The 56499-nt window shown below is 58.6% G+C and carries 57 protein-coding genes (2 of these 57 running past the window's edge); 19 read left to right on the forward strand and 38 right to left on the reverse strand.

Going from position 1 to position 56499, the window contains the following annotated elements; genetic code table 11:
* On the reverse strand, positions 1–871 hold the 5' portion of the coding sequence (locus tag ID864_RS10650) for a U32 family peptidase (RefSeq protein ID WP_048914501.1). Its footprint begins 8 nt before the window's first position; only the first 871 of its 879 coding nucleotides appear in the window; its start codon is at positions 869–871; the stop codon falls past the left edge of the window.
* A gap of 9 nt (positions 872–880) precedes the next feature.
* On the reverse strand, positions 881–1876 hold the full coding sequence (gene ubiU / locus ID864_RS10655) for a ubiquinone anaerobic biosynthesis protein UbiU (RefSeq protein WP_191149815.1): 996 nt from the start codon (positions 1874–1876) through the stop codon (positions 881–883).
* Positions 1877–2084: 208 nt separating this feature from the next.
* Between ubiU and ubiT the strand changes: the two genes are divergently transcribed.
* Together ubiT and ID864_RS10665 are read left to right on the forward strand one after the other, a co-directional pair.
* Positions 2085–2609 (forward strand): ubiquinone anaerobic biosynthesis accessory factor UbiT, encoded by a 525-nt coding sequence (gene ubiT / locus ID864_RS10660; RefSeq protein WP_048914526.1) that lies wholly within the window; start codon positions 2085–2087, stop codon positions 2607–2609.
* Positions 2603–3106, forward strand: coding sequence for a GNAT family N-acetyltransferase (locus tag ID864_RS10665; RefSeq protein WP_048914503.1), 504 nt, complete (start codon positions 2603–2605; stop codon positions 3104–3106). The genes ubiT and ID864_RS10665 overlap by 7 nt, the downstream gene beginning before the upstream one ends.
* Here ID864_RS10665 and ID864_RS10670 read toward each other — a convergent pair.
* Together ID864_RS10670 and ID864_RS10675 are read right to left on the reverse strand one after the other, a co-directional pair.
* On the reverse strand, positions 3093–3398 hold the full coding sequence (locus ID864_RS10670; protein ID WP_048914504.1) for a GIY-YIG nuclease family protein: 306 nt from the start codon (positions 3396–3398) through the stop codon (positions 3093–3095). The two genes, ID864_RS10665 and ID864_RS10670, sit on opposite strands and share 14 nt — an antisense overlap.
* Before the next feature lie 102 nt (positions 3399–3500).
* Positions 3501–4022, reverse strand: coding sequence for a type 1 glutamine amidotransferase domain-containing protein (locus ID864_RS10675; RefSeq protein WP_048914505.1), 522 nt, complete (start codon positions 4020–4022; stop codon positions 3501–3503).
* Positions 4023–4199: 177 nt separating this feature from the next.
* On the opposite strand from ID864_RS10675, the gene ID864_RS10680 reads away from it, so the two are divergent.
* The gene (locus ID864_RS10680; protein ID WP_048914506.1) at positions 4200–4598 is read left to right on the forward strand and encodes a DUF350 domain-containing protein; all 399 of its coding nucleotides are present in this window, start codon (positions 4200–4202) and stop codon (positions 4596–4598) included.
* Here the strand turns inward: ID864_RS10680 and nrdG are convergent.
* The 3 genes from nrdG to ID864_RS10695 form a co-directional block, all read right to left on the reverse strand.
* Positions 4595–5065 (reverse strand): anaerobic ribonucleoside-triphosphate reductase-activating protein, encoded by a 471-nt coding sequence (gene nrdG / locus ID864_RS10685; RefSeq protein WP_187497324.1) that lies wholly within the window; start codon positions 5063–5065, stop codon positions 4595–4597. The genes ID864_RS10680 and nrdG overlap by 4 nt on opposite strands.
* The gene (gene nrdD, locus ID864_RS10690) at positions 5062–7200 is read right to left on the reverse strand and encodes an anaerobic ribonucleoside-triphosphate reductase (RefSeq protein ID WP_048914508.1); all 2139 of its coding nucleotides are present in this window, start codon (positions 7198–7200) and stop codon (positions 5062–5064) included. Before nrdD ends, nrdG begins: the two co-directional genes overlap by 4 nt.
* Before the next feature lie 171 nt (positions 7201–7371).
* Entirely contained in the window at positions 7372–8538 is a 1167-nt protein-coding gene (locus tag ID864_RS10695) for a YbfB/YjiJ family MFS transporter (protein WP_099754284.1), read from the reverse strand.
* 215 nt (positions 8539–8753) lie between these two features.
* On the opposite strand from ID864_RS10695, the gene ID864_RS10700 reads away from it, so the two are divergent.
* Together ID864_RS10700 and ID864_RS10705 are read left to right on the forward strand one after the other, a co-directional pair.
* Positions 8754–10580 (forward strand): FAD/NAD(P)-binding protein, encoded by a 1827-nt coding sequence (locus tag ID864_RS10700; RefSeq protein ID WP_191149816.1) that lies wholly within the window; start codon positions 8754–8756, stop codon positions 10578–10580.
* 148 nt (positions 10581–10728) lie between these two features.
* A complete protein-coding gene (locus ID864_RS10705) occupies positions 10729–13287 on the forward strand; it encodes a DEAD/DEAH box helicase (protein ID WP_191149817.1) in 2559 nt (852 codons plus the stop codon).
* 39 nt (positions 13288–13326) lie between these two features.
* Here the strand turns inward: ID864_RS10705 and sstT are convergent, their stop codons facing one another.
* Together sstT and epmB are read right to left on the reverse strand one after the other, a co-directional pair.
* A complete protein-coding gene (gene sstT, locus ID864_RS10710) occupies positions 13327–14565 on the reverse strand; it encodes a serine/threonine transporter SstT (RefSeq protein WP_048914512.1) in 1239 nt (412 codons plus the stop codon).
* 229 nt (positions 14566–14794) lie between these two features.
* Positions 14795–15823, reverse strand: a complete 1029-nt coding sequence (gene epmB, locus ID864_RS10715) for an EF-P beta-lysylation protein EpmB (protein ID WP_048914513.1) — start codon at positions 15821–15823, stop codon at positions 14795–14797.
* A gap of 41 nt (positions 15824–15864) precedes the next feature.
* Between epmB and efp the strand changes: the two genes are divergently transcribed.
* Positions 15865–16431 carry an elongation factor P gene (gene efp, locus ID864_RS10720; protein WP_048914514.1) on the forward strand — a complete coding sequence of 189 codons (567 nt, stop codon included), beginning with the start codon at positions 15865–15867 and terminating at the stop codon, positions 16429–16431.
* A 139-nt stretch (positions 16432–16570) separates the two neighbouring features.
* The gene (locus ID864_RS10725) at positions 16571–16702 is read left to right on the forward strand and encodes an entericidin A/B family lipoprotein (protein ID WP_048914515.1); all 132 of its coding nucleotides are present in this window, start codon (positions 16571–16573) and stop codon (positions 16700–16702) included.
* 36 nt (positions 16703–16738) lie between these two features.
* On the opposite strand, the gene ID864_RS10730 is transcribed toward ID864_RS10725, so the two are convergent.
* The 5 genes from ID864_RS10730 to frdA form a co-directional block, all read right to left on the reverse strand.
* Complete coding sequence (locus ID864_RS10730; RefSeq protein ID WP_048914516.1) at positions 16739–17263, reverse strand: lipocalin family protein; 525 nt, start codon at positions 17261–17263, stop codon at positions 16739–16741.
* A 278-nt stretch (positions 17264–17541) separates the two neighbouring features.
* The gene (frdD, locus tag ID864_RS10735) at positions 17542–17898 is read right to left on the reverse strand and encodes a fumarate reductase subunit FrdD (RefSeq protein WP_048914517.1); all 357 of its coding nucleotides are present in this window, start codon (positions 17896–17898) and stop codon (positions 17542–17544) included.
* Between the two features lie 9 nt (positions 17899–17907).
* Complete coding sequence (gene frdC / locus ID864_RS10740; RefSeq protein WP_048914518.1) at positions 17908–18303, reverse strand: fumarate reductase subunit FrdC; 396 nt, start codon at positions 18301–18303, stop codon at positions 17908–17910.
* Positions 18304–18313: 10 nt separating this feature from the next.
* Positions 18314–19048, reverse strand: a complete 735-nt coding sequence (locus ID864_RS10745; protein WP_048914519.1) for a succinate dehydrogenase/fumarate reductase iron-sulfur subunit — start codon at positions 19046–19048, stop codon at positions 18314–18316.
* A complete protein-coding gene (gene frdA, locus ID864_RS10750; protein ID WP_191149818.1) occupies positions 19041–20831 on the reverse strand; it encodes a fumarate reductase (quinol) flavoprotein subunit in 1791 nt (596 codons plus the stop codon). The genes ID864_RS10745 and frdA overlap by 8 nt, the downstream gene beginning before the upstream one ends.
* Before the next feature lie 252 nt (positions 20832–21083).
* Here frdA and epmA point away from each other — a divergent pair, with 252 nt between their 5' ends.
* On the forward strand, positions 21084–22061 hold the full coding sequence (gene epmA, locus ID864_RS10755) for an elongation factor P--(R)-beta-lysine ligase (protein WP_099754289.1): 978 nt from the start codon (positions 21084–21086) through the stop codon (positions 22059–22061).
* Positions 22062–22080: 19 nt separating this feature from the next.
* Here epmA and aroQ read toward each other — a convergent pair whose 3' ends face one another.
* The 4 genes from aroQ to ID864_RS10775 are packed head-to-tail and all read right to left on the reverse strand — an operon-like array spanning position 22081 to position 26016.
* On the reverse strand, positions 22081–22524 hold the full coding sequence (aroQ, locus tag ID864_RS10760) for a type II 3-dehydroquinate dehydratase (RefSeq protein WP_048914522.1): 444 nt from the start codon (positions 22522–22524) through the stop codon (positions 22081–22083).
* Complete coding sequence (locus ID864_RS10765; RefSeq protein WP_048914523.1) at positions 22524–23360, reverse strand: amidohydrolase family protein; 837 nt, start codon at positions 23358–23360, stop codon at positions 22524–22526. Before ID864_RS10765 ends, aroQ begins: the two co-directional genes overlap by 1 nt.
* Positions 23360–24619 carry a gallate dioxygenase gene (locus tag ID864_RS10770; RefSeq protein WP_048914524.1) on the reverse strand — a complete coding sequence of 420 codons (1260 nt, stop codon included), beginning with the start codon at positions 24617–24619 and terminating at the stop codon, positions 23360–23362. Before ID864_RS10770 ends, ID864_RS10765 begins: the two co-directional genes overlap by 1 nt.
* A 17-nt stretch (positions 24620–24636) precedes the next feature.
* Complete coding sequence (locus ID864_RS10775; RefSeq protein ID WP_048914525.1) at positions 24637–26016, reverse strand: MFS transporter; 1380 nt, start codon at positions 26014–26016, stop codon at positions 24637–24639.
* 733 nt (positions 26017–26749) lie between these two features.
* Here ID864_RS10775 and ID864_RS10780 point away from each other — a divergent pair.
* Positions 26750–27373 carry a carbonic anhydrase gene (locus ID864_RS10780; RefSeq protein WP_048917338.1) on the forward strand — a complete coding sequence of 208 codons (624 nt, stop codon included), beginning with the start codon at positions 26750–26752 and terminating at the stop codon, positions 27371–27373.
* Entirely contained in the window at positions 27370–28848 is a 1479-nt protein-coding gene (locus ID864_RS10785) for a SulP family inorganic anion transporter (protein ID WP_191149819.1), read from the forward strand. The genes ID864_RS10780 and ID864_RS10785 overlap by 4 nt, the downstream gene beginning before the upstream one ends.
* 43 nt (positions 28849–28891) lie before the next feature.
* On the opposite strand, the gene ID864_RS10790 is transcribed toward ID864_RS10785, so the two are convergent.
* Positions 28892–29596 carry a pirin family protein gene (locus tag ID864_RS10790; RefSeq protein ID WP_099754118.1) on the reverse strand — a complete coding sequence of 235 codons (705 nt, stop codon included), beginning with the start codon at positions 29594–29596 and terminating at the stop codon, positions 28892–28894.
* 127 nt (positions 29597–29723) lie between these two features.
* Here ID864_RS10790 and ID864_RS10795 point away from each other — a divergent pair, with 127 nt between their 5' ends.
* Entirely contained in the window at positions 29724–30629 is a 906-nt protein-coding gene (locus tag ID864_RS10795; RefSeq protein ID WP_099754119.1) for a LysR family transcriptional regulator, read from the forward strand.
* 22 nt (positions 30630–30651) lie between these two features.
* Here ID864_RS10795 and ID864_RS10800 read toward each other — a convergent pair whose 3' ends face one another.
* The 11 genes from ID864_RS10800 to ID864_RS10850 all read right to left on the reverse strand — a co-directional run bounded on the left by ID864_RS10800 (position 30652) and on the right by ID864_RS10850 (position 37782).
* Positions 30652–30798, reverse strand: a complete 147-nt coding sequence (locus tag ID864_RS10800) for a hypothetical protein (RefSeq protein WP_166643151.1) — start codon at positions 30796–30798, stop codon at positions 30652–30654.
* Between the two features lie 153 nt (positions 30799–30951).
* Entirely contained in the window at positions 30952–31938 is a 987-nt protein-coding gene (locus ID864_RS10805; protein ID WP_048917334.1) for a glutathione S-transferase family protein, read from the reverse strand.
* Between the two features lie 77 nt (positions 31939–32015).
* A complete protein-coding gene (locus ID864_RS10810; RefSeq protein WP_048917333.1) occupies positions 32016–32405 on the reverse strand; it encodes a DoxX family protein in 390 nt (129 codons plus the stop codon).
* Between the two features lie 208 nt (positions 32406–32613).
* Positions 32614–32895 (reverse strand): YqjK-like family protein, encoded by a 282-nt coding sequence (locus ID864_RS10815; protein WP_048917332.1) that lies wholly within the window; start codon positions 32893–32895, stop codon positions 32614–32616.
* Positions 32895–33287: a phage holin family protein gene (locus ID864_RS10820; protein WP_048917331.1), complete on the reverse strand. Its 393-nt coding sequence runs from the start codon at positions 33285–33287 to the stop codon at positions 32895–32897. Before ID864_RS10820 ends, ID864_RS10815 begins: the two co-directional genes overlap by 1 nt.
* A gap of 1 nt (position 33288) precedes the next feature.
* Positions 33289–33594 (reverse strand): DUF883 family protein, encoded by a 306-nt coding sequence (locus ID864_RS10825; protein ID WP_048917330.1) that lies wholly within the window; start codon positions 33592–33594, stop codon positions 33289–33291.
* Between the two features lie 41 nt (positions 33595–33635).
* On the reverse strand, positions 33636–34004 hold the full coding sequence (locus ID864_RS10830; RefSeq protein WP_048917329.1) for a DUF1090 domain-containing protein: 369 nt from the start codon (positions 34002–34004) through the stop codon (positions 33636–33638).
* A gap of 167 nt (positions 34005–34171) precedes the next feature.
* Positions 34172–34561: an EnvZ/OmpR regulon moderator MzrA gene (gene mzrA / locus ID864_RS10835; RefSeq protein ID WP_048917328.1), complete on the reverse strand. Its 390-nt coding sequence runs from the start codon at positions 34559–34561 to the stop codon at positions 34172–34174.
* Entirely contained in the window at positions 34561–35232 is a 672-nt protein-coding gene (locus ID864_RS10840; protein WP_048917327.1) for a DedA family protein, read from the reverse strand. The genes mzrA and ID864_RS10840 overlap by 1 nt, the downstream gene beginning before the upstream one ends.
* Positions 35233–35547: 315 nt before the next feature.
* On the reverse strand, positions 35548–36324 hold the full coding sequence (gene exuR / locus ID864_RS10845) for a transcriptional regulator ExuR (RefSeq protein ID WP_048917326.1): 777 nt from the start codon (positions 36322–36324) through the stop codon (positions 35548–35550).
* 147 nt (positions 36325–36471) lie between these two features.
* A complete protein-coding gene (locus ID864_RS10850) occupies positions 36472–37782 on the reverse strand; it encodes an MFS transporter (protein ID WP_048917325.1) in 1311 nt (436 codons plus the stop codon).
* A gap of 367 nt (positions 37783–38149) precedes the next feature.
* Between ID864_RS10850 and uxaC the strand changes: the two genes are divergently transcribed.
* From uxaC to ID864_RS10865, 3 genes are read left to right on the forward strand one after another with little or no spacing between them, the layout of a single operon-like run.
* Positions 38150–39559, forward strand: coding sequence for a glucuronate isomerase (gene uxaC, locus ID864_RS10855; RefSeq protein WP_048917324.1), 1410 nt, complete (start codon positions 38150–38152; stop codon positions 39557–39559).
* A 12-nt stretch (positions 39560–39571) separates the two neighbouring features.
* Complete coding sequence (locus tag ID864_RS10860; protein ID WP_191149820.1) at positions 39572–41020, forward strand: tagaturonate reductase; 1449 nt, start codon at positions 39572–39574, stop codon at positions 41018–41020.
* 9 nt (positions 41021–41029) lie between these two features.
* Entirely contained in the window at positions 41030–42520 is a 1491-nt protein-coding gene (locus tag ID864_RS10865; protein WP_048917322.1) for a UxaA family hydrolase, read from the forward strand.
* A gap of 26 nt (positions 42521–42546) precedes the next feature.
* Here ID864_RS10865 and treC read toward each other — a convergent pair whose 3' ends face one another.
* A complete protein-coding gene (treC, locus tag ID864_RS10870) occupies positions 42547–44208 on the reverse strand; it encodes an alpha,alpha-phosphotrehalase (protein ID WP_191149821.1) in 1662 nt (553 codons plus the stop codon).
* A 192-nt stretch (positions 44209–44400) separates the two neighbouring features.
* On the opposite strand from treC, the gene ID864_RS10875 reads away from it, so the two are divergent.
* A complete protein-coding gene (locus tag ID864_RS10875; protein ID WP_191149822.1) occupies positions 44401–46773 on the forward strand; it encodes a beta-N-acetylhexosaminidase in 2373 nt (790 codons plus the stop codon).
* 93 nt (positions 46774–46866) lie between these two features.
* On the opposite strand, the gene ridA is transcribed toward ID864_RS10875, so the two are convergent.
* The 5 genes from ridA to argF all read right to left on the reverse strand — a co-directional run bounded on the left by ridA (position 46867) and on the right by argF (position 50234).
* Positions 46867–47253 carry a 2-iminobutanoate/2-iminopropanoate deaminase gene (ridA, locus tag ID864_RS10880; protein WP_048917319.1) on the reverse strand — a complete coding sequence of 129 codons (387 nt, stop codon included), beginning with the start codon at positions 47251–47253 and terminating at the stop codon, positions 46867–46869.
* A 180-nt stretch (positions 47254–47433) separates the two neighbouring features.
* Positions 47434–47898, reverse strand: a complete 465-nt coding sequence (gene pyrI, locus ID864_RS10885; RefSeq protein WP_048917318.1) for an aspartate carbamoyltransferase regulatory subunit — start codon at positions 47896–47898, stop codon at positions 47434–47436.
* A gap of 10 nt (positions 47899–47908) precedes the next feature.
* A complete protein-coding gene (pyrB, locus tag ID864_RS10890) occupies positions 47909–48847 on the reverse strand; it encodes an aspartate carbamoyltransferase (RefSeq protein WP_099754123.1) in 939 nt (312 codons plus the stop codon).
* 98 nt (positions 48848–48945) lie between these two features.
* Entirely contained in the window at positions 48946–49131 is a 186-nt protein-coding gene (locus tag ID864_RS10895) for a hypothetical protein (RefSeq protein ID WP_062820885.1), read from the reverse strand.
* A 92-nt stretch (positions 49132–49223) separates the two neighbouring features.
* A complete protein-coding gene (gene argF / locus ID864_RS10900) occupies positions 49224–50234 on the reverse strand; it encodes an ornithine carbamoyltransferase (protein ID WP_048917316.1) in 1011 nt (336 codons plus the stop codon).
* Between the two features lie 156 nt (positions 50235–50390).
* Here argF and rraB point away from each other — a divergent pair, with 156 nt between their 5' ends.
* Positions 50391–50813 (forward strand): ribonuclease E inhibitor RraB, encoded by a 423-nt coding sequence (gene rraB, locus ID864_RS10905; RefSeq protein WP_048917315.1) that lies wholly within the window; start codon positions 50391–50393, stop codon positions 50811–50813.
* Between the two features lie 50 nt (positions 50814–50863).
* Positions 50864–51622, forward strand: coding sequence for a tRNA isopentenyl-2-thiomethyl-A-37 hydroxylase MiaE (gene miaE, locus ID864_RS10910; protein ID WP_099754124.1), 759 nt, complete (start codon positions 50864–50866; stop codon positions 51620–51622).
* Between the two features lie 38 nt (positions 51623–51660).
* Here miaE and ID864_RS10915 read toward each other — a convergent pair whose 3' ends face one another.
* Positions 51661–52164 carry a GNAT family N-acetyltransferase gene (locus ID864_RS10915; protein WP_048917313.1) on the reverse strand — a complete coding sequence of 168 codons (504 nt, stop codon included), beginning with the start codon at positions 52162–52164 and terminating at the stop codon, positions 51661–51663.
* Between the two features lie 224 nt (positions 52165–52388).
* On the opposite strand from ID864_RS10915, the gene ID864_RS10920 reads away from it, so the two are divergent.
* Positions 52389–53576 carry a YjgN family protein gene (locus tag ID864_RS10920; RefSeq protein WP_191149823.1) on the forward strand — a complete coding sequence of 396 codons (1188 nt, stop codon included), beginning with the start codon at positions 52389–52391 and terminating at the stop codon, positions 53574–53576.
* A gap of 2 nt (positions 53577–53578) precedes the next feature.
* A complete protein-coding gene (locus ID864_RS10925; protein ID WP_191149905.1) occupies positions 53579–54601 on the forward strand; it encodes a M48 family metallopeptidase in 1023 nt (340 codons plus the stop codon).
* Positions 54602–54689: 88 nt separating this feature from the next.
* Here the strand turns inward: ID864_RS10925 and ID864_RS10930 are convergent, their stop codons facing one another.
* On the reverse strand, positions 54690–56499 hold the 3' portion of the coding sequence (locus ID864_RS10930) for a valine--tRNA ligase (RefSeq protein WP_048914528.1). 1046 nt of this gene lie beyond the right edge of the window; the window shows 1810 of its 2856 coding nt (coding positions 1047–2856); its start codon lies off the right edge, out of view; it ends in the stop codon at positions 54690–54692.

Here is a 56499-nt window from a genome sequence, read left to right on the forward strand (position 1 = left end):
CCAACTCTAGCCCCGCCACCCGCTGCCAGTAGCCGTTGCAGTCGGCCGATCGCGCCAGGCTCAGCGGCTGCCTGCCGGTTTCATTGGCGCGAAAGCGCTCGATCATTGCCAGCGTGTCATCTCCCTGCGGCGACAGGCGCACAATATCCACCAGCCCCTGCATCGACAGCAGATCGTTACCCAGGTTGTAGCAGTAGCCGCTCATGGTCTGAATACCGTTCAGCACAAACACCGGCTGATCTTCCTGGGTGCGCACCTGGCGCCCGTGCGGGTAGTCAATACAGCATGTCTGGCACTCGTCCTTACTGCGGTTTTCAGCGCGGGCGCTAAAACAGCGGGCAGAGTACGCCAGTGGCAGATAGCCATAGCTCAGCACCTCGACTTCAAACTGGTGGCGGATCCCCAGTTCGTCGCACTGCACCAGCAGCTGCGCCAGCCAGTCTCGCGACAGCTCGACCGGCATGCACCAGCGCATCATGCCCATTTTCAGCAGCAGCTGCAGCGTCACCGCGTTATAGATATTCAGCGCAGGACCGGCAACAAAGGGCACGCCCGCGTCACAGGCCAGGGTAACGGCGCCGACGTCGTTCGCCTCAATCAGAAACTCGCCGTTATCCACATAGCGCTTCAGCTCGGTTAACTCGGAAGGTGACTGCACCAGCGCCAGGGTGCTGAGCACCACCTGCTTGCCAGCGGCGGCCAGATCTTTTGCCAGCGCCAGCCAGTCGGCTGCTTTAGTACTGCGGCGCTTGCTGCATACCGATTCGCCAAGGTAGATAATCTCGGCCTCACTGTGCGCTGCGGCCTGGTAAAACGCCTGCAGCGTCTCTTTAGGCCAGTACCACAACACCGGCCCGAGGGAATATTTCATACCGTTCTCCTACTGCCACTGGCGGTGATAAGCGCCAAGGGTCGTTTGCGTGCCTTCGCTCAGCGCACTGAGTGCTGTCATCCACTGCGGCTGCGGTGCGTAATTGGCCGGGTCGGCTTTGCAGCGGTCAATGGCCTGGCGCCAGATGCGCGTCACCTGTTCAACGTATGCCGGGCTGCGCTGGCGACCTTCAATTTTTACCGAGGCAATATTGGCCGCCAGCAGCGCCGGCAGCAGCGCAAGGGTGTTCAGGCTGGTGGGCTCTTCCAGCGCGTGATAAGGCGTTTCTGCCACCTTGTAGCGCCCTTTGCACAGCGTAGGATAGCCCGCGTTTTCACCCGCACCATAACGGTCGATCAGCACCTCATTCAGGCGCGACTCCAGCCCGGCAGGCGTCTGCTGCCAGCGTACAAAGCGCGCAGGGGAGCAGGCGCCAACGGTATTCGGTGACTCGCCGGTGAGATAAGAGGAGAGATAGCAGCGCCCCTCGGCCATGATGCACAGGCTGCCAAAGGCAAATACTTCCAGCGCAACCTCCGTGTCGCGTGCCAGCTGGCGCACCTGATGCATCGATAGCACGCGCGGTAATACCACGCGTGCCACATCGAAGTTACGCTGGTAAAAGCGCAACGCGGCGGCATTGGTCGCGGAAGCCTGCACGGAAACGTGACGCTCAATATGGGGATATCGCTCGGCGGCATACGCCAGCATGGCGATATCTGCCAGGATTAAAGCATCGGCTCCGGCGTGGGCGGCCATATCCACAGCGCGCTGCCAGCGGTTGAAACCGTCAGGATGGGCAAAGGTATTAATGGCGACGTGCAGCTTACGCCTGCGCTGATGCACATAATTTGCCGCTTCCTGCAGGCGTTTATCGCTGAAGTTCAGTCCGGCAAAATGACGGGCATTGGTTTCATCTTTCAGACCGATGTAAACCGCATCAGCGCCGTTTTCAATGGCAGCCTTCAGCGCCGGAAGGTTTCCGGCCGGGCAGAGAAGTTCCATGTAATCGAATCCAACTTATCAGTAGAATCGATGAGTTTAGAGAGGAAGGCTGCGACAAATTTTGATTTAAGGCAGCTATTGGCGTATTGATGGGGTTCGATTCTCTGGATAAAACCCCTATAGTTCGCGCACTTTGTTGATCCAGCCGTCTGACGCGTTTTGCCAGTATGGCAAAATAGCCGAAATTTATTCGTAAGGAGTGATAATGGTGTTGAACCCGCTACGCACCCACTGTGTCCGTAAGGGGCCGCAATTGTTGCGTTTCCCGCTGCGGTTTACCCCGTTCGCATTGAAGAAGCCGCTGCTGCAGTCGCTGTTACGCTGGCAGTTTCAACAGGCACTGGCAGAAGGTGAGCTAGACTTTCTTGAGGGGCGCTGGTTAGGGATTGAGGTCACTGACCTCGGGCTGCGTTGGTCAGTCACGCTGGAACAGGGGCGACTGCAGGTAGCCGATCGGGAAACGGCAGATGTCTGGTTTCGTGCTGAAGCCAACGATCTGTTGTTAATCGCCGCCCGCAGGGTGGATCCCGATACGCTGTTTTTCCAGCGTCGCCTGAATATCGAAGGAGATACCGAGCTGGGTCTGGAAGTGAAAAACCTGATGGATGCGGTTGATCTTGAATCCATGCCGACGCCGTTGCGCATCGGACTTATGCAACTGGCTGATTTTGTTGAAGCCGGACTGAACGAGGGCGCGATTTCCCCGGCGGGTCGCGTAGGTGCAACATGTTAATTCGTACTGAAATTGGAGTGGATGCTGCCAGCATCGACAGCCTGCTGCGTCGCTGTTTTCCCACCTCAGCGGAAGCTGAACTGGTGCAGCAGCTGCGTGAAGATGGCTTGTTAACGCTCGGCGTTGTCGCCACCGATGATGAAGGCCAGGTTCTGGGCTATGCGGCCTTCAGCCCGGTAACGCTGGCTGAAGAGGATCGTCAGTGGGTGGGGCTGGCACCGCTGGCGGTGGATGAGAGCGTGCGTAAGCAGGGGCTGGGCAAGCAGCTGATTTACGAAGGGCTGGATACGCTGAATGAGTTTGGCTATGCCGCGGTGGTGGTGCTGGGCGACCCGGCATACTACGGGCGTTATGGCTTTGAACCGGCAGCGCGTTACGGCCTGCACAGCAGATGGCAGGAGAGCGAAGCGGCGTTTCAGGTCTATAAGCTGGCGGAGGATGCGTTCAGCGGTACAGAAGGGCGCATCGAATATTCGGCGCCGTTTAATCGCCTCTGAGCGTGTTAAGCCATAAAATCAATGACACGGGCTGGTGCTCCACCAGCCTGATTTTTTCCTGCCGCTTTAACTGCTTTACCTGATACTCCAGCTTCGACGCCAGCGAACGGTCCCCGGCTTCGCAGTGAAACATCAGCTCAAGCGGACCCTTGCCGCGCAAGGCTTTCGCCCCTTTGCCGCACTGATGCTGGGCGAAGCGCCGCTGCACGTCATTGGTGATCCCGGTATAGAGCATGCCGCTGGCGGTGCGCAGGATATAGAGCCGCCAGTCGCCGGATGCCGCAGAGTTCATAGGCTGTCTCAGGTAGAAAATCTGCGCGTACTTTAGCGCAGATCGCCCGCGTGTGGGAGTAGCGGCAAAGCGATGGCGGGCCAGCCGCAGCTGGCCAGCGGATTAGAGTGCGTTGAGAATACGCAGTGATTCACGATTGAAGGCAGGCAGGTCGTCCGGCGTGCGGCTGGTGACCAGTCGCTCATTGTCGACTACCACCTCTTTATCATAGAAGTCAGCACCGGCATTTTTCAGATCGATAACGATCGCTTTCACTGTGGTCATCTGGCGCCCGCGTACGGCATTGGCGCTGATCAGCAGCTGAGGTCCGTGGCAGATAGCAAACACCGGTCGGCCCAGCGCCACAAACTCTTTAGTAAAGGCGACGAAACGGTCATCACCGCGCAGCGTATCCGGGGAGTGACCGCCGGGGAGCAGCAGGGCGTCAAAATCCGCCGGCTGAACGTCATCGATAGATTTGTCTATCTTCACTTTGGCATCACCCTGTTTGCCGGTGATGGTTTTACCTGCTTCGGTATCAATGGTAATGACCTCGTGACCCGCATCTTGATACGCCTTGGCCGGGGAGGTGAACTCCGAATCTTCAAATTCATCGGTAATTAACACTGCAATCTTCTTGCTCATATTTTCTCCTGTGAACTTGAGTTGTTGATAGAAATAAGTGTGGTTCACATATGCAGAAAATCAACCAGGTCGATTCCGAATGGCATTAAAGGTAAAGAAGACGCAGGCGGCTGGCGTTTGTGAATAGCGCACTTTATGATAATTCTTTGGCGCACCTCCATAAATCAGGACGACTCTATGGCTACCTTGTATTTGATCCTTGCTTTCGGCTCCTATTTTCTCACCAGCATCGCGATGGTGCTGGTATTTCTGTTTATCTACACGCGAATTACGCCACATAACGAATGGCGGCTAATTAAAGAGAATAATCTGGCGGCAACCTGGGGGTTTATCGGTGCGCTGCTGGGCTATATTATTCCGCTTGCCAGCGTAGCGATTAACTCCATTAATCTGGTCGATTATCTGGTGTGGGGCGCCGTGGCGCTGGTGATCCAGCTCATCGTCTTTACCGCCGTGCGCCTGTTTATGCGCGATATCAGTCAACGTATCGAAGACAACAGCGTGGCGGCCGGGTTATTCCTGGGTGGTGTCTCTACCGGCGTCGGTATCCTGAACGCGGCCTGTATGACCTATTAATCTGCCCGCAGTTGATGAACAACCTGGTTGCTGCTGCCGCGCCACAGCAGCGCCGGGTCTTTCAGTGCCTGAATAAATTTACCGTCAATCAGCACATTGACCAGCGCCACCACCCGCTGCTGCTGAGCGCTCAGCTCGTCCAGCCGATAGCCGGTCCACAGCCAGATATCTTTTCCCGCGCATTCGCGCCTGACGCGCAGCAGCAGCCGCCCGACATCCGCCAGGTTCGCCGGGTGCAGCGGATCGCCGCCGGACAGCGACAGCCCCTGCCGCGGTATGCGCGTATCGTTAAGGTCGGCGATCAGCTGCTCTTCCATCTGCAGAGTAAACGGCACGCCGGAATTCAGCCGCCAGGTGCTTTGGTTATAGCAGCCCGGGCACTGATGCACGCAGCCGGAAACGAACAGCGTGCAGCGCGTGCCGGGGCCGTTAACGATATCCACCGGATAATACTGATGGATATTCATCCGGGCTGGCCCTGGCGCAGGTGTTTTACCCGGCGCTTAACCTCTTCCTGCTTGCCCGCATTGAACGGCCTGGCGTCCGGGCTGCCGAGATAGCCGCACACCCGGCGCGTAACGGACACCCGCGTGCTGTCGTGATTGCCGCAGTTCGGGCAGGTGAAGCCTTTGCTGGTGCAGGCGAACTCACCCGTAAAGCCGCACTCGTAGCATTCATCAATCGGGGTGTTGGTGCCGTAATAGGGCACGCGGCTGTAGCTGTAATCCCAGACGTCCTCCAGTGCCTTCAGGTTATGCTGGATATTCGGGTACTCGCCGTAGCAGATAAAACCGCCGTTGGCGATCGGCGGATAGCCCGCTTCAAAGTCGATTTTGTCGTACGGATTAACCTTTTTCTCAACGTCGAGGTGGAAGCTGTTGGTGTAGTAACCTTTGTCGGTGACGCCCGGCACCACGCCAAATTCGGCGGCGTCGAGGCGGCAGAAGCGGTCGCACAGGTTTTCGCTCGGCGTGCTGTACAGGCTGAAGCCGTAGTCGGTCTCCTCCTTCCACTGATCCACGGCAGCACGCAGGCGGGCGACAATCTCCAGCCCTTTGGCGCGCAGTGCCGCATCGTCGTAGGGATGAATTGCCGCGCCGCTCAGCGCGTTTAGCGTTTCGTGAATGCCGATGTAGCCCAGCGAGATCGAAGCCCGGCCGTGCTTAAAGATAGCCGCCACCGGCTCATCGGCCTGCAGGCGCACCCCGCAGGCGCCCTCCATATAGAGGATTGGCGCAACCCGCGCTTTCACGTTCTCCAGCCGCGCAATGCGCGTCATCAGCGCCTTCTTCGCCAGCAGCAGGCGCCTGTCCAGCAGCGCCCAGAAGCGTGTCTCATCGCCACCCGCTTCCAGGGCAATGCGCGGCAGGTTGAGGCTAATCACGCCAATATTATTGCGCCCCTCGTGGATCTGTTCCCCGTTCTCCTGATACACGCCGAGGAAGCTGCGGCAGCCCATTGGCGTTTTAAACGAACCGGTGACCTGCACCACCTGGTCATAATTGAGGATATCGGGGTACATGCGTTTACTGGCGCACTCCAGCGCCAGCTGTTTGATATCGTAATTTGGCTCGCCGCGACGGTGGTTCAGCCCGGCTTTGATGGCGAACACCAGCTTGGGAAACACGGCAGTTTTGTGATTTTTACCCAGCCCGGCGATGCGGTTACGCAGGATCGACTGCTGGATCAGGCGCGCTGCCCAGCTGGTGCCGAGGCCGAAGCCGAAGGTGACAAACGGCGTCTGGCCGTTGGCGGTGTGCAGCGTATTGACCTCATACTCCAGCGACTGAAAGGCGTCGTAGCACTCTTTTTCGGTGCGCGCGCGGGCATAGGCTTCGGCGTCGGCAATCTGCCATTCGTCGGCGGTGGCGCGGTGTTTTGCCAGGCTGGCATCCACGAACGGCGCCAGCACTTCATCAATACGGTTAATGGTGGTGCCCCCGTAAATATGGCTGGCGACCTGGGCGATGATCTGCGCGGTGACGGCGGTGGCGGTGGAGATCGACTTAGGCGGTTCGATCTCGGCGTTACCCATTTTGAAGCCGTGCGTCAGCATGCCCCGCAGGTCGATCAGCATGCAGTTAAACATCGGGAAAAACGGCGAGTAGTCGAGATCGTGATAGTGGATCTCGCCGCGCTCATGGGCGCTGACCACATCACGCGGCAGCATATGCTGACGGGCGTAGTGTTTGGCGACGATCCCGGCCAGCAGATCGCGCTGAGTGGGGATCACCTTGCTATCCTTATTGGCATTTTCATTGAGTAGCGCCGGATTACTCTGTTCGATCAGCCCGCGGATCTCATGGTTAAGGCGCCCGCGCAGTTCACGCGCAACATCGCGGTCGTGGCGATACTCAATATAGCTGCGCGCCAGCTGTGGGTAACGTCCGGCCATCAGCTGGTTTTCCACCGCCTGCTGCACTTCGGCAATATCCACCTGCGGGCGCTGCATCAGCTGGTGGCTAATCAACCTGGCGACGGAAGTACAGTAATCTTCATCGTTTATCTGTGCTGCCTGCGCGGCCGCGTGGATCGCCGCCGCAATGCGTGCCGGATCGAAATTTACCCGACATCCGTCGCGTTTAATCACCTGAGTTGCCACTGCGCTTCCCCTATATGTAGTTTTTCAGGGCTATAGTAAGCGCTATATGTAGTGTTTTCTCGTGGAATATTGGCCGTTTTATTGATTTGCCACAAGGAACCCGTCGGCAGCGATTCTCCTCTGCGAGAGAGCCAAACCCCTGGTTTCGAGCTCCACTGGCCAACCTTAAACTCAGATCGCCGTTGAGCGCTTCAGGCAAAACAGCGCGGCAATAAACAGCGCACCCGCACCGGCGATAATCGATATTTTCAACGGGTCGCCCTGACCCTGCAGCAGTCCCGTCATCAGCGGTCCGCACACCTGGCCAATGCCATAGGTAAAGGTCACCAGCGCCATCAGATTGATGCCGGCAGGGACCGGCAGTTTTTTCGCCAGCGGCATTACCAGCGCGGTGGTGCCCATAAAGGTGAATCCAAAGCCGAGGCAGCAGAGGATCAGCAGCAGCGGTGAGTGGCCGTTCAGCGACAGCAGCACGCAGATGGCCTGCAAAATCAGATTGAAAATCAGTGACAGGGTGATGCCAAAGCGGTGCTCCATCAGCAGCCAGAAAAAACAGCCGGGGATAATCGCCAGCCCGACCAGCGACCACAGATGCTGTGAAATAACACTATTTGCAAGCTGGTGCGAGATCAGCGGCAGGAAGGTGGCGACAATGATGTAGCCGAACCCGGCCAGGCCATAAACGATTGCCAGCTGCCACCAGCCCACCACGCTGCTTTTGCGTCTCGGTCTCTGTTGAGATTCAGGGGTGAAGGCGATGGCGGTGGGGGATAAAATCACCAGCAGCACCAGCAGGATCAGGCCGATTACGCCCGCGCCAAGCCACAGCGAGGCGGCATGCAGCTGTAGCGCAATCCCGAAATTGACGTACTCATTGCCCAGCAGAATGCCAACGCCAACGCCGGAAAATAGCGAAGCGGTCACCCAATGATTATTCGTGTGGTGCAGGACGGTGACTGAGCCAAAAATCATCAATGCGGCACTGGCCAGCCCCGCCAGAAAGCGCACCACCAGCGCGATATTAACCCGGTCCACCCCTGCCATCGCGAAGAGCAGCACGACGGAAAGCACGGAAAAAATAAATACCATATTTTGCGAGCGCGGGCGGTGGAAGCCGCTCCATGAAAATAGCAGGCTGCCCACCAGGTAGCCTCCGTAGTTAGCGCTTGCCAGCCACGCCAGCTGGGGAAAAGTGAATATTTTCTCCTCCAGCATTTTGGGCAGCATCGGCGTATATAAGAAACGGCTGATGCCAACGCCCAGAGCCAGCAGCAGCACGCCATAAGCGGCGGTGCGGATATTGCTACGATTAAGCCGTTCTTTATCGCTATGCGGCATGAATAATATTCCTTTTATCCATATTGATAGCGAGGAAGGTTAGCATGCGGCGCAATGATAAATACATCACCTTAAGTGTCTTCAGGACGCTATTTCTTTAATTCGCCTGAATGGTTAATTTTAGCCTTTTTTGATATTTCATACGGCACGTTGAGCGCAGAATAATCTCAGCTGCTGTTATTTAATTAAAAAAAGCCAGTCACGGGGATCATATTATGAGTAAAATAAGTATCGCTATTATCGGCGCCGGTTCGAGAGGTCTTAGCCTGCTGGAGAGAATCGTCACGCTTTATCCTGAGTACAGTCCCAACCAGAAAATGGAAATATGGCTGATTGATAAAAACGAAGCGGGATTTGGCGTGCACCTGCCGAACCAGCCCGACTACTTTCTGACTAACACCGTCGCCTGTCAAATCACCCTGTTTGGTGACGATAGCGTCACCGCCCCCGGGAGTATACGTGAGGGCCCGAACTTATATCAGTGGGCGCGTGACCAGGGTTATAAAAAATCAGGGCAGTTGTACTCCAGACGCCCTCAGGGGGAAGAGATTTCGCCTGACGACTATCTCCCGCGAGCGCTATTAGGGGAATATCTTCACTCAGTCTATTTACGTATTTTGCACAACCTCCCGCCAGGTATTACGGTGAATGTGATTCGTGGTTTTGCGGTTCAGGTCAGTTCGTTTTCAAACCATACGATTAAGATTAAGTTAGATAATGATTTCAAAATAAAGGCCAACTACCTTTTTCTCGCGACCGGCCACGGTGAAAACAGGTCGACGGAAGACGATCTCAGTATTCAACGCTTCGTTTCGGGCAACCTGCATAAAAATAAATTACTGCGCTATATTCGGCGCCCCTACGAGCTGCGTAAATATAGTCATATTGCCGGGGGCAGCAATGTGATGATCGGCGGAATGGGTTTAACCACTTACGACATTATTGCCAGACTGACCGTCGGCTGCGGGGGGCGATTCTGCGATGCCGGTCATCGTCTGATTTATCACCCATCCGGTGATGAACCGCAGATCTACATTTATTCCCGCCAGTCGCTGCCTGCAGGCAGCCGTGGCGTGAATCAGAAGGGGGTCAGCGGGCGCTATCTGGCGCATTTTTTCACCCTCGATGCCATCGATCGCTTACGCCAGCGGACAGCGCAGGGAAAAATCGACTTTGTTGCCGACCTGCTACCGCTGCTGATCAAAGAAATGTGCTACGTCTACAGCTGCGTCGAGCGGGGTGAATGGACGCAGGCTCGGGATTATCAGGCCGGTGCGGCTGAACGTGAGGCAATCAATCAGCTCTTCTATCCGCATCAGGGGTTAACCTTTTCGACCCTTGAAGAGTGGCGGGCATGGTTTAAAGAGCTGCTGATAAAGGATATTGCTGACGCTGAAAAAGGCAACGTTGACGGCGCATTAAAGGCCGCTGCTGATGTCATCAGGGACACGCGCGATATTCTGCGTTATGCCATCAACCACGGTGGGCTGACGCCACAGTCGCACCGTCAGTTTCTGAGTGAGTTCTGCCCGATATTCAACCGTATTGCGGTGGGGCCGCCCTTAAGACGGAATCAGGAGTTACTGGCGCTGATTGAGAGCGGCGTGGTAGCGCTGGCGGGTGGGCCCGCAGCCCGATTAGTCTGCCGGTCGGAAAGCGGCCATTTTGCCCTGCACACCTCTTTTGTACAGGAAGAGAGCGTGACGCTGGCTGATATCCTGATTAAAGCCCGTATAGCGACATTTTCACCCGCCAGCGACAGCTCCAGGCTCTACCATAATCTGCTGGCTGAGGGGGTGATCAGGCCCTATGACAACGACGGATTTCCCGCGGGCGGGATAGATATCGACAGGCAGCACCACGTCATCAGCCGTAAGAAAATCAGTCAGAAGAACATCTATGCCCTGGGCACGCCGGTGGAAGGGCCGAACTACTTCACTTATGTGCTGCCGCGCCCGGCAGTGAACTCAACGGCACTGCAGGAAGCCGCGCTTTGTGTCGTCGACATGTATCAAAATATCCGTAAACACGCGGGCAGCTGATTCGACCTGCAGCCCATCACGCTGCTGCGATATTTTTTGCCGTCCTGAAGTGCCATGGCGGTTGCATTAAACCCTGAGGAGTTACTACTATTGTCGGTTGCTGTAGAGCGAACCCCATTCCGCTCTGGTTACTCAGGGATACTGCCCGATGTCGTCCGTCGCTTATAACGAAAAACAGGTCATTCGCTGGCTCGGTGCGCGAACCGTTGCGCGCGCGCGCGATTTGATCGCCAGCGTACAAAATATAGCGTGGCAGAATACCCTGTTGACCGGCGAAGTACCGGGGCGCAAAGCGGAACCTTTCAGCGTGATGGTGCACTTCAGCCGCCCGCAGGGCAGGCTGCATGCCAGCGGCGAGTGCAGCTGCGCGGTGAAAAATAACTGCAAGCACGTGGCGGCGCTGATGCTGGCCAACCTGCAACCGCGCCAGCCGAAGGTCGCGGTGGCGCTTGAGACGATACAGGCCGAGCCGGTGCCGGTCCTGCAGCTGGAGTCACGCGCCAAATTTATCAGCGGTTATGGCCACTACGGGCATCGCCAGAAGCGCCTCGACTTCGCCGCGGTCAGCTTTGACTACGCCGGAGTAAGGGTGGAGGCCAATAGCCGGGCCGAGAGTTTCGCCGACCGCACAGGCCAGCGCTTTCACGTTCAGCGCCAGGCTGAAGAGGAGCAGTCGTGGCTGGCGCAGATCGCCAGCATCGGGCTGCGGACTATTCCTGCAGGCCATATCTACACGCCGGCGCCGCTGCCGCCAGCGATCTTCGCACCGGAATCTCCCGGCCTGTGGCGCGACTTTATCAAAAAAGGCCTGCCGGCCCTGCGCAGGCGCGGCTGGCGCGTCAGTATGGACGACGATTTCACCTGGAATATCACCGAGGTGGAAGCGATAGAAGGGCGCGCCGTACAGGGTGATGATGGCTGGTTCGATCTGGAGCTGGCCATGAAAATCGGCCGCCGTCGCGTGCGGCTGGAACCGCTGCTGGCACGCTTGTTTGCCGCCGATCGTCGCTGGATGTCCGGCAATCTCAGCCTGATCCCCGACGATGAGCAGATTGAGCTGCGCGACGAGCGCAACCAGCGCCTGCTGTTCCGCGCCGCACAGCTGAAACCGCTGGTCGGCAATCTGATCGATCTGTTTGACAGTGAAAGCCCACAGCCGCTGAGATTAGCCGCATGGGATGTCGGCCGCCTTAGCCAGGCCGATGACCGCAGCCGCTGGATATTTGACGGCGACAACGCGGTGCACCAACTTGCGGAGCGCCTCAACGGCAATACGGGGGTACAGCCGGTGGCTCCCCCTGCCGGGCTTCGGGCCACGCTGCGCGACTATCAGCAGCAGGGCGTTAACTGGATGCAGTTCCTGCGTCAGCACCAGCTGGCTGGGGTACTGGCGGATGATATGGGGTTAGGTAAAACCATTCAGACGCTGGCGCACCTGCTGGTGGAGAAAGAAGCGGGGCGGCTCGACCGCCCTGCGCTGATCGTGGTGCCGACCACGCTGGTGCACAACTGGTGCTGCGAAGCCGCGCGTTTCGCCCCCGATCTGCGCGTGCTGGCGCTGACCGGCCCGCAGCGCAAAGAGTTTTACCACAGCATTGAACAGTATGACGTGGTGATCACTACCTACTCGCTGCTGTGGCGCGACCAGCCGCAGCTGGTGGCGCATTACTACCACCTGCTGATCCTTGATGAGGCGCAGTACGTGAAAAACAGCGCCTCGCGCGCTGCCTCGGTGATCCGCATGCTGAAAACCCGTCACCGCCTGTGCCTGACCGGTACTCCGCTGGAAAACCACCTCGGCGAGCTGTGGTCGCAGTTTGACTTCCTGCTGCCCGGTTTTCTCGGCAGCGAACGTGACTTTACCCAGCACTGGCGTATTCCGGTGGAGCGCAACGGCGACAAGGTGCGGCGCGAGCTGCTGGCGAAGCGCGTGCGGCCATTTATGCTGCGCCGCCGTAAGCAGGAGGTGGCGAAAGAGCTGCCGCCGAAAAACACCATTGTGCGCAGCGTGGCGCTCGACGGCGCCCAGCGCGAATTGTATGACCAGGTGAAATCGGCAATGCAGGACCGCGTGCAGCTGGCGGTGCAGCAGCAGGGCGCGGGGCGCAGCCATCTGCTGGTGCTGGATGCGCTGCTCAAGCTGCGCCAGATCTGCTGCGATCCGCGCCTGCTGGCCGACCCGCGCGCCGGGAAGGTCAAGCACTCGGCCAAGCTGGCGCTGCTGCGTGAGATGCTGCACGATCTGCTGGCGGAAGATCGCCGGATTCTGATCTTCTCGCAGTTCACCACCATGCTGGCGATCATCGCGGAAGAGCTGACTAAAGCTCGCATCCCGTTTGTCACCCTCACCGGCAGCACCCGCGATCGCTCTGCGCCGGTCGAACGCTTCCAAAACGGCGAAGTGCCGGTGTTTCTGATTAGCCTTAAGGCGGGCGGCGTGGGTCTGAACCTGACGGCGGCGGATACCGTGATCCACTACGATCCCTGGTGGAACCCGGCGGCAGAAAATCAGGCCACCGATCGCGCGTACCGCTTAGGTCAGGATAAACCGGTATTTGTCTATAAGCTGATCGCTGCCGATACCATAGAAGAGAAGATTGTGGCGCTGCAGCAGCAGAAAGCCGATCTGGCGGGGGAGATCCTTGATGACGAGCTGAGCGAACCCAGCCAGTTTAGCCCGGACGATTTAACCGCGCTTTTCTCATAAATAAGTCGGGGTCAGGCAGGCCTGACCCCTCACTCAATCTTACGCGTTCTGCCCGATGCGGCGCTCGTCGGCCATGCAGGCCGCGGCGGTAAACAGAATGTCCGCCGAAGAGTTCAGCGCGGTTTCCGCTGAGTCCTGCAATACGCCGATAATAAAGCCGACCGCCACCACCTGCATCGCCACCTCATTGGGTATGCCAAACATATTACAGGCCACCGGGATCAGCAGCAGCGAGCCGCCCGCCACGCCGGATGCGCCGCAGGCGCAAATCGAGGCCACCAGGCTCAGCAGAATAGCCGTGGCCACATCCACCTGAATCCCCAGCGTATGCACCGCCGCCAGCGTCAGCACGGTGATGGTGATCGACGCGCCGGCCATGCTGATATTGGCACCGATCGGAATCGAGACCGAATAGGTGTCTTCATCCAGGCCCAGCTTTTTCGCCAGTGCCATATTCACCGGAATATTGGCGGCCGAACTGCGGGTAAAGAACGCGGTCACGCCGCTTTCACGCAGGCAGGTAAAGACCAGCGGATACGGATTACGGCGGATCTGCCACCACACCAGCAGCGGGTTGAACACCAGCGCCATCAGCAGCATACAGCCGATCAGCAGCCCCAGCAGGCTGGCATAATCCCACAGCGCATCGAAGCCGGTAGAGGCGAGGATCGAACCGACCAGCCCGAAAATGCCGATCGGCGCAAAGCGGATCACAATACGCACCAGGCGGGTGACTGCATCGGATGCATCGTTGAGGAAAGTGCGGGTGCTCTCGCTGCTGTGGCGGAAGGCAAAGCCAAGGCCGATCGCCCACACCAGAATGCCGATGTAGTTGGCGTTCATCAGCGCGCTAATCGGGTTCGACACCATGCTCATTAGCAGGCCGTGCAGCACTTCAAGGATGCCGGAAGGCGGCACGATCTCGCTGCTGGCCGCGCGCAGCGTCAGGTTCTGCGGCAGCAGATGGCTGGCAACCACCGCGACAACGGCAGCGCAGAAGGTGCTGAGCAGATAGAGGATAACGATCGGGCGGATATTGGTCTTCTGCCCCTGCTGGTGGTTTGCTATCGAGGAGATCACCAACACCAGCACCAGCAGGGGGGCCACGGCTTTCAGCGCGCTGACAAACAGCTCGCCGAGCAGGCCAACCGCCAGCGCATGACTTTTCGAGAACCAGGCCAGGGCAATCCCGGCCAGCAGTCCAATCATAATTTGTGTTACCAGGCTGCCCTGAATCAGGCGCTGTATCAGCCCGCGTCCGCTGTTTTCTGTCCGCATAATTTTAAATCGCTATTGTTATCGGTGTGTCTGGGAGTTTGCGAGGGGCAGTATAAGGAAATGTTCTGACAGGGGAAGGGAAAAATCAGGTTTTGTCACCTGCGGGCCAGGCATCGGCCCGGGCTGACCACCTGGGTAACAGTGATAAATGGCATAGCGGGGGGCGCACTATGCCGGCACTGCGGTGGTTTCAATACCAGCTACCTGAGTATCTGCTCCCCCCGGTCAATCACTCCTGACGCAGCTGCAAATCGAGCGGCGTTTTGCTCGGCTCACCGCCAATCTCGCGCGCCAGCTTCGGCACCATATAGCCTGATACCATGCTCAGCAGCTGGCGCATGATGGCGCGTGCTTCATCGTCGGAGACATAAAAGTGCGCGGCGCCCTGCACTTTATCCAGCACGTGCAGGTAATAAGGCAGGATCCCGGCGTCAAACAGCGCATTGCTCAGCTGCGCAAGGGCGGGGGCATTATCGTTAACGCCGCGCAGCAGCACGCTCTGATTGAGCAGCGTTACCCCGGCACGTTTCAGCATGCGCATGCCGTGGCGCAAATCGTCGTCAATCTCCTGCGCGTGGTTAATGTGCGTGACCATCAGCGTTTGCAGACGCGACTGCGCCAGCCGCTGGCACAGCGCTTCGGTAATGCGTTTCGGGATCACCACCGGCAGGCGGCTGTGAATGCGCAGGCGCTTCAGATGCGGGATCTGCTCCAGTTCGCCGATCAGCCAGTTCAGTTCATGATCCTTCGCCATCAGCGGATCGCCGCCGGAGAAAATAATCTCATCCAGTTCTGGCTGTTGTCGGATATACTCCAGGGCCTGCTGCCAGTTGCGTTTGTTGCCCTGGTTGTCCGAGTAAGGAAAATGGCGGCGGAAGCAGTAACGGCAATTGACGGCGCAGCCGCCTTTGACCAGCAACAGCGCACGATTACGATATTTATGTAACAGACCCGGCACCACGCTGCTCTGCTCATCGAGCGGATCGGTACTGTAGCCCGGTGCATCGACAAACTCCTGCTTTGAGGTGATCACCTGTAGCAGCAGCGGATCCTGCGGATCGCCTTTGCGCATACGTGCCGCAAAGGCGCGCGGGACGCGCAGGGCGAAAAGACGCCGTGCGTCATGGCCTGAAACCAGTTCAGGGTGATGTTGCAACGCTAAAAGTTGCAGTAATTCATCCGGATCAGTGATTACATCAGCAAGTTGATGCAACCAATCTTCTCGCACAGGGGGATTTAGGGTTACAATGTGTGCCATTTTTTTGGCTAAGTACCAGTTATAAATTGTAGAGGGCCTTCATGGCGACTTATTCTAGCAACGATTTCCGTCCCGGTCTTAAAATCATGTTCGAAGGCGAGCCTTATGCCATCGAATCAAGCGAGTTTGTTAAGCCGGGTAAAGGCCAGGCATTCGCACGCGTAAAAATGCGTCGTCTGCTGACCGGAAGCCGCGTTGAGAAAACTTTCAAATCTACCGACTCCGCTGAAGGCGCTGACGTAGTAGATACCAACCTGAACTACCTGTACAACGACGGCGAGTTCTTCCACTTTATGCACCCGGAAACCTTCGAACAGCACCCTGTTGAAGCGAAAACCGTTGGCGATGCGGCTAAATGGCTGCTGGACAATGCAGAGTGCATCGTGACCCTGTGGAACGGCAAACCTATCCAGGTTCTGCCACCGAACTTCGTTGAGCTGGAAATCACCGATACTGACCCAGGCCTGAAAGGCGACACGGCAGGTACCGGCGGCAAGCCAGCGACTCTCTCTACCGGTGCGGTAGTGAAAGTGCCCCTGTTTGTGCAGATTGGCGAAGTGATTAAAGTTGATACCCGTTCTGGCGAATACGTTTCCCGCGTAAAATAAGCCCGATCGAAGGGGCCTGGCATCGTCAGGCCCTTCTTACGTTTCCCCTCAATTTCTTTTATCCCGCAAAACATGCAGGTAGATAAATTACGGCTATGCTTATATCGCTGTGCTTATCTCTAATTAAAAGGAAATTGCTATGAAGAAAAGTATTGTTGCTGTTCTTTCTGTTCTGGTGCTCTCTTCGGTGCTGACGGCCTGTAACACCACGCGCGGCGTGGGTGAAGACGTTGAAGCCGGCGGTAAAGCTATTCAGAAAAGCACTAACTGATCAGTATGATGGGCCGGTGCCTGCGCACCGGCTTTGCTATTGCTGATTCACCCAGATCAGTTTATCCACGGCGAACCCTTCCTGACGTGCCTGTGATACCAGCTGTTCTTTTACCTGCGGCGCCAGCTGCGGCGTGCGCGACAGGATCCACAGATATTCCCGATTCGGCCCGCATACCAGCGCGTGCTGATAATCCTTATCCAGCGCAATCACGTTGTAGCCACCGTAGAACGGCCCGAAGAACGAGACTTTCAGCGCGGCCTGCTGCGGGGATCCGGTAAAGTACGCTTTGCCGATGCTCTCCTGCCACTTCTGCTTCTTAGGGTTGAAACCCCGGTTGACCACCTTGAGGCCACCGTCGTCACGCTTGCTGTAGGTCGCCGTCACGTGATCTAACCCACGTTCAAACGGATGGTTAAGGCGGGCGATCTCATACCAGCTGCCAAGATAGCGATCGGCGTCGAAGCCGGAGATCGGGGTGATCCCTTTGGGTGGGGTGGTGGTGCAGGCAACAGAGAGTAGCGCGGCGCCGCCGGCGGTGATCATTTTCCACAGTGACATAGGCCATTCCTTTTATAATGAATGGCCTGAGTATAGTCCCGATTTCCCCCGAAGCATCATCGTCGCGGTTTTAAACCCACAGCCAGCACGATGATCGTGTGGGATGAGCTCGGCCTGAGGTAAGCCGGACGTCACGCGGCAGGGATGCCGCGTGCCGAGGCCCGCAGGGAGCGTCTTTTGCCGTTCCGGCGTGCTCAGGCCGAGCTCAGCCGGATTACTGAACGTTTAGCAATGGAGATCTTTTCTAAAGATCCCTCTGTGAAATGCCCGGCCAGCTATTACACGGCAATCACCCCAATCACCGCGACTGCACTCAGCACGGCGGCAATGCCGTAGCACAGCAGTTTGCTGCGCGGAATGTGCACTTTCAGGTCGTGCAGGCTGTGGTGCAGGCGATGCAGGCTGCACCACAGCGGCAGCACAATCACCAGCAGCAGCAGCAGCCTGCCGCCGGGCGACTGCGCGAAGCCAACAATGCGCTGATAGCTGAATGCATCGGCTGAAGCCCAGCCCAGCGGCAGCAGCAGGCCGACCAGCAGCACCACTACCGGGCTGACCAGCGCGGCCCACATCCCCCCAGCACCAAACAGCCCCCAGAAAAGGGGTTCATCCGAACGTTGCGGTTGCGTTTTCATCTTCTCTCCTCAGGCGTTTAGCGCCACGCTCAGCACCACGGCGGTGATAACGATAAATGCTGCCCACAGCCCTTTAATCACCGGCTCCGGCGACAGCTTTTCCCCCTTAACGATAATAATCTGCGCCTTGGGGGCCAGATCGAACCAGGTTTTACTGTGCAGCAGCGCTGCCGCCAGCGTGACCAGGTTCAGCAGCAGCACGATGGGGTGCTGGAGGAAATCAACGAATCCCGCCCAGCTCTGCGGCCCGTTTTTCAGGGCAAACAGCCCGGCGATCAGCTCAATGCTGAACCACAGCGCCGGCAGCGCCGTGCCTTCACGCAGCATATAGAAACGGTAAAACGCCAGCGACTGCCACCAGCTGCCGCGCATCGGGCGAACATAAGCGTTACGTTTTGTGGTCATCACAGCCTCCTTAATGGGGTTTCAGCATGGCAATCAGGAAATCTTTACTGCTTTCAATTTTGCCCTGCTGGATGGCGGCGGCCGGATCGACGTGTTTCGGGCACACCTGCGAACAGAAGCCGACAAACGTACAGCTCCACACGCCGTTGGCGCCGTTGAGCTGCGGCATGCGCTCTGCCTTGCCCCGGTCGCGGCTGTCAAGGTTATAGCGGTGGGCGAGGGTGATGGCCGCCGGGCCAATAAATTCCGGGTTAAGACCAAACTGCGGGCAGGCGGCGTAGCACAGGCCGCAGTTGATGCAGCCGGAGAACTGGTGGTATTTCGCCATCTGCCCCGGCGTCTGCAGACCCGGGCCTTCACTGGCGCTGCGCGTATTGCCGATGATCCAGGGTTTGATCGCTTCCAGGCTCTCGATAAAGTGGGTCATATCGACCACCAGGTCACGCTCGATCGGGAAGTTCGCCAGCGGCTCAACCTTGATGCCATGAGGATAATCACGCAGGAAGGTTTTACAGGCCAGCTTCGGCACGCCGTTGACCATCATGCCACAGGAGCCGCAGATCGCCATGCGGCATGACCAGCGGTACGAAAGGTCAAAGGCGAGGTTATCTTTGATAAAGCCGAGCGCATCAAGCAGCGAGGTTTGCTCATCCCACGGCACGGTAAAGAACTCGTGGCGCGGCAGGCGGTCGGTTTCCGGGTTGTAGCGCAGAATTTCAATCTCACGCTGCCTGATGTCACTCATGGGCGGGCTCCTTGTTGGCTTTCTCCTCAGACGCCGCACCGTAAACGCGGGCGGCAGGCGGCAGGCGGGTGATGGCGACCGGCTGATAGCTCACCGTTGGCGCCCCCTGAGCGTTGAATGTGGTCAGGGTGTGGCACAGAAAGTGTTCGTCATCGCGGGTGGTGCAGCCTTCATCCAGCCGCTGGTGCGCACCTCTCGACTCTCTGCGCTGAATAGCCGAGTGCGCCATGCATTCGGCCACGTCCAGACCGTGCCCCAGCTCGACGGTGTAGAGCAGCTCAGTGTTAAATACGCTGGAGCTATCGGTCACGCGCACGTTGTTAAAGCGCTCTTTCAGCTCGGCCAGCTTGTCGATAGTTTTCTGCATCAGCTCGGTGGTGCGGTAGATACCGCAGCCCTCTTCCATCGCCATGCCCATCTCATCGCGCAGCTGCGCAAGGTTCTCGCCACCCTGCGGATTAACCCGCCCGTAAAGCCGCTTTTTGATGTCGCCGCTCTGGGCGCTCAGCGCGGCATCCTGCGCTTTATGCGGTTGCGAAGCACGCTGTGCGGCCTGCTCACCGGCCAGGCGGCCAAACACCACCAGCTCGGCCAGCGAGTTAGAACCCAGTCGATTGGCACCGTGTAACCCGACGGAAGAGCATTCACCGACGGCGTACAGCCCCTGAACGGGCGTTTCGCACTGCGCATTCGTCTCAATGCCGCCCATGGTGTAGTGTGCGGTCGGGCGCACCGGGATCGGCGCGACGATGGGGTCGACGCCGACATAGGCTTTGCTCAGCTCGCAGATAAACGGCAGCCGCTCGCGCAGCTTTTTCTCGCCGAGGTGGCGCAGGTCGAGATACACCACATCGCCGCGCGGCGTGGAAATGGTGCGGCCAGCACGCCACTCGTGCCAGAAAGCCTGTGAAACCTTATCGCGCGGGCCTAGCTCCATATATTTGTTTCTCGGTTCGCCGAGCGGCGTTTCCGGCCCCATGCCGTAATCCTGCAGGTAGCGGTAGCCGTCTTTATTGACCAGAATACCGCCTTCACCGCGACAGCCTTCGGTCATCAGGATGCCGGAACCCGGCAGGCCGGTTGGGTGATACTGCACAAACTCCATATCGCGCAGCGGCACGCCGTGGCGGAATGCCATAGCCATGCCGTCCCCGGTGACGATGCCGCCGTTGGTGTTGTAGCGGTAGACGCGGCCCGCCCCGCCGGTGGCGAGGATCACCGACTGAGCGCGCACTTCCAGCAGCGTGCCCTCCATCATATTCATCGCCACCAGACCGTGCGTCACGCCGTCATCCACCAGCAGGTCGAGAACGAAATGCTCATCCAGCCGCTGGATCTGCGGATATTTCAGCGAGGTCTGAAACAGGGTATGCAGCATATGGAAGCCGGTTTTATCAGCGGCAAACCAGGTGCGTTCGATCTTCATCCCGCCGAAGCGGCGCACGTTGATCGAACCATCTTCTTTGCGGCTCCACGGGCAGCCCCAAAGCTCCAGCTGCGCCATCTCCTGCGGACAGTGTTCAACAAAGTAGTCGACCACCGGCTGCTCGCACAGCCAGTCGCCGCCCGCTACGGTGTCGTGAAAGTGGGAATCTAAGCTGTCCTGCTGCTGGGTCACGGCGGCAGCCCCGCCCTCGGCGGCAACCGTGTGGCTGCGCATCGGATAGACTTTGGAAATCAGCGTAATCTTCAGTTTCGGGTTGGCTTCTGCGGCGGCGATTGCCGCCCGCAGTCCCGCTCCACCAGCGCCGACAATCACCAGATCGGTATTCAGGGTCTGCACGGTTTACTCCCCATTATGGATGTTTTTCAGGCTTACCAGAGAGATAGCGGCAGGCTTAGCCCGCCAGTCGTCGCCCAGTATAGGTGGGTTAAAAATGCGCTAATTTGATGTGTTCGGGCATTTGGGTGGGTTGCTGGCAAAAAGTCAGCGCAGGTGCCATAAAGGGAGATGAGGGTTTTATTTCGTGGTGAATTGTGTGTTGCTGCGGCGACAGGTAGACTTCCTCCCCCTGACTGACTTAGAGGTAGCAACATGAGCGAAACGTCCAGCTGGCAGCCAAGCGCACCCATCGCAAACTTATTAAAACGTGCGGCGATTATGGCTGAAATCCGGCGTTTCTTTGCCGATCGTGGCGTTCTGGAAGTGGAAACCCCGGCGATGAGCCAGGCGACGGTGACCGATGTCCACCTGTTCCCGTTCCAGACGCGCTTTGTCGGTCCGGGGGCGGCGGCAGGGGTGGATCTCTACCTGATGACCAGCCCGGAGTACCATATGAAGCGCCTGCTGGCGGCGGGAAGCGGCCCGATTTATCAGCTGTGCCGCAGCTTCCGCAATGAAGAGATGGGCCGTCACCACAACCCGGAATTCACCATGCTGGAGTGGTATCGTCCGCACTACGATATGTACCGCCTGATGAATGAGGTTGATGACCTGATGCAGCAGGTGCTGGAGTGCGCCCCGGCGGAAACCCTCTCTTACCAGCAGGCATTTATCCGCCATCTGGAGATTGACCCCCTGTCGGCGGATAAAGCGCAGCTGCGCGAAGTGGCGGAGAAGCTCGGCGCAGGCGATCTGGCCAACCGCGAGGAAGATCGCGATACCCTGCTGCAGCTGCTGTTTATGCTCGGCGTGGAGCCGGAGATCGGCAAAGAGAAACCCGCCTTTGTTTACCACTTCCCGGCGACCCAGGCGGCGCTGGCGGAGATCAGCACCGAAGATCACCGCGTGGCGGAGCGTTTTGAGGTCTACTTCAAGGGCATCGAGCTGGCGAACGGCTTCCGTGAATTGACCGACAGCCGCGAGCAGCGGTTGCGCTTTGAGCAGGATAACCGCAAGCGCGCCAAAGCCGGGCTACCGCAGCAGCCGATTGATACCAACCTGCTGGACGCCCTGGCGCACGGTATGCCGGATTGTTCCGGCGTGGCGCTGGGCGTCGATCGTATTGTGATGCTGGCGCTGAAGGCGGAAAAGCTGAGCGATGTGATCGCCTTTACCGTCGATCGTTGCTAAGCCAGGTTTCACCCTGGCGTCAGCTCTGCATCCCGATTGCCCGCGCCGCTTCCATCAACGCATAGCGGTAGCCGCGAATGCCGTAACCGCAGATCACGCCCTGCGCCACGTCTGACAGATACGAATGGTGACGGAATGGCTCACGCTTGTGCACGTTAGTGATATGCACCTCCCACAGCGGCAGCGCGACGGCGGTGACCGCATCGCGGATCGCCACCGAGGTGTGCGTCCACGCCGCGGGATTGATCACCAGCGCCTGCGCGTGCAGGCGCGCCTGCTGGATCCACTCAATCATCTCGCCTTCGTGGTTGGTCTGGCGAAACTCAATCGCCACGTCCAGCTCCCGGGCGCTGGCGCGACACAGCGCTTCAACGCTGGCGAGGGTATCAGAGCCGTAGGTTTCCGGTTCGCGGGTGCCCAGCAGGTTGAGGTTAGGGCCGTTCAGTACATAGATAGTTCTCATCATGACTCCTGTGATTCAGTAAAGCCAAACAGCCGCTTTGGCGTGTGCCACAGCACCTGACGGCGGCGTTTCTCGTCGGGGATCAGCTGTTCAATCAGCATCAATTGAGTGCCCATATCCATCCGCTCTCCTGCACGCAGAAACGGCCAGTCAGAGCCCCACATGCAGTTCTCCGCGCCAAACGCTTCCAGCAGCGCCAGCAGATAAGGGTGGCCATCTTTCCAGGGATAGTGCTGATGGGAAAACTTCGCCAGCCCGGAGAGCTTCACGCTGGTCCGCTGCTGGCCTGCCAGCGACAGCAGCGCCTGAAACGCGGGCTGCGCCAGCCCGGCGCTGACGTCCGGCCTGCCAGAGTGGTCAATCAGCAGGCGCGTGCGCGTGCGCGACAGCATCGGCATCAGCGCGGGCAGCTGATCGTTCTGCACCTGAATCTGGGCGAAGAGATCCAGCTCTGCCAGCCTGCCCATCAGGGCATCCAGCTGGACAAAGGGTTCAGTGCCCAGCATCGCCACGTTCAGCGCAATGCCGACAATTCCCTGCGCCTGCAGGCTGGCGAGCGTGTCGCTGTCCACGTCACGCGGCACCACCGCAATCCCCTTAAAACGCCCCGCGCCGCGCTTGATGGTATCCAGCAGGCAGCGGTTGTCAGTGTTGTAGCCTGAGGTCGGGCCGACAATCAGCGAGTGGCGAATGTGGTAAGCCTGCATCACCGCGCGGTAGTAATCCGGCGTCGCCAGCTCGTGGCCGTCAGGGTTATAGGCGCTCTCGGGCGCCCAGGGAAAATTCGCCGGATCAAACACGTGGTGATGACAGTCGATAACCGGTTGCGTCAACATCAGTCTGCTTTCCCCGCCACAGAGTAGAGGACCTGCTGATTGCGCGTCTGCTGGAACTGTTCCAGCGTCTCTCCGCGCATCGCCGAGTAGATATGCAGGTTCGAGACACCCACCACCGCGCCCAGTTTTTCCAGCAGGAAGAAGCTGACGCCGTAGTGGATCATGCCGCGCCAGTCGAGCTGATTGATCAGCGTCTGCTCTTCAGCGGTCAGCCCGGCCTCATCAAACAGCGCCTGCGGCGCTTCGCGGAAGCGCTTGCGCCACTCCGGCTGGATCATGCGGTGCAGGAAGCGATTGATGCGCAGGGCCTTCAGGCTGCGTGCCTGGGTGAACGGATAGGTGCCCGGCAGCTTTTCCACGCCGTTCATCTGCAGATTGATCTTATCGCGCTGGCGCTGATGCACATCGACCGGCGCCTCGCGCGACTGGTTTTCGAGGATCAGCGTGGCAATCCCGGTCATCGACGGCAGATAGTAGTCCTGATGCAGTTTCTCCACGTTGGCCGACAGCGCGCCGCGCATAATCAGCCACATAATCACTTCCGCCCCCTCCAGACCGCCCAGGGTGGCATATTCGGCGAGCGTAATCTCGGTCAGGCGCTCAGGGTCGTTAATCAGCAGGTCGATAAACTGCGCGTCCCACTCGGGATTATTAAACCCGCAGCGCTCGCCGTGCACCTGGTGCGACACGCCGCCGGTCGCCACCACGGCCACCTTTAAATCTTCCGGGAAGCTTTCAACCGCGCGTTTCAGCGCCTGGCCCAGCTTGTAACAGCGCCGCGCCGTGGGGATGGGGAACTGGAGCACCCCGACCGCCAGCGGGACGATCTGCATCGGCCAGCCACCCTGCCAGGGCGCCAGCGCCGACAGCGGCGAAAACAGGCCGTGATCCAGCGCTTTATCCTGGAAAAAGGACATATCGAACTCATCGGCCATCAGGCTGGCGCCAATATGCTGCGACAGGGCGGCATGACCACGCACCGGAGGCAGATCGCGCGCGCCGCCCCCTTCATCCGCAACGGCATACTGGTCGTCAATGCCCAGCACAAAGGCCGAATAGTGGTCGAAGAAGAATGAGGTGACGTGATCGTTGAACACGTACAGCAGCACGTCCGGTTTCTTCTCCTCCAGCCAGCGCTGCATCGGCGCAAAGCCGTCGAAAATGGGCGCCCAGGCGCCTTCCTGCTGCTTATTGTGATCGACCGCAAAGCCAATCGTAGGGGTGTGAGAAACGGCCAAACCGCCGATAATTTTTGCCATGAGTGGTGACCTCTGGTTTAACGGTTATTCAGGGTACGCGACAGGGACGGCAGGTCATTAAGGTCGATGCCTTTGACCTGACGGGACACCTGAGCGGGGTGATGTCGGGTGATTGAAAGCGCCGCTAATACAGCCGGGAGCGACAAAACGATAAAAATAGCGGTCTGCCCCGGGAACACGCCGAGCAGCACGCCGCCCAGGGAAGAGCTGATAATGGCCCCGCTGCGGCCGATGCCGTGCATCCAGCACACGCCGGTGGCGCGCATTTCGGTCGGGTAAAATGCCGGAGAAAATGCCTGCAGGCCGGTCTGCGCACCGTTGATGCACACCCCGGCAAGGAACACCAGCAGCGCCAGCAGCGACGGGCCAAAGCCCCAAATGCCCTGGGAGACGAGGCACAGGCTGCCCATCAGATAGAACAGCGCGATAACGTATTTCGCCTTAAAGCGGTCCATCAGCCCGCCGACCAGCAGTCCGCCAACCGTGCCGCCCAGCTGGAACAGACCGGCTACGATCGCCGCCCGCTCCAGCGTTACGCCGCCAGAACGCATAATGGTCGGCAGCCAGCCGTTCAGCAGATAGATGACGAACAGCCCCATAAAGTAGGTGAGCCACAGCACCAGCGTGCCGCCCGCATAGCCGCGGCTGAACAGCTGCAGCACCTGCGCTTTTTTCGGGATCAGCGGAGCATTGAGAATAAAGGCGGTGCCTGCGGAAAACTCGCCCCCCAGCCGCTGCAGCACGGCAGCGATCTTGTCGCGGCTAACCTTGCGCACCACCATATACATCGCCGATTCCGGCAGTAACCACACCAGCAGCGGCAGCATCAGCAGCGGCAGCAGGCCGCCCAAACCGAGCACGGACTGCCAGCCATAATGCGGCAGCATTCCGGCCGCGACAAACCCGCCCAGCCCCGAACCAATATTAAAACCGCTATACATCACGGTGATCATCAGGCTGCGGCGGCGCTCCGGCATATATTCTGATACCAGGGTCACGCAGTTGGGCATGACCGCACCCAGCCCGAGGCCGGTAAGAAAGCGCAGCGCGCCCATTTCCAGCGGGGTGCGGGCGAAGGCGCTCAGCAGACTGAAGCTGGAGAAGACGGCAATCGACAGCAGCAGGACGCGCTTGCGGCCAAATTTATCGGACCACGGGCCGGCAATCAGCGCGCCAAGCGCCACGCCAAACATGGCAGCACCCAAAATAGGCCCCATCTCTGCGTGGCTGATGCCCCAGTCCTCAATCAGCGCCGGAGCAATAAAACCCATCGCCGCCGCGTCGTAGCCATCAAACATGATGATGATGAAACACAGGGCGAGGGTCAGCCACTGGTATCCGGTGATCGGGCGGGAGTCGATCCAGCCTTTTACATCGATAATGTCGTGATTGCTCATAGGATACGCTCTGATTTTTTTATTGATAACGTCTACGGGTTAAGAATTTTCTCTGGCGTGACTCACCTTAAGGAATTCACTCTAACCCGATTACAGGGATAAGTATTATTATTTTTTGCTGTTAAAACAGTTTGTTACGAGTTTCATTGTTTTTACTTCCACTACCAACTTAGGGATAGCCCATAGATTTGTCTGCCATAAAATCGTTATGAGGGTATGAGTTTTGTTTATTTGGTGAGCTGTGTCGTAATTTTATCAATCGGGGGAAGCAGGCAACAAGGGCGGGAAACGCCTAAAGAGGAAGAATGTAAATCTGATTAAATAAATCCGCATCTGCTGACAATTATTGATAAACAGAGTGACTAAATAATAAAGCGTTGTAGAGCAATAAGATAATATTGCGCGTTGCGCAGGGCGGATAATAATGACGATTAAATTAATTACTTTAAGAGACGCGGGTATTTTATTTAGATGGTAATCTGAAATATTAATTTTTATATATCTATGAATTAATGGTGTTTTTATATATCGATAAGTAAAGGGTATGACGCGCGCATGCAGGAATATCCACGCAATAGAAAGCGAATTTAATTAAAATTACAAATGCACTATTTATTGCTAGTTAAGATTAGTCTTAATCCATTTCTATTAACTAAGATGTTAAAACTTATTTCCAGGTCCATCAGTTAATCGATGACAGCGATAATCCGTTTTGCGGAGAAGAGAGGCTATTTTGACGACACTTAAACCCTTGTTAGCTAAAAATCGCAGTTGGGCATTACAGCGACGCCAACGTCATCCGCACTATTTCCGGCAAAATGTAGATGGGCAGCAGCCGCACTCATTGTGGATCGGCTGCTCCGACAGTCGCGTCCCGGCGGAAGTGCTGACCGGGGCGCATCCCGGCGAGCTGTTTGTGCATCGCAACATCGCCAATATGGTGGTGAGCAACGACGATAACTTTATGAGCGTCTTGCAATATGCAATTGAATACCTGAAGGTTTCACGCATCGTGCTGTGCGGTCACTACGGCTGCGGCGGGGTGCAGGCGGCGCTGACGCTGCCGGATATGCCGCTGTGCGACGAGAACTCCGCGCTGGCGCGGCGCATCAGCCAGCTGCGCCAGGCGCTGTCGGCCGATCTGGCTCCGCTGAGCGCGCAAGAGCAGCAGGGTGAGCATCTTAACCGGCTGGTGGAAGCGAACGTGCTGGCGCAGTTTGCCCAGCTGGTCAAAACCGCCCCGGTTGTGAAAGCCTGGCGGGAGAAGAGCGATCTTGACCTGTTTGGCTGCGTCTATGACCTGCACAGCGGCCATCTGAAGGAGCTGATTCAGCAAACAGAGGAGGCCAGCGCGTGAACCTGAAAACCTTACGACAGGATATTCCGGCCGGGCTGGTGGTGTTTCTGGTGGCGCTGCCGCTGTGCCTTGGCATTGCGCAGGCCAGCGGGCTGCCGCCGTTTGTCGGGCTGCTGACCGGCGTGGTCGGCGGGCTGGTGGTGACCACGTTCAGTCCGTCAAAGTTTGCCGTCAGCGGACCGGCGGCCGGGCTGGTGACCATCGTCACCGGCGCGATTGAAACGCTGGGGTCGTTCTCCGCGCTGCTGCTGGCGCTGATTATCGCCGGGGTGCTGCAGTTTATGTTCGGCGTACTGCGCGCCGGGCGCTTTATCAGCCTGGTGCCGGGCACGGTGATCAAAGGCATGCTGGCGGCAATTGGTATTCTGCTGATTATCCAGCAGATCCCGGTGGCGCTGGGCGCAAAAGGGGAGAGCGAGCTGACCTCGCTGCTGACCGGCGGCTCGCTAAATATCTCCCTGCCGGCGGTGGCGGTGTCGCTGAGCGGGCTGCTGATCCTCTGGCTGTGGACCACGCCCGCCGTGAAGCGCAATAAATGGCTGGCCTGGGCGCCCGGCCCGCTGGTGGCGGTGCTGCTGGGCTGCCTGGCGACCGTGCCTGGCGCGCGGCTGATGCCCGAGCTCTCCGCCGGTCTGCCGCGCATTTCACTGCCCGCGTTCGACAGCATTCAGGCGCTGACCGACGAGCTGGAGCGCCCCGACTGGCTGGCGTGGCAGAACCCGGCGGTGTATATCGTGGCGCTGACGCTGGCGATTGTTGCCAGCCTGGAAACGCTGCTCAGCCAGGAAGCGCTGAAAAAGCTGCGGCCGCAAAACCCGCCGCCGTCTCCGGATAAAGAGATGCGCGCGCAGGGTATCGGTAATGCACTCTGTGGTTTTCTCGGCGGCCTGCCGATCACCGCGGTGATCGTGCGCAGTTCGGTCAACGTCAGCGCGGGGGCACAGAGCAAGCTGTCGATCCTGCTGCACGGCGTGCTGCTGCTGATCTGCGGGCTGTGGTTCAGCGGCATGCTTAACGCCATTCCGCTGGCAAGCCTGGCCGCCGTGCTGCTGTATACCGGCTATAAGCTGGCGGCGCCGGGCCTGTTTGTCGCGCAGATGCGTCAGGGGGCGCAGCAGTCGGTACCGTTCCTCGCCACCGTTGGCGGCATTCTGATATTTGGCATGCTGGCGGGGATCGGCATTGGCCTCGCGACGCAGCTGCTGTTCAGCATCTATCAAAGCCACCGCAACGCGATGCATCTGACGCGCTACGACGACCACTACGTGCTGAGCTTCCAGCAGAATCTGACCTTTATGCATAATCCACGGCTGAAGGGGCTGCTGGCGGAGATCCCGGAAAATAGCGTGGTGATTGTCGATCACGACAGCGCGGAATATATCGACCCGGACGTTAAAGCGCTGCTGAAAGATTTTGGCGAAGGGGCGAAGAAACGCGGGATCCAGCTCAACCAGTGGCCGGTTAAGCTGGCGTAGGCACATTCACGCTGCGCGGAGGAGATCGGCGTGCTCGCTGCGGTTAAACCGGTAGATCAATCACCAGCGCGCGCAGCGGGGTTTCTGCCGTCAGCGTCACGCTCTGCTCTTCGCGCAGGAAGGCGCCGTCGCCGCAGGTCAGGCTTTCCTGCTGCTGCGACTGGGTTACTGCCTTCAGTGAACCGTGGATCGATTGCAGATAGGCGCGTGCGCCGTGCAGCGGCAGGCTGAAACTTTCGCCCGGCTCCAGCAGCACCTGATGCACCCACGCCTGCTGGCGCAGCTGCAGGCTGCCGTCGCTGCCGTCCGGAGAGGCTAATAGCGTATAGCGCTGGCAGTCAGGTAGCGCCATGCGCTGCACTGCGCTGTTCTCGCGCAGCGGGCAGGCGTCCAGCCACAGCTGCATACGCGTCAGGCTGCTCTCTTTACTGGTGTTATGTTCTGAATAGCTCACCCCCGCCTGCGTCGCCAGCAGCAGCGCTTCACCCGCCTGCGCCGTGATGTGGTTGCCCTCGCTGTCGCGATACTCGGCCGTGCCCTGCAAAATCAGATTGAGGACATCGACCTTCGGGTAGGTGCGTGGTTGAAAGGAAGCCCCTGGTGCCAGCACTTCCTGGTTCAGCACGCGCAATGACGCGTAGCCGAGCAGTTTTGGATCAAAATAGTGACCAAAGGAGAAGGTATAGCGCGCCTGCAGCCAGCCATAATCGGCGGTGCCACACTGCTCTGCGGTTCGACTGGTAATCATACGTTTCTCCTTATTGGCCGGACTGGATCGCCAGCCTTTATTATCCTGTTATGGTAAGTTTCTGGACGGCGGATTGTTAGCCAGTTAATCTGCTGGCTATATTCAAATTTCCTGACAGAGAATTACTATGGCCAAAGATCGTGCTCTGACGCTGGAAGCGCTGCGTGTCATGGATGCCATCGATCGTCGGGGCAGTTTTGCCGCCGCCGCCGACGAACTCGGCAGAGTTCCCTCCGCCCTCAGTTATACAATGCAGAAGCTGGAGGAGGAGTTGGATGTGGTGCTGTTTGACCGTTCGGGTCACCGCACCAAGTTCACCAACGTCGGGCGCATGCTGCTGGAGCGCGGGCGCGTGCTGCTGGAAGCGGCCGATAAGCTGACCACCGATGCGGAAGCGCTGGCGCGCGGCTGGGAAACGCATCTGACCATTGCCGCCGAGGCGCTGGTCTCGACCGAGCTGCTGTTCCCGCTGGTGGAGAGGCTGGCAGACAAAGCCAATACCCAGCTGTCGCTGATGACGGAGGTGCTGGCCGGCGCGTGGGAGCGCCTGGAGCAGGGGCGTGCCGATATTGTGATTGCCCCGGACCTGCATTTTCGCGCCTCGTCTGAAATTAACACCCGCAAGCTGTATACGCTGCTCAGCGTCTATGTTGCCAGCCCGGAACACCCGATCCATCAGGAACCTGAACCGCTGTCGGAAACCACCCGGGTTAAATATCGCGGCATTGCGGTGGCGGATACCGCCCGCGAACGTCCGGTGCTGACGGTAACGCTGCTCGACAAGCAGCAGCGCCTGACGGTCAGTACCATTGAAGATAAGCATCGTGCGCTGCTGGCGGGGCTGGGCGTCGGCACCATGCCGTATTCGATGGTGGAAAAGGATATTAACGAAGGGCGCCTGCGGGTGGTCAGCCCGGAATATACGCGGGAAGTGGATATTATTATGGCGTGGCGGCGTGACAGTATGGGTGAAGCGAAGTCATGGTGCCTGCGGGAGATACCAAAGCTGCTGGCAAAACAGCGCCAGAGTTAACCCCCCGCAGCACGCTGAGGGATCAGGACGCGGGATTATCTGACGCAGCGATCTCCTGGCTATGTTGAATACCGCTGAAGGTTGAAAAAGTCTGATAGTAATAGTGGCCGACAAACGCCACATAGCACAGCATCACGACGGCAAGGCAGAAAGCGAGGGGTTTGATCATGGCTTCTCTCCGGGTTGAAATCTGGCGGATATCCCGCATCAGGCGAATACATCAATAAAGATACGTAAGCGCCAGAGGCGGGAAGTTGTGCCAGATCAAGAAATGGCCGGAGAAGCCGGGAGCGAAAGTTGATTTCGCTCCTTATGTCAAAAATCAGCCAAAGTGACGGTCGCGTCCGTGCGGCTCATCCCAGTCCCAGGCCGGGCCGAGTGAGATCACGCCGCTCGGATTGATGGTTTTGTGGCTGCAGTAGTAGTGATGGCGGATATGCTCAATATTTACCGTCTCGGCCAGGCCCGGCATCTGGTACAGATCGCGCAGGAAACCGTTGAGATTGAGATAGTCGCCGATGCGATGGCGGTCGCACTTAAAGTGGGTGACGTACACCGGGTCGAAGCGCACCAGCGTGGTCCACAGCCGAATATCGGCTTCGGTCAGCTGCTCCCCGGTCAGATAGCGATGCTTGCCGAGGATCGACTCCAGCCGATCCAGCGCGATGAATAGCGCATTCACCGCCTCATCGTAAGCCGCCTGGCTGGTGGCAAATCCTGACTTATACACGCCATTGTTGACGCTGTCGTAGATCCAGGCGTTCAGCTCATCAATTTCTGCCCGCAGGTTTGCCGGATAATAATCCCCGGCGCGCGCGCCTACGCCATCAAACGCGCTGTTCAACATGCGAATAATATCGGCAGACTCATTGCTCACGATGGTGTGCTGATGTTTATCCCACAGCACCGGCACGGTAACGCGCCCGCTATACTGCGGGTCTGCATGCAGGTAAAGTTGGTAAAGATATTCGTTCTGATACAGGCTGTCGCCGGTAGCAGCAGGGAAATCTTCATCAAACGTCCAGCCATTCTCCAGCATCAGCGGATGCACCACGGAGACGGTGATCATCTCCTCCAGCCCTTTCAGCTGGCGCATAATCAGCGTGCGGTGCGCCCACGGGCAGGCCAGTGAAACATACAGGTGATAGCGCCCCGCCTCCGCCTGAAATCCACCCTTGCCGTGCGGGCCTGCGCTGCCATCGGCAGTGACCCAGTTGCGAAAGGCCGATTCGGAGCGTTTAAAGCGGCCGCCGGTCGATTTAGTGTCATACCACTGATCGTGCCAGACGCCGTCAATAAGTTGTCCCATACTTCCTCCCTGTGCTGCTGCAAATGAAAAAGGGCGAGGATATGATCCCCGCCCCCGATAAAATCAGTATAGCGAACTTACCACTTCTTACCCAACGCCCGGTCGATGCTGAATGCGCCAGGGCCGGTGATAGCCAGCAGCAGGAAACCGCCTGCAATGCTGACATTTTTCAGGAACATGGTTGAGCCATCAACGGCGAAATTACTGTGCGCCAGAATCGCCGTCAGGATGGTGAACACCGCAGTAATCAGCGCGGTAGTACGGGTGAAAAAGCCAAATACGATAGCCAGACCACCGCCAAACTCCAGCAGTACGGTCAGCGGCACAAACAGCGCCGGAATGCCCATGGAGGCCATAAACTGCTGCGTACCTTCATAGTTGGTCAGTTTGCCCCAGCCTGCCACAATAAACAGCACAGCCATCAGGATACGTGCCAGTACCATACCGCTATCTTCTAATTTTTTCATGATTACCCCAAACAAGAATTGAAGGTCGTGCAGCAGCCCGACCGAGCTTTTACTTAGGCCTGAGGCGTCTTAAGCGCACAGTGCCGTTCGTTGCTGGAGATAATATGCGCGGGATGAAATTATTGTAAGCGAGATAATCTGTCGAAGTTGTTCAAGAAAACTGGTGAGGTGCAGCCGCCGGTTAAGCGCGGCTGTAAAAGCAGAACGATCAACGGCGGGGCAGATAGTTACGCACTACGCGCCAGGTACTCCACAGGCCCAGGCCACGTCGGGCCAGGCGGCCGAGTTTGCGCGGGTTGCGCGCCGACCAGATGGCCATCAGACCACTGCCGAGCGCCAGATAGCGTTTCGCGCTGAGGAGAGCCAGCCAGCCGTGGTCGTAGCGCTCGGTCCGTACGAGCCAGGCTTTACGCCCGGCACTCAGGTCCAGGCGCTGCTGCTGGATCTCCTTCAGCAGCGCCGCCTTTCGGGCTTCACGTTCACGGCTCATCACTCATCCTCCAGCAGCTTGCGGTCTTCCGACAGCTCCTTGCGGGTGGCGCTGAGCAGGGTAGAACGCCGCGATTTAGCCAGCGTCCACAGGCCCAATATCAAGGCCAGAGCGAACAGCACGCCGGTGGTAATGGCAATTGCCATCAGCCGGTATTGTGCATCCACTGCCCAGATAATCAGCACCATCAGGCTCATCAGACCAAACGCGGTGAACAGCATAGTCAGGCCAATCATCAGCAGCATCTGAATCAGATTGGCTTTTTCAGCTTCCAGCTCCACCACCGCCAGACGGATACGGGTTTCAACCATGCCGACCAGCGTGGTGACGATGCGCTGCCCGATGTTAATGACCCCTTTGCCAGGGCCCTGGCTTTGACGGTTATCAGCCATATTAACGACGGGTCAGCAGCACGCCCAGAACCACACCGACAGCAGCACCGATGCCCACGCTGGTCCATGGGTTATCGCGCACGTAGACATCGGTGCGCTCTGCTGCTTCACGAGTGGTCTGCGCGATGCGGTCGCCAGAGTCACCCAGGCGGGCACGGGTATCTTTCAGCGCGCTCTGTGCTTTACTGCGCAGCTTATCCAGCTCGGTTTTGGATTTTTCGGTTGAGGAGCTAAGCACTTCTTCCAGCGTGTCAGCCAGGTTTTTCAGCTCGGCGCGCAGATGTTCTGAGGTAGTATCTTTAGACATGGAAAACTCCTTTAATAATATTAAGTAGCGTTGACAGGGCCTTAATAGGGGGCAGCCTGCACTTCCTTCAATTCATGTTGGGCTTCGGCCAGTTTCTTTTCACGCTTGGCGATCTTTTCCTGGTCATCACCGTCCGCAACCTGTTTCAGTTCCTGCTGACGCTCGGCCACTTTTTGCTGATGCTGCTTAATCTTTTCCTGACGTGCATCTCTCAGGCTGGCATCGCTACAGGTGGCGCGAGTTTCCGTCAGCGCACGTTCCAGTCCGGTGACCCGGCGCTGGTTATCATGCTTTTGCGCAAGGTCGATTTCGTGCTGGATAGACTGCTCTTTCTGCTCGCACAAGGACGCCGCCTGGCTAAAGGTGGCCAGAGCCAGCAGGCTTGCACCGAGAATAATGCGGTATGTCATAGTGGTCGTAACCTTCCTTTGCGCGGATATCGGGATCGAAGATATCGTGTTCCTGAAACAGGGGTGTCGCTATTTACGGCTTATAAAGCATAGACAGAAAACGGCGAAAGCTCAAAAAGAGAGAGGATTCTTAGGGATAGCCCCGCAGGAGCGCGGGGCGAGAGGGCTTAGCCGATGGATTGCGTACGCAGGCTGATGCGGTTAATCCAGTTCGATGCACCCTGATTATCCAGCCGTGCGATATCAAATCCGTAAGGCAGCAGTTCACGCAGCACCTTTTCGGCGGCGGCGCTCTGCTCCTGGGAGTCGAACTTGATCACCAGGGAATTCTGTTCCGGCGTGATGCTTTTGATATGGATGCCCTGCGCGTTCAGGCGCTGGTAGACATAAAAGCCGTCGGGCAGGCTGATCCCCTGGCGCGACGCGCGAATTTGCAGGGCGGTATCGCTGCGAAACAGCGCAGGCACCATCGCCAGGCCAAGCAGCGCCACCACCGCCAGCGCCAGCCAGGGAAGCAGCCGCAGCGAGCGTGCGGGCAGTTTAATAAAGTCAGGCATTATGAGTTTCCTTTCTCATTAGAATGTTTTTTGCGCCACAGGACATAAAGCGAACCAAACAAGCCGAACACCAGCAGCACCAGCGGCAGTAACATCAGGCAGAACATCAGCTGATCTTCATATTTGCGGAAAATCGGCGTCTTACCGAGCGCAAAGCCCATCACGGTCAAAATCAGCACCCACAGCAGGGCGCTCATCCAGTTAAAAAACTGAAAGCGCGCATTGCTCAGGCCAGACAGGCCGGCGATGGTGGGCAGCAGCGTGCGGACGAAAGCAATAAAACGGCCAATCAGCAGGGCTGACAGCCCGTGGCGGTGAAACATCTGATGCGCGCGCTGATGGTACTGCGCCGGCAGATGCGCCAGCCATTTCTGCACGGTGGCAGTATTGCCCAGCCATCGCCCTTGAATATAGCTGACCCAGCAGCCGAGGCTGGCAGCGGTGGTAAGAATAAATATCGTCAACGGGAAGCTCATGGTGCCTTTGGCAATGAGTACGCCGACCAGAATCAGCAGGCTGTCGCCAGGCAGAAAAGCGGCGGGCAGCAGGCCGTTTTCGAGAAAAAGGATCATAAACAGTACAAAATAGATGGCCCAGACCAGCGTCGGGTCAGCCAGAGTGGCGTAATCCTGTTGCCACAGCGCCTGCACCAGAGATTTGAAAATATCCATTAATCGTCCTGTACACCAAAGTAGGCTCGTCTTACAGCTATTTACACACTTAATTAATCATTTTAGCGGTGCTTTTTGCCATGTAACGAGCGGCTGAACAGCGAAGCCAGTGAAAATCACTGTGCTTTTTGCACCCTGTTGCAAGGGTAAAAAAAGCCAGATAACTGTAACAAAATTACGTAAGCCTGGACAGGAAGAAACACCGGGCCAACGATGTTTTACCGTTGGAATCGGCTGGCAGGAAGGAGTTTTACACAGGCTGACACTATTGAACGTATTTTACTCAATGGGTTAGGCCAGCCTGGATCAAGAGTGCTATTTTTCGTCGTTGGCAGCGGTATCGAGGGTGACCACCGGATTTTCAGCAAACATATAGCGGTCGACGTTAAATTCAAAATCGTCGGTGGTGGCATGAAACAGCATCTGCTTGGTGTTTTCCAGGTGCTGCCACATCGCCAGCTTGCTGGCAGCAGGGTCTTTACGCATCAGCGCTTTAAGGATGTTGTCATGATCTTCACACCAGCTCTCAATCGATTTGTCGTCGATATGCTCGTGCAGCTTCAGCCAGTAGGGGTTGTGGCGGCGGTGCAGCCACATCTTTTCGACAATTGCGGCCAGCGCGCTGTTCTGGGTGGAGAGGGCAATCTGCACGTGAAATTTCATATCCCATTCGGAGTCGCGGAAGCGGTCCTCCTTACGGGCCTGTGCCTGAATGTCCATCAGTTGCACAATATCCTGGCGCGTCACCTGCGTGGCGGCAAACTCGGCAATATTGCTTTCAATTAACTGGCGCGCCTGCAAGAGTTCGAACGGACCAAAATGGGCAAATTCAAGATTGCTGTCGGTGTTAACGCGGTTCTGCTGCTGCTGGGAGATGACGTGGATGCCGGAGCCTTTACGCACTTCCACATAGCCTTCCACCTCCAGCATGATGATCGCCTCACGCACCACGGTACGGCTGACGCGCATCTCTTCGGCAATAAAACGTTCGGCGGGCAGCTTGTCGCCCACCTGATAAACACCCTGTTCAAGGCGGCGTTTCAGTTCGGCGGCCAGCTGTTGGTAAAGGCGACGCGAGTCGGTCGGTTCCATGATCCACGCTCCGGTTGAGGACAGGGTGATAATGGAATTTGTTATACCACTTTTGGCGGTGAAGGGTCGACCGAAAAAATGTCGACCTCTGGCATTTGGCGGAGCCGTAGGGGCGGACCCTCTTTTTCGGTCCGCCCGTCATATCAATCACGAATGCTGCGTCACCGCCCCGACCACGCGCTCCTTCTTCTTCTGCTCAAGCTCGGAAATCGGCTGGTTCTTCAGCAGCGTCCAGATCACTATCGCGCCCAGCAGGTCAAACACCGCCAGCGCGGCAAACAGCGGGCTGAAGCCGAGCGTATCCGCCAGCGCCCCGACCACCAGCGCAAATAGGGTGCTGGCCGTCCACGCCGCCATCCCGGTCAGGCCGTTGGCTGTCGCCACTTCATTACGGCCAAACACGTCGGATGAGAGCGTAATCAGCGCGCCGGACAGCGCCTGGTGGGCAAAGCCGCCGACGCACAGCAGCGCAATCGCCGCATACGGGCTGGTAAACAGGCCGATAGTACCGGGGCCGATCATCAGCACCGCGCCCATGGTCACCACCAGCTTGCGTGAGACAATCAGGTTCACGCCAAACACCCGTTGGAAAAACGGCGGCAGGTAACCCCCAACGATGCAGCCGAGATCGGCGAACAGCATCGGCATCCAGGCAAACATGGCGATCTCTTTCAAATTGAAGCCGTAAGCCTTAAACATAAACAGCGGGATCCACGCGTTGAAGGTGCCCCACGCGGGTTCCGCAAGAAAGCGCGGCAGCGCAATGCCCCAGAACTGGCGGTTGCGCAGGATCTGCCAGGCCGACATCTTTTTACCGTTATTGGTCTGATGCTGAGCTTCCTGGCCGGAAAGAATGTAGTCGCGCTCCTCCGGGTCGAGCTTCTTCTGGTCTTTCGGATGCTTATAGAACACCAGCCAGCACAGCGCCCAGATCAGGCTCAGCACGCCGGTGATGATAAAGGCCATCTCCCAGCTGTGCGCGACAATCGCCCACACCACCAGCGGGGGAGCAATCATCGCCCCGATGGAAGAGCCAACGTTAAAGTAGCCGACGGCAATCGAACGCTCCTTCGCCGGGAACCACTCGCTGCTGGCCTTCAGCCCGGCGGGGATCATCGCTGCCTCCGCCGCACCGACTGCGCCACGGGCCAGCGCCAGCCCGCCCCAGCTGCCTGCCAGCGCGGTGGCGGCACAGAAAATCGCCCAGATAATTGCAAACATCGCATAGCCAATTTTGGTGCCGAGCACGTCCAGCACGTAGCCCGCCACCGGCTGCATAATGGTGTAACAGGCTGAGTAGGCGGCAACGATATAGGAGTACTGTTGGGTGGTGATATGCAGCTGAGATTCCAGCGTCGGGGCCGCCACCGCAATGGCGTTGCGCGTCAGGTAGCCCAGAATGGTACCGATGGTCACCAGACCGATCATATACCAGCGTAACCCTTTAATTTTACGCATTTAAAACCTCTTCCCGTAATTATTATTGATGTTGCACCCGAGGTGAACACCGCTATCGAGCGGGACGGCTTGCTGCATATCAGCACCCGCACATCAGTGAGAAATCTGTACATAGATTGACAAAACGCCGTCACGATAACTTGTCATACAGATTTAAAAGTTGAATGCCATCACAAAAACCATTTTTGCAATGAGGGATAATAAAATCGCTGAAAAGAGCGCCGGATAGCGTCTTTTCTGCCGGGTGGAGCCGTTTTACAGCGATATTTAGTGGTGTATTTGTGATCGGATTCTCACTATTTATTCAGCGTTCGCCATAATTGGTATGATAACTTTACTGGCATTGTCACAAAGCAGGAGAGACCCTATGTCGCGCTTTATGAGTGAAGATTTTTTACTGGAGAGTGAGTTTTCCCGTCGGCTCTATCACGACTACGCTGCCGATCAGCCGATTTTCGACTATCACTGCCACCTGCCGCCGCAGCAGATTGCCGAAAATTACCGCTTTACCAATCTCTACGATATCTGGCTGAAAGGGGACCACTACAAATGGCGCGCCATGCGGGCCAACGGCGTGCCGGAAGCGTTATGTACCGGGGATGCCAGCGACCGCGCAAAGTTTGACGCCTGGGCGCGCACGGTGCCGGACACCATCGGCAACCCGCTGTACCACTGGACGCACCTGGAGCTGCGCCGCCCGTTTGGCATCACCGACACGCTGCTGTCGCCAAAAACCGCCGATGCTATCTGGCACCAGTGCAACGATTTACTGGCGCAGGATGCCTTCAGCGCGCGCGGCATCATGCAGCAGATGAACGTGAAGATGGTTGGCACCACCGACGATCCGGTTGACGATCTGCGCCACCACCGTGCGCTGGCCGCAGACGGCAGCTTTGCCACCAAAGTGCTGCCGAGCTGGCGGCCGGATAAAGCCTTTAATATCGAAGCGGAAGGGTTCACCGACTATCTGCAAACCCTTGCGGCAGTCTCCGATACCGATATCACGCGCTTTGACGACCTTAAGCGTGCGCTGAACACGCGCCTCGATCACTTCGCTGCTCACGGCTGTAAGGTGTCGGATCACGCGCTGGACGTGGTGCTGTATGGCGAAGCGGATGAAGCCACGCTGGACGGCATTCTTGCCCGCCGCCTGGCCGGGACTATCCCGCCCGAGTCTGAAGTTGCGCAGTTTAAAACGGCGGTGCTGGTATGGCTGGGCGCAGAATACGCCCGTCGCGGCTGGGTGCAGCAGTATCACATCGGCGCGCTGCGCAATAACAACCGCCGTCAGCTGCAGCTGCTGGGGCCGGACGTCGGCTTCGACTCGATTAACGACCGCCCGCTGGCGGAGCCGCTGTCGAAACTGCTGGATGCGCAGAACCGCGATAACGCGCTGCCGAAAACCATCCTTTACTGCCTCAACCCGCGTGATAACGAGGTGCTGGCGACCATGGCCGGAAACTTCCAGGGTGAAGGGCAGCCGGGCAAGATGCAGTTTGGTTCCGCCTGGTGGTTCAACGACCAGAAGGACGGCATGGAGCGGCAGATGACCCAGCTGGCGCAGATGGGCCTGCTGAGCCGTTTTGTCGGCATGCTGACCGACAGCCGCAGCTTCCTCTCCTACACGCGCCACGAATATTTCCGCCGCCTGCTGTGCCAGATGATCGGCCGCTGGGTGGAAAAAGGCGAAGCGCCGGGCGATATCGCGCTGCTGGGCGAAATGGTGCAGAACATCTGCTTTAACAACGCCCGCGACTACTTCGCCATCGAGCTGTAAGGAGAGGTGCACATGCAGCAGCTGAACCGCCGCGATTTTCCGGGGCGTCACTATCCCGAGCGCATTATCCAGTTCGGGGAGGGCAACTTCTTACGCGCCTTTATCGACTGGCAGATCGATCTGCTCAACCAGCACAGCGATCTCGATGCGGGGATCGTGGTGGTCAGGCCGCGCAGCAGCCACAGCCCGCGCAGCCTGAATCATCAGGACGGGCTGTATACCACGCTGATCCGCGGCATCAATGCGCAGGGTGAAGTGGTGAGCGAACCGCGGCTGATCCGCTCGCTGAATCGTGAGATCCAGCCGGCAGAACAGTTTGCCGAGTTTCTGGCGCTGGCGTGCGATCCGCTGCTACGTGTTGTGGTTTCCAATACTACCGAAGCGGGGATCTACTTTGACCCGCAGGATCGGCTGGACGCCGCACCGCCCGCCAGCTTCCCGGCGAAGCTGACGCGGTTGCTGTTTGAGCGCTGGCAGCACTTTGACGGCGCGACGGACAAGGGCTGGGTGATGCTGCCCTGTGAACTGATCGACGATAACGGCGCCGCGCTGCTGAGCTGCGTGCGGCAAACCGCGCAGCACTGGCAGCTGCCCGCCGCCTTTATGCAGTGGGTTGAGCAACACAACCTCTTTTGCTCCACGCTGGTGGACCGCATTGTTACCGGCTACCCCGACGATGCCGCCGGGGTACAGGCCGAACTGGGCTATCGCGACGACTACCTGGTGGCGGGGGAGGTCTATTACCAGCTGGTGATCCAGGGGCCGCCAGCGCTGGCCGACGAGCTGCGGCTCGACAGCCTGGCGCTGAATATCCGCCTGGTGGACAACATCAAACCCTATAAAGAGCGCAAGGTGGCGATCCTCAACGGCGCGCACACCGCCATGGTGCCGGTGGCGTTTCTGGCCGGGCTGGAGGCGGTGGGAGAAGCGATGGACGACAGCGCGCTGGCGCAGTTTGTTGAGCGCACGCTGCGTGATGAGATTATCCCGACGCTGGCGCAGTCGCGTGACGAGCTGAATGCGTTTGCCGATGCGGTGCTGAGCCGCTTTCGCAATCCCTATATTCGCCACTCGCTCAGCGCCATCGCGCTGAACGGCATGACCAAATTCCGCACCCGCCTGCTGCCCGCGCTGCTGTGGCAGATCGCCCGGCACGGCCAGCCGTCACCGCGCCTCAGCTTCGCGCTGGCGGCGCTGCTGGCTTACTACCGCGGTGAACGGGCGGGCGTGCGCTACAGCCTGCAGGATGACGCGCACTGGCTGCAGCGCTTCGCCACGCTGTGGCCGCAGGTTGAGTGCCGCGACATTCCTCTCGAACGGCTGGTCGCCGAGGTGCTAAGCGATGCGGCGCACTGGGGGCAGGATTTAACCAGGTTACCGGGGCTGGCGGCGCAGGTTACCGCTCACTTACACCACATCAACACGCTCGGGATGCGCGCCGCGCTGGCGCAGCTGAACTAAGGCCGATACATGCAAAGCATCATTAAGATCCACAGCCTCGACAATGTTGCCGTGGCGCTGCGCGACCTGCAGGAAGGGGAGAGCATCAGCGAGGGTGAGCAGCCGCTGGTGCTGAAACAGGCGGTCGGGCGCGGGCATAAATTTGCGCTGCAGCCGCTGGCCGGGGGCGAGCTGGTGGTGAAGTACGGCCTGCCTATCGGCCATGCTACCCAGCCGATCGCCGCCGGAGAGATTATCCACTCGCACAATGCGCGCACCAATCTCAACGATCTCGACGACTATCATTATCAGCCTGCTTTCGCCACGCTGCCGCCGCAGGCTGCGGACCGTGAGGTGCAGATTTACCGCCGTGCCAGCGGGGAGGTGGGGATCCGCAACGAGCTGTGGATCCTGCCGACGGTAGGCTGCGTCAACGGCATTGCGCGCCAGATCCTGCAACGCTTCCTGAAAGAGACGGATAACGCAGCGGATATCGACGGCGTGCATCTGTTCAGCCATCCGTTCGGCTGCTCACAGCTCGGGCAGGATCATGAAAACACCCGCACCATGCTGCAAAACATGGTGCGCCATCCGAACGCCGGCGCGGTGCTGGTGATTGGGCTGGGGTGTGAAAACAATCAGGTGGACGTGTTTCGCCAGACGCTGGGCGAGTTCGACCCGCAGCGCGTGAGCTTTATGATCTGCCAGCAGCAGGACGACGAGGTGGAAGCGGGGCTGGAGCGGCTGCACCAGCTGTACGCCGTGATGCGCCACGACAAGCGTCAGCCGGGGCGGCTCAGCGAGCTGAAGTTCGGCCTTGAGTGCGGCGGTTCCGACGGCCTGTCCGGCATCACCGCGAACCCGCTGCTCGGGCGTTTCTCCGACCAGATGATCGCCAACGGCGGCACCACGGTGCTGACCGAAGTGCCGGAGATGTTTGGTGCGGAGCGCATCCTGATGAGCCGCTGCCGCGACGAAGCGACCTTTGCCAGTACCGTCCGCATGATCAACGACTTCAAACGCTATTTTATCGCCCACAACCAGCCGATTTATGAGAACCCGTCACCGGGCAACAAAGCGGGCGGCATCACCACGCTGGAGGAGAAGTCGCTGGGCTGCACGCAGAAAGCCGGGCAGAGCCAGGTGGTGGACGTGCTGAAGTACGGTGAGCGCCTGCAACAGCCGGGGTTAAACCTGCTCAGCGCGCCGGGTAATGATGCGGTTGCCACCAGCGCGCTGGCGGGAGCGGGCTGTCATATGGTGCTGTTCAGCACCGGGCGCGGTACGCCTTACGGCGGCTTTGTGCCGACGGTAAAGCTGGCGACCAACAGCGAACTGGCGGCGAAGAAGCCGCACTGGATTGATTTCGATGCCGGGCAGCTGATCCACGGCACGCCGATGCCCGAACTGCTGGCGCAGTTTGTCGATACCATTGTGGCGATCGCCAACGGCCGTCAGACGCGCAACGAAGTGAACGATTTCCGCGAGCTGGCGATATTTAAGAGTGGGGTCACGCTATAGGGGCGAGGCCGGCCCCGCCCAGACCCTTACGCTGTTTTTTGATACCACCACACGGCTTCCCACGGCCGCAGCATCACTTCGCCCGGCGTGACGTGGGTGTCCGGGTAATTACTGATTAACACCTCCCAGTGGCCGCTGTAGGCAGGCGGATGCCACACCTGCGTGTCGCCGCTGAAGTTAGTGGCCACCACCAGCGTCTCCCCCGCTATGCGGCGGCAATAACACCACAGCCGCGGATGGTCGGGCAGCAGGTCGAGATAGTCGCCAAACGTCAGAATGGCATAGCGTTTGCGCAGGGCGATCAGCTTTTGGTAGCAGTAAAACACCGAATTCTCGTCATCCAGCGCCGCCGCAGCATTCACCGTGGTGAAGTTGTCGCTCATGCCAATCCACGGCGTGCCGCTGCTGAAGCCCGCGTTCTCGCTGCTGTCCCACTGCATCGGCGTGCGCCCGTTATCGCGCGATTTGCTGGCGAGGATAGCCAGCAAATTGTCGCTGTCGCGCCCCTGCGCTCGCAGCTCGGCGTACATGTTGTGGCTCTCAATATCGCGGTAATCAATGATGCGGGTGAAGTGCGGATTGGTCATGCCCAGCTCCTCCCCCTGGAAGATATAGGGCGTGCCCTGCATCCCGTGCAGCGCCAACGCCATCAGCTTGGCGGACTCCACCCGATACTGCGTTTCGTCGCCCCAGCGAGACACCACGCGCGGCTGGTCGTGATTACACCAGAACAGCGCATTCCACGCCTGATTGTGCATGCCCTGCTGCCAGTGGGTAAAAATCGCCTTCAGCGCCACCAGATCGAGCGAGGTAAGCGTCCACTTCTGGCCGTGATAAAAATCCACTTCGACATGATCGAAGCTGAACACCATCGACAGCTCTTCCCCGCTCAGCGCCCCGTACTGCTGGCAGTGCTCCAGAGTGGCGGACGACATCTCGCCGACCGTCACCAGCTGGCGCGGGCGGAACACCTCGCGGCTCATCTCCTGCATAAACTCATGAATGCGCGGACCGTCGGTATACAGGCGCAGCCCGTCCCCGCCGGGGTCATCGGCAAAATCCTGCTGCTTGGAAACCAGGTTAATCACGTCGAGACGCAGCCCGTCGATGCCGCGATCGGCCCAGAAGTTCACCACCTGCTTCAGTTCGGCGCGTAAGTTTTCATTCTCCCAGTTCAGCTCGGCCTGCTCGGGCGCCCACAGATGCATATAGTACTGGCCGCTCTCCGGATGCCAGCGCCAGGCGCTACCGCCAAACTTCGACAGCCAGTTGTTGGGCTGCTGCTGCGGGGTGCCGTCGCGCCAGATATAGTAGGAGCGGTAAGGGCTGCTCGGGTCGAGCGCCTCATGAAACCAGTGATGCTGGGTCGAGCTGTGGTTAAACACCATATCGAGGATGATACGCATCCCGCGCCGGTGGGTCTCCGCCACCAGAGTATCGAAGTCGCTCAGCGTGCCAAACTGCGGATCGATGGCGGTGTAGTTCGCCACGTCATAGCCGTTATCCACCTGCGGCGAAAGGTAGAAGGGCGTCAGCCAGATGGCATCGACGCCCAGCGTTTGCAGATAATCCAGCCGCTGGATGACCCCTGCTAAATCCCCGGTCCCGCTGCCGGTGGTGTCCTGAAAACTCTTGGGATAGATTTGATAAATCACGCCATTCTGCCACCAGGGTGGAATCTTATGCATCGCTCAGTCCGGAGAGTTGTGGGTTAGGCTGATGGGATAAGCGTAGCCAGTGTCTGGCTAACCCGCACCCTCCGTCAGGGGTATTTAGCTGACAAAGGTAAAAGGTCGCGCTGGCGCAGCTTTTCAGGAGTGTAACTTGATGTAACCCGCGAATTATGTTTTAAGGGAACACCATTATTAAAGGATCTTAATATGCCCTGGTCACTGCCGCGCGCGCTGCTTGTCTGCTCCCTGTTCCTGCCATTTTCTGTTCTTTCAGCACCTGCGGGCGATCTCCCGCTGATGCCGTGGCCGCAGCAGGTGGAGCAGCCGCAGGACGGCGGTAGCCTGGCGCTGACCACGCCGCTGGAGGTGAAGGTAAGCGGCGACGACCTGAGCGAAGCGCTGCCGCGCTGGCAGTTACGGCTGGCACGCCAGACCGGCAATCCGCGCCTGCCGGTTTCCAGCAGCGCCACCACGCTTAAGATCACCATTGCGCGAAAGGTGGCCCCTACGCCGCAGCCGGACAGCGATGAGAGCTACCGGCTGACGGTGAACGGCGCCGGGATACAGCTCGACGCTGAGACGCGTTTTGGCGCGATGCGCGGCATGGAGACCCTGCTGCAGCTGGTGCATAACGGCGCGCTGCCGCTGGTCACCATCAACGACCGCCCGCGCTTCCCGTGGCGCGGTATTCTGATCGACTCTGCGCGCCACTTCCTGCCCATTGAGACGCTAAAGCGTCAGATCGACGGCATTGCCGCCGCAAAGATGAACGTGTTCCACTGGCATCTGACGGACGATCAGGGCTGGCGCTTCGCCTCCAGCCACTACCCGCAGCTGCAGGAAAAGGCCAGCGACGGCCTGTGGTACAGCCAGCAGCAGATGCGTGATATCGTCAGCTATGCCAGCGAGCGCGGCGTGCGCGTGGTGCCGGAGATCGACTTCCCGGGCCATGCTTCGGCGCTGGCGGTAGCGATGCCGCAGCTGATATCGGCGCCGGGACCGTATCAGATGGAGCGCGGCTGGGGGGTATTCAAGCCGCTGCTCGACCCGTCTAATGAGCAGGTCTATCAGTTTATCGACACCCTGGTGGGTGAAGTGTCGGCCATCTTCCCCGACCCCTATATCCATATCGGCGGCGATGAGGTCGATGCCAGCCAGTGGAACAGCTCTGAGGCTATCCGGCAGTTTATGCAGCAGCAGGGGCTGAAGGATGCCCATGCGCTGCAGGCGTACTTTAATCAGCGCGTGGAGAAGATCCTCGAAAAGCATCGGCGCCAGATGGTCGGCTGGGATGAGATCTATCACCCCGACCTGCTGCGCAGCATTGTGATCCAGTCCTGGCAGGGGCCGGATGCGCTGGGTGAGGTGGCGAAAAACGACTATCGCGGCATTCTCTCCACCGGCTTTTATCTCGACCAGGCGCAGCCCGCCAGCTATCACTACCGTAATGAAGTGTGGCCACAGGGGCTGGAAGGCGCAGATCGGCTGCAGGACAAAGAAGTGGCCCAGAGCTGGCAGTTCACGCTGCCGCGCCTTAAGGGTAAGCCGCTGAGCGGGAGCTTTACGCTGATTGACGCCGTCGGCGGCTGGCGCGGCTTTATTGATTTCGACGGGCGTTCACGCCGCATGGTGCGTGACGTGCGCTGGCTGGCGCCGAATCAGTTCACCTTCCGCGTCGACAGCTGGATGGGGGAGCTACAGCCGACCCTCAGCGTGACGGGGGACAAAATCAGCGGCTACTGGCGCATTGGCAACGTGCGCTATCCGACGGCGGGCACCCGCCTGGCACAGACGCCGCCCGGCATTGCGCCTCCGGTGCCCGACGAGGCGCAGCTGCGCAATAATCTGCTGGGTGGCGAAGCCGCCCTGTGGGCCGAAATGGTTGATGAGAGCGTGATTGATGTGCGCCTGTGGCCCCGCGCTTTTGTGGTGGGTGAGCGCCTGTGGTCGGCGCAGGACGTCAACAACGTGCAGAACATGTACCGACGGCTGGCGGCGGTCGACAGCTGGTCGGTGGTGTCGGTCGGTCTACAGCAGCACGCGCAGGAGCAGCTGCAAATGACCCGGCTGGCGAACAGCAGCGACATCATCCCCCTGCAGATTTTTGCCGAGGCGCTGGAGCCCGCGCAGTGGTATACCCGCCAGCACCTGAAATATCAGGCCGGGCACTACACGCTGGCCGAACCCTTTAATCGCCTGGCCGATATCCTGCCGGCGGAGAGCGATAAAGTGCGCGAACTGGACCATCAGGTCGATGCCCTGATCGTCAATCGCGGCGACCGTCAGGCGCTGCAGGCGATTCGCCATCAGCTCAGAGCGTGGCAGCAAAATATCCCGCAGGTGGAGCCGCTGCTGGCGCAAAACCCACAGCTGCGGCCACTGCTGCCGGTGGCGGGACAGGTGGCGGCGATCAGTCAGATGGGGCTGTCACTGCTGGATGCGATGGAGTCGGAGCGAACCTTCGGCGCACGCGAAGTGGCGAAGATGCATCAGCTGCTGGACCAGGCGGCACTCACGCAGGATGAAGTGGTGATTGCGCTGGTCTATCCGATTGAGAAATTATTGCGCTACGGGAAATAACTGCGGGTCGATCGCTGATCGACCCCTACGAAATGGGGAATGACTGCGGGTCGATCGCCGATCGACCCCGACAAATTAACGCATGCGCGCCGCTTAACGGCGAACGGCAATCGCTTCGATTTCGATTTTCACATCTTTTGGCAGGCGCGCCACTTCCACACAGGAACGTGCAGGGAAGCTGGCGTTGTGCTCAGTGAAGAACGCTTCGTAAGTGGCGTTAACGGTAGCAAAGTCGTTGAGATCCTTAACGAACACCGTAGTTTTCACGATATCGCCCACTTTCAGACCGGCTGCTTCCACAATGGCCTGCACGTTTTCCAGCGACTGGCGCGCCTGTGCAGCGATATCGTCGGCAACCGCGCCGGTTTTTGGATCGACCGGGATCTGGCCGGAAGTGATGATCATACTGCCAAGATCGACACCCTGAACGTAAGGTCCGATGGCGGCTGGGGCATTTTCCGTACTGATTTCACGCGACATAGTTTCTCCTGAAGGTGTTTGTTAGGGGGATTGCGGGTCGGGCATGCCCGACCCCTACAAAACGCAATTCTCCGTAGGGGTGAGGCATGCCTCGCCCTGTGTTTACCGGGCATGCCTCGCCCTGGTATTTACCGGGCACGTGGAACATCCTGCCCACGCAACACGGCAATTGCAATGGGGTTAATCGCTGGCCATCACCACATGGTGCGCGAACTCTTTCTCACAGTATTTGCACTTCAGGTGCAGCTCGTGCTGGCGCTGTTTCACCGCGAAGCTGGAAAACACCGGCTCGCTGCGGCTGATGCAGTTGCTGTTCGGGCAGGTCAGGACGCGCTCGATGCGATCCGGCAGGGTCGGCGCTATCTTCGCCACCACATTGTAATCGTCGATGCGGTTCACGGTGGCATGCGGCGCATACACCGCCAGCTGGTTCACCTGGTCGTCGGTCAGGAAGGTGTTTTCAATCTTGATCAGGTCTTTACGCCCCATCTCGCCCGATGGCAGATTAAGGCCGATGGTGATGCGCTGGTCGGTTTCCGTCAGGCGGAACAGCGACAGCAGCTTAAAGCCGATGTGCGCCGGGATATGGTCAATCACCGTGCCGCGTTTGATTGCTTCAACCTGTAATTTATTATCTTGCGTCATGATTATCCCCTTACAGAGCCGCTTCGCTGTTCAGTACCAGCGCCAGAAGTGCCTGACGCGCATAAATGCCGTTGCCGGCCTGCTGGAAGTACCAGGCGTGCGGCGTGGCGTCGACGTCGGTATCAATTTCGTCAATGCGCGGCAGCGGGTGCAGCACCTTCATGTTGTCGCGCGCGCCCGCCAGATCGGCGGCACGCAGGATAAACTGCGCCTTCACGTTGGCGTATTCCGACGGATCCAGCCGCTCTTTCTGCACGCGGGTCATATACAGAATATCGACCTGCGGCACCACCTCTTCGATGCTGTCATGACGCGTCCAGACAATCCCTTTCTCATCGAGCATATCGGTGATGTAGGCCGGCATTGCCAGCGCATCCGGGGCGATAAAGTAGAAGCGGTTGCCGTCAAACTTTGCCAGCGCCTGCGCCAGCGAGTGCACGGTACGGCCATACTTCAGGTCGCCGACCATTGCCACGTTGAGGTTGCTCAGGCGGCCCTGGGTCTCCTGAATGGTGAACAGGTCGAGCAGCGTCTGGGTCGGGTGCTGGTTAGCGCCATCGCCGGCGTTGAGGATCGGCACGCCGCCGGAGAACTCGGTCGCCAGGCGCGCGGCCCCTTCCTGCGGGTGACGCATCACAATGGCATCAACGTAGGTGCCAATCACCGAAATGGTATCCGCCAGGGTTTCGCCTTTCTTGCCCAGCGAGGTGTTGCCACCGTCGGCAAAACCGACCACCGACGCGCCAAGGCGATGCATGGCGGTTTCAAACGACAGGCGGGTACGGGTGGAGGCCTCAAAGAAGCAGCTGGCAATCACGTTATGCTTCAGCAGCTCCGGCTGCGGATTGGCCTTCAGGCTGGCGGCGGTACGCAGCACCAGCTCCAGCTCGTCACGGTTGAGGTCGTTAATTGAAATAATATGTTTGTGATAGAGCGGGTTAGCGGCCATCTTCACTCTCCTCTTGCTCGTCATCATTCATGATCCAGCTGTGTTGGCTGCCTTTGTTCACCCCGGTCACTGGCTGATGTAAGCTTCCGGGGATTCACTCAGTTGCCGCCTTGCTGCATCAGGAATGCTATAGAGCAAAGCATTTGCATTGAATTTCGGGCAAAAAAAAGCCCCTCAATGAGGGGCTTTTTTTGATGATCGGGAGTGCCACGGAAGGAAAAAGCATGCTGCCCGCCACGATTACGGTGCGTCAGTTCGGCATTTTTCTGGCTGTTTGATTTCATGCATCCTCCCGGCAAACGGGGTGCATTATACGCATTCACCTGGCGGCGGCAAGCGAAAATCGCCGCGCAGGTAATCGTTTGCTCTGGCTGATTTAGCCGGGCTGCGCCAGGGTCGCCACCATCACTGCCTTGATGGTGTGCAGACGGTTTTCCGCCTGATCAAACACCACGCTGTGCGCGGATTCAAACACCTCGTCCGTCACTTCCATGCCGCCGTGCAGATCGTACTGCTGCGCCATCTGCTGGCCGAGCGTGGTCTGGTCGTCGTGGAACGCAGGCAGGCAGTGCAGGAACTTCACCTGCGGGTTGCCGGTAGCCTGCAGCATCGCCATATTGACCTGGTAAGGGCGCAGCAGGGCAATTCGCTCCTGCCACACCTCTTTCGGCTCGCCCATCGACACCCAGACGTCGGTATAGATAAAGTCGGCACCTTTGACCGCCGCGTGAATATCGGCCGTCAGGGTGATTTTGCCGCCGGTTTTCTCCGCCACCTTGCGGCACTCGGCGACCAGCTCCGCGTCCGGCCAGCAACTTTCCGGCGCGGCGAGGCGCAGGTCGATGCCCATCAGCGCGGCGGCTTCCAGCAGGGTATTACCCATATTGTTGTGAGTATCGCCGACGTAGGTCAGCGTCATCTGGCTGAACGCTTTTTCCGGCAGATGTTCCTGCATGGTCAGCAGGTCGGCCAGCAGCTGGGTAGGGTGGAACTCGTTAGTCAGCCCGTTCCATACCGGCACGCCGGCATGTTCAGCCAGCGACTCCACCAGCGCCTGGCCGTGGCCGCGATACTGGATGGCATGGTACATGCGGCCCAGCACGCGGGCGGTATCCTTCATCGACTCTTTATGGCCTATCTGGCTGCCGCTAGGGCCAAGATAGGTGACGTTGGCGCCCTGATCGAATGCGGCAACTTCGAAAGAGCATCGGGTACGGGTCGAGTCTTTTTCGAAGATGAGCGCAATATTCTTGCCTTTCAGGTGCTGAATTTCTTCGCCATTTTTCTTGTCAGTCTTCAGCGTGGCCGCCAGCGCCAGCAGGCCGGTGATTTCAGCGGGAGTGAAATCCAGCAGCCTGAGAAAGTGACGGTGATATAAGTGACTCATAACGCACTCCGGATAACCTTTAATGAATTAAAATTCAATTTAACCGTATGAATATGCATTTTCAACCCCGGCGTGAAGAAACTTTTGTTTAAAGGTAGTGGCGCGGAGGGCACTGTGGGAAAATACTGGAAATAACGCCCTAATGAGGAATGGATCATGGCTAACGAAGCATTGTTGGAAGAGCAGCGTGAAGAGACGCGGCTGATTATTGAAGAGCTGCTGGATGATGGCAGCGACCCTGATGCACTGTACACCATTGAGCATCATCTCTCCTGTGACAGCTTCGACGCGCTGGAAAAAGCCGCGGTAGAAGCCTTCAAGCTGGGCTATGAAGTGACTGAACCCGAAGAGCTGGATCTGGAAGATGGCACCAAAGTGCAGTGCTGCGACATCATCAGTGAGAGCGCGCTGACCGCCGAGCTGATTGACGCGCAGGTTGAGCAGCTGATTGACCTGGTGGCGAAGTTTAACGTCGACTACGACGGCTGGGGCACCTACTTCGAAGATCCCGACGGCGAAGAGGAAGACGACGAAGACGGCGAAGAGATCGACGGCGAAGACAACGGCATCCGCCATTAATTTTGTATCAGACGGGTCAGGCATGCCTGACCCCTACAGAGTTTGCTTTGATGAACATCGAACACCTTCTTGCCCCCGTCACCCGCTTCCTGCACTGCCGCACCCCGCAAGCCTGGATTGATGCCGCGCGCCAGCCGGAAAACCTGGCAACGCTGCTCACCGACCACCTGGTGTGCGAGCTGAAAGCGGCCCAGACCGCAATGTGGCTGATCCGCAAATACGTGGCCGACAAAGAGAGCGGCGATGCGCTGCTGGCGTGGCTGAAACCGTGGGAAAACTTTGTCCACAACGACCAGGCCGATCTCACTTTCCTTGAACAGCACAAAGGGTTGTCGAAAACCATTATCAGCCGCGAAGAGGTGCCTTACGGCGACGAGCTGGTGGATAAGATGGTGCTGCTGATTAAAGAGGAGCTGCACCACTTTTATCAGGTGCTGGAGATTATGCAGGCGCGCGGCATCCCCTATGCGCGCATTACCGCCAGCCGCTATGCCAAAGGATTACTGCGCGAAGTGGCAACCCATGAGCCGCAAACGCTGGTGGATAAGCTGATCTGCGGGGCGTATATCGAGGCGCGATCCTGCGAACGCTTTGCCAGCCTGGCGCCGCATCTCGATCGGGAGCTGGCGGCATTCTATGTCTCGCTGCTGCGCTCCGAGGCGCGCCACTATCAGGATTATCTGGCGCTGGCGGCGCTGATTTCGCCGACGGATATCACGGCGCGAGTGCAGAAGATGGGTGAGGTCGAAGCGCGCTTAATCAGCGAACCGGACAGCCAGCTGCGCTTTCACAGCGGCGTGCCGGTCTGACAGGGTTGGGGGGCGCTTGGGTGGTGCGCCCGCCACGGTTACAAACTTTTCAGCATCGTCACTTCGCAGTCGACATGGCCGGTAAAGCCCATCGGCCCGTCGATATGGGAAAAACCGAGGTGCTCATACAGGCGGATTGCGCGCGTGAGCGAAGCGGTGGTTTCCAGGTAGCAGCGCTTAAAGCCGCACTCGCGGGCGTAATCCATGGCCTGAATCGCCAGGCGACGTGCCAGCCCGAGGCCGCGCACCTGCGGCAGGAAATACATTTTCTGCAGCTCGCAGACATCGGCATCGCTGCCCGCCAGCGGTGCGACACCGCCACCGCCCACCACTTTCCCTTCCAGTTCGACCACCCAATAGGCGCAGCTGGCTGCGCTGTAAACCTCAAACAGATGATCGAGATTCGGGTCGGAGACGGTATAGCCTTTATCCGCCGTCAGGCCAAATTCGGCAGACACGGCGCGGATTACGGCGGCAATGTGGGGATTATCCGCAGCAGCGATCGGGCGCACCAGCAGGGTGGAATTTATAGCGGTAGTCATAACTCAGGCTCATAGCAGTTCGGCAGCAGGTAAGTGTAATAACACTGGTGGCGTATTGATGCAATGCCTGCGCAGTGGCAACGCCCCTGAGAGACCGCTATTAAGCTGAATGATAATTATTTATTGTCCGTTTCTGAGGGGCATGCTTAAATAGCCGCGCTACTTATTTAACTTTAATAATCTGCCTGGCAGATAACTATTCTTATTTTCAGGAAGAAAATCTAATGGAAAACAATACCTCGACTTCACAGCGCCATGCTGTGCTGTTTCATGGCCGTTCCGGCGAATATTTCTCTATCTGGCTGGTCAATGCATTACTGACCATCATTACCCTGGGGATTTATTCCGCCTGGGCGACCGTGCGCCGCCGCCGTTATTTCTATGGCAATACCGAAATCGCCGGTGACCGTTTTGATTATCATGCCCGCCCGATCGACATTCTGAAAGGGCGCATTATTGTCTTTGTCGGTCTGGTGCTGTTCTTTATTCTCTCCGCCGCATTGCCGACCATTTCACTGGTGTTCCTGCTGGCGTTCTTTGCGCTGGTGCCGTGGATTGTGGTGCGCAGCTGGCGCTACAACGCGCTGATGAGCAGCTTCCGCGGCGTGCGCTTTAACTATCACTGCCGCATTGGTCGCGCTTACTGGACCATGTATCTGGCACCGGTGCTGATGATTGCCGCCCTGTATCTGGTGGTGGGTATGATTGCCATGATGGCGGCGACCAGCGGCAATATCAGCGCGGCCCTGACCGTCGGCGTGCTGTGCTTTGTGCTGTTCCTCGCCGGGCTGGCAGCGGTGCAGGGCACGGTTGCGGCAATGAATCACGACCTGTATATCAATAATATGTTTTACGGCCAGCAGCCCTTTAAGGCTGAGCTGCAGAAAAAGACCTTTATCAAAATGGTATTAATCAGCTTCGCGATTATGCTGCCATTCCTGATTGTCGCCGGGATGCTGATTGGCTCGCTGTTTATTTCGCTTATTTATGCCGCCGCGATGGGCATGAGCGATCCAGCGATGATGGGCAACCTGATGGGCGGCAATCTGTTTAATATTTTCCTGACCTTTGTGGTGTTAATTTTCGGCGGGCTGGTTTCCTCCGCCTATTTAATTGCCGCACAGCGCAATTATGTTTTCGGCCAGACTCAGCTTGGTGAAAAACTGCGCCTTAAGTCAACTTTATCGACAGGTTCATTCCTTGCGCTGACGCTGACCAATACCCTGATTGTGATCTTCACGCTGGGCCTGGGTGCGCCAATTGCTGAAATTCGTCTGGCGCGCTATCTGGCGAACGCCACCGCGCTGGAAGGCGATATCTCCCTGCTGGATATCAGTGCGCACCACGAATCGGCGCGTACCGCCGTGGCGGAAGAAGTGGTGGCGGCGTTCGATCTTAACCCGGGCATCTGATGCTGCAGCTGAACGGCTACTATCAGTACCCTGGACGGGCAGCTCGCGAGGCTGCCCGTCTCACACTGGGCGAGCGCCATCTGACCCTGGAGCAGGGTGGGCAGCAGCAGATCCAGCTGCTGAGTGCGGTTAAGGTTTCCGCTGCGCTCGGCACCATCCCCCTGACGCTGACCTTTGCCGACGGCGGCCGCTTTGTGCCGCAGGATGACGCTGCGTTTCGCCAGTGGTGGCAGCAGCGCCATCGCCCGGGGCTGGTTCACCGGCTGGAGCAGCATCGTCGCGGCGTCGGCCTGATGCTGCTGGCCACGCTGGCGGCTATCGCGCTGTATGTCTGGGTGATCCTGCCCGCCGTCAGCAGCGTGCTGGCGCGTCATATTCCCAGCTACGTTGAGCGTCAGGTGGGGCAGCAGACTTTCACCCTGCTACAAAACAGCGGCTTTAGCAGCGGGCAGCTGACGCCCGGGCAGCTTAAGCGCATGCAGGGCCTGTTCGCCGCCACCGTGCCCGCTGAGATGAAAGATGACCCGACGCCGCTGCGGCTGAAGGTGATGCATTTCTCCGGCGGTCCCAACGCTTTTATGCTGACGGACGGCACGCTGATTATCAGCGATGAGCTGGTGCAGATGGCGAAAAGCGACGATGCGCTGGCGGCGGTGATGCTGCACGAAATCGGCCATCACGCTTACCGTCACCCGATGCGCATGCTGGTGCGCTCTTCGCTGGTCAGCCTCAGCTATCTGTGGCTAACCGGGGACGTCAGCGGCATCGGCGATACGCTGCTGCAGTCCGCCGCCTTTGTTAACCAGCTGCAGTTCTCGCGCAGTATGGAGCGCGAAGCGGACGAGTATGCGGTGGCACAGATGAAGGCGCAGGGGCGCTCTCTGGCGGCGATGGTGCAGATTTATCAGCAGCTGGCGCAGTCGGGGGAGAAGGTGAGCGGCGGGTTGAGTCTGCCGGAATGGATGAGTACCCACCCGGATATGCCTGCGCGCATCAGGGCGATTCAGGACGGATCGCGGCAATAAAAAAGGGCGCGGCATGCCGCGCCCCTACGGGGGTTGTAGGGGCGGACCCTTTTTTCCGGTCCGCCCGCCAGCATCACACCGGCCGCGATTACAGCGCGGCGATAACCGCCTGCTGCTCAATCAGTTTGCTTTTAGCCTGCTCGAAATCGGCCAGGCGCTCGCGCTCTTTCGCCACTACCGCTTCCGGTGCGCGCGCCACAAACCCTTCGTTGCCCAGCTTGGTGGTGATTTTTTCCATCTCCACTTCCACTTTCGCCACTTCCTTCGCCAGACGCTCCAGCTCCGCCGCTTTATCCACCAGGTCCGCCATCGGGATCAGCAGTTCAGCACCGTCAACCAGCTTGGTCACGGCAACCGGGCCTTTTTCACCCGCTGGCAGCAGCGCCAGCGTGGTAAGGCGCGCCAGGGTTTTCAGGAAGTTGTGGTTGTCGTTAACGCGACGCACCACGTCAGCACTGGCGCCGCGCAGCAGCACGTCCAGCGGCTTAGCCGGGGAGATATTCATCTCGTTGCGAATATTACGCACCGCGACGATAGCCTGCTTCAGCCATTCGGTGTCGGCCATTGCAGCGGCATCAACGCGGCTTGCGCTGAACTCCGGCATCGGCTGCAGCATGATGGTGTCATCGCTGATGTTCTTCAGCACTTTCACCTGCTGCCAGATGGTTTCGGTAATAAATGGAATAATTGGGTGCGCCAGGCGCAGCAACGCTTCCAGAACCGTCACCAGCGTATTACGCGTGCCGCGCAGCTGGGCTTCAGTCCCGCCGTTCATTACCGGCTTCGCCAGCTCCAGATACCAGTCGCAGAACTGGTTCCAGGTGAACTCATACAGGATGTTGGCGGCGATATCGAAGCGGTAGCTGTCCAGCGCGCCGCGGTAGGCCTTCACGGTTTCGTTGAATTCCGCGAGGATCCAGCGGTCCGCCAGCGACAGTTCCAGCTCGCCACCGTTGAAGCCGCAGTCGTGCTCCTGGGTGTTCATCAGCACAAAGCGGCTGGCGTTCCACAGCTTGTTACAGAAGTTGCGGTAACCTTCCAGGCGCTTCATATCCCAGTTGATGTCGCGGCCGGTTGAGGCCAGCGCCGCCAGCGTGAAGCGCAGGGCATCGGTGCCGTGCGGCTCAATGCCGTTGGGGAACTGCTTCTCGGTGCGCTTGCGGATCTTCTCCGCCAGCTGCGGCTGCATCATGTTACCGGTGCGTTTTTCCAGCAGGTCTTCCAGCGAAATCCCGTCAACCATATCCAGCGGATCGATCACGTTACCCTTCGACTTGGACATTTTCTGCCCTTCGTCGTCGCGGATCAGGCCGGTCATGTAGACGGTTTTAAACGGCACCTGCGGCTTACCGTCTTCGTCCTTGATGAAGTGCATGGTCAGCATGATCATGCGCGCAATCCAGAAGAAGATGATATCGAAGCCGCTGACCAGCACGCTGGTCGGGTGGAAGGTGCGCAGAGCTTCGGTGTTCTCCGGCCAGCCGAGGGTGGAGAAGGTCCACAGGCCGGAGGAGAACCAGGTGTCGAGCACGTCTTCGTCCTGGGTCAGCACCACCTCGGGCGCGATGTTGTTTTCCGCACGCGCTTCTGCTTCGCTGCGCGCCACATAGACGTTGCCTTCGGCATCGTACCAGGCCGGAATACGGTGGCCCCACCACAGCTGGCGGGAGATGCACCAGTCCTGAATGTCACGCATCCAGGAGAAGTACATGTTCTCATACTGCTTCGGCACGAACTGGATATCACCCTGTTCCACCGCTTCCACCGCCACTTTCGCCAGCGGAGCGGTGCGCACGTACCACTGGTCGGTCAGCATTGGTTCGATCACCACGCCGCCACGGTCGCCGTAAGGCACGGTCAGGTCGTGCGGTTTGATCTCATCCAGCAGGCCGAGTGCA

Source organism: Erwinia aphidicola (assembly GCF_014773485.1).
Classification (GTDB): domain Bacteria; phylum Pseudomonadota; class Gammaproteobacteria; order Enterobacterales; family Enterobacteriaceae; genus Erwinia; species Erwinia aphidicola.

Coding starts and splice junctions, on each gene's coding strand:
- ubiU (WP_191149815.1), bottom strand. CDS start 1,876: ATGGAACTTCTCTGCCCGGCCGGAAACCTTCCGGCGCTGAAGGCTGCC.
- ID864_RS10665 (WP_048914503.1), top strand. CDS start 2,603: ATGTTAATTCGTACTGAAATTGGAGTGGATGCTGCCAGCATCGACAGC.
- ID864_RS10670 (WP_048914504.1), bottom strand. CDS start 3,398: ATGAACTCTGCGGCATCCGGCGACTGGCGGCTCTATATCCTGCGCACC.
- ID864_RS10675 (WP_048914505.1), bottom strand. CDS start 4,022: ATGAGCAAGAAGATTGCAGTGTTAATTACCGATGAATTTGAAGATTCG.
- ID864_RS10680 (WP_048914506.1), top strand. CDS start 4,200: ATGGCTACCTTGTATTTGATCCTTGCTTTCGGCTCCTATTTTCTCACC.
- nrdG (WP_187497324.1), bottom strand. CDS start 5,065: ATGAATATCCATCAGTATTATCCGGTGGATATCGTTAACGGCCCCGGC.
- ID864_RS10695 (WP_099754284.1), bottom strand. CDS start 8,538: ATGCCGCATAGCGATAAAGAACGGCTTAATCGTAGCAATATCCGCACC.
- ID864_RS10700 (WP_191149816.1), top strand. CDS start 8,754: ATGAGTAAAATAAGTATCGCTATTATCGGCGCCGGTTCGAGAGGTCTT.
- ID864_RS10705 (WP_191149817.1), top strand. CDS start 10,729: ATGTCGTCCGTCGCTTATAACGAAAAACAGGTCATTCGCTGGCTCGGT.
- sstT (WP_048914512.1), bottom strand. CDS start 14,565: ATGCGGACAGAAAACAGCGGACGCGGGCTGATACAGCGCCTGATTCAG.
- epmB (WP_048914513.1), bottom strand. CDS start 15,823: ATGGCACACATTGTAACCCTAAATCCCCCTGTGCGAGAAGATTGGTTG.
- efp (WP_048914514.1), top strand. CDS start 15,865: ATGGCGACTTATTCTAGCAACGATTTCCGTCCCGGTCTTAAAATCATG.
- ID864_RS10725 (WP_048914515.1), top strand. CDS start 16,571: ATGAAGAAAAGTATTGTTGCTGTTCTTTCTGTTCTGGTGCTCTCTTCG.
- ID864_RS10730 (WP_048914516.1), bottom strand. CDS start 17,263: ATGTCACTGTGGAAAATGATCACCGCCGGCGGCGCCGCGCTACTCTCT.
- frdD (WP_048914517.1), bottom strand. CDS start 17,898: ATGAAAACGCAACCGCAACGTTCGGATGAACCCCTTTTCTGGGGGCTG.
- frdC (WP_048914518.1), bottom strand. CDS start 18,303: ATGACCACAAAACGTAACGCTTATGTTCGCCCGATGCGCGGCAGCTGG.
- ID864_RS10745 (WP_048914519.1), bottom strand. CDS start 19,048: ATGAGTGACATCAGGCAGCGTGAGATTGAAATTCTGCGCTACAACCCG.
- epmA (WP_099754289.1), top strand. CDS start 21,084: ATGAGCGAAACGTCCAGCTGGCAGCCAAGCGCACCCATCGCAAACTTA.
- aroQ (WP_048914522.1), bottom strand. CDS start 22,524: ATGAGAACTATCTATGTACTGAACGGCCCTAACCTCAACCTGCTGGGC.
- ID864_RS10765 (WP_048914523.1), bottom strand. CDS start 23,360: ATGTTGACGCAACCGGTTATCGACTGTCATCACCACGTGTTTGATCCG.
- ID864_RS10770 (WP_048914524.1), bottom strand. CDS start 24,619: ATGGCAAAAATTATCGGCGGTTTGGCCGTTTCTCACACCCCTACGATT.
- ID864_RS10775 (WP_048914525.1), bottom strand. CDS start 26,016: ATGAGCAATCACGACATTATCGATGTAAAAGGCTGGATCGACTCCCGC.
- ID864_RS10790 (WP_099754118.1), bottom strand. CDS start 29,596: ATGATTACCAGTCGAACCGCAGAGCAGTGTGGCACCGCCGATTATGGC.
- ID864_RS10795 (WP_099754119.1), top strand. CDS start 29,724: ATGGCCAAAGATCGTGCTCTGACGCTGGAAGCGCTGCGTGTCATGGAT.
- ID864_RS10800 (WP_166643151.1), bottom strand. CDS start 30,798: ATGATCAAACCCCTCGCTTTCTGCCTTGCCGTCGTGATGCTGTGCTAT.
- ID864_RS10805 (WP_048917334.1), bottom strand. CDS start 31,938: ATGGGACAACTTATTGACGGCGTCTGGCACGATCAGTGGTATGACACT.
- ID864_RS10810 (WP_048917333.1), bottom strand. CDS start 32,405: ATGAAAAAATTAGAAGATAGCGGTATGGTACTGGCACGTATCCTGATG.
- ID864_RS10815 (WP_048917332.1), bottom strand. CDS start 32,895: ATGAGCCGTGAACGTGAAGCCCGAAAGGCGGCGCTGCTGAAGGAGATC.
- ID864_RS10820 (WP_048917331.1), bottom strand. CDS start 33,287: ATGGCTGATAACCGTCAAAGCCAGGGCCCTGGCAAAGGGGTCATTAAC.
- ID864_RS10825 (WP_048917330.1), bottom strand. CDS start 33,594: ATGTCTAAAGATACTACCTCAGAACATCTGCGCGCCGAGCTGAAAAAC.
- ID864_RS10830 (WP_048917329.1), bottom strand. CDS start 34,004: ATGACATACCGCATTATTCTCGGTGCAAGCCTGCTGGCTCTGGCCACC.
- mzrA (WP_048917328.1), bottom strand. CDS start 34,561: ATGCCTGACTTTATTAAACTGCCCGCACGCTCGCTGCGGCTGCTTCCC.
- ID864_RS10840 (WP_048917327.1), bottom strand. CDS start 35,232: ATGGATATTTTCAAATCTCTGGTGCAGGCGCTGTGGCAACAGGATTAC.
- exuR (WP_048917326.1), bottom strand. CDS start 36,324: ATGGAACCGACCGACTCGCGTCGCCTTTACCAACAGCTGGCCGCCGAA.
- ID864_RS10850 (WP_048917325.1), bottom strand. CDS start 37,782: ATGCGTAAAATTAAAGGGTTACGCTGGTATATGATCGGTCTGGTGACC.
- uxaC (WP_048917324.1), top strand. CDS start 38,150: ATGTCGCGCTTTATGAGTGAAGATTTTTTACTGGAGAGTGAGTTTTCC.
- ID864_RS10860 (WP_191149820.1), top strand. CDS start 39,572: ATGCAGCAGCTGAACCGCCGCGATTTTCCGGGGCGTCACTATCCCGAG.
- ID864_RS10865 (WP_048917322.1), top strand. CDS start 41,030: ATGCAAAGCATCATTAAGATCCACAGCCTCGACAATGTTGCCGTGGCG.
- treC (WP_191149821.1), bottom strand. CDS start 44,208: ATGCATAAGATTCCACCCTGGTGGCAGAATGGCGTGATTTATCAAATC.
- ID864_RS10875 (WP_191149822.1), top strand. CDS start 44,401: ATGCCCTGGTCACTGCCGCGCGCGCTGCTTGTCTGCTCCCTGTTCCTG.
- ridA (WP_048917319.1), bottom strand. CDS start 47,253: ATGTCGCGTGAAATCAGTACGGAAAATGCCCCAGCCGCCATCGGACCT.
- pyrI (WP_048917318.1), bottom strand. CDS start 47,898: ATGACGCAAGATAATAAATTACAGGTTGAAGCAATCAAACGCGGCACG.
- pyrB (WP_099754123.1), bottom strand. CDS start 48,847: ATGGCCGCTAACCCGCTCTATCACAAACATATTATTTCAATTAACGAC.
- ID864_RS10895 (WP_062820885.1), bottom strand. CDS start 49,131: ATGAAATCAAACAGCCAGAAAAATGCCGAACTGACGCACCGTAATCGT.
- argF (WP_048917316.1), bottom strand. CDS start 50,234: ATGAGTCACTTATATCACCGTCACTTTCTCAGGCTGCTGGATTTCACT.
- rraB (WP_048917315.1), top strand. CDS start 50,391: ATGGCTAACGAAGCATTGTTGGAAGAGCAGCGTGAAGAGACGCGGCTG.
- miaE (WP_099754124.1), top strand. CDS start 50,864: ATGAACATCGAACACCTTCTTGCCCCCGTCACCCGCTTCCTGCACTGC.
- ID864_RS10915 (WP_048917313.1), bottom strand. CDS start 52,164: ATGACTACCGCTATAAATTCCACCCTGCTGGTGCGCCCGATCGCTGCT.
- ID864_RS10920 (WP_191149823.1), top strand. CDS start 52,389: ATGGAAAACAATACCTCGACTTCACAGCGCCATGCTGTGCTGTTTCAT.